The organism is Mycobacterium shottsii (assembly GCF_010728525.1).
Classification (GTDB): Bacteria; Actinomycetota; Actinomycetes; order Mycobacteriales; family Mycobacteriaceae; genus Mycobacterium; species Mycobacterium marinum.
This window is the reverse complement of the sequence record NZ_AP022572.1, coordinates 5,878,720-5,936,390: the sequence shown is the minus strand read 5'-3', so window position 1 is coordinate 5,936,390 and position 57,671 is coordinate 5,878,720. Positions and strand designations below refer to the sequence as shown.

Here is a 57,671-nt window from a genome sequence, read left to right as displayed (position 1 = left end):
TCAGGCGGGTGGTGTCGCCGACCTGGACGACCAGGTTGGACAGCTCCCTAGTGTTGGCGGCCAGGGCGTCGGCGGTAGGCTCGGCGGCGGCCATCAACTCGGTGACGGCCTGGTTCTTGGCATCGAGTTGTTCCGCCAGGCTGGCTAATTCGCTCAAGCCCGTCGAGATCTGCTCAGACCGCGAGTCCAGCGTGGCCAGCAGCCGGTTGGACTTGCGAATGAGATTTCCGAATGCCTGGCCCTGGTCGCCCGTGGCGTTGCCGAAGCCGTTGATCATGTTGGTGAAATTGCGTATTGCTCCGCCGTTGACCAGGATTGCCGCAGAGCTCAGCACCGATTCCACGGTTGCGGCCGCCGTCGTGGAATCCAACCCGATGGTGTCGCCGTCCTTCAACATCGCCGCCTCGGTACCGGCTCCCGCGGGTGGGCGCAACGCCACGAACACGTCACCGAGCGGGGTGGCGGTCCGCAACTCCGCCGTGCTGCCCCGAGGCAGCCGAACGTCATCGGTAATGCGCAGCCTCGTCACCGCCGTGTAGTTGCGCGCGACCATTGACTCGACCTGTCCGACGTCGGCGCCGGCGAGCTTGACCTTCGCGTTCATCGGCAGGTTGAGCGCGTCGGCGAACACTGCGGTCAGCGTGTAACCCCCGGAGCCCAGTGTCGGAGCCGGAAGAGGAAGGCTATCAAGGCCGTTAGCGGCACATCCGGAGCTGAGCAGCGTGGTCATCGCGATCGCGGCGGCGGCTTTCCCGAACCCGTTCATCACTTCTGCCCCATGGCGGCCGTGCCGTCCAGCACGAAGGTCAGGCCGAAGTCGGGCCCGAAATCCTGCAGGGTCCCGGTGCTGCATCCCAGCTGCCTCAAGCCCATCATGTTGCAGACCTCTTTGGTCAGCTGGCTGTCGAATATCATTCTGTCGGTGAGGAAGTGAGCTCGAACGGCACCGTTGGCCCGGTCGATGGCGTTGTACCCGTTGTCGGCCACCAGCGGCGCGAGATCAAGTATTTCCGCGAGATCCCGCTGCTGGTCGCTGACCGTCTGCAATGTGGTGTTGCCGTTGAGAACTGTCTGTCGGATCGCCTCGCGGTTGGCGTCGAGCTGGTCACCGGCACGCTGCACCAGTTGATCGAGCCGCTTGCCGGTGTTGCCGCCGCCGATATCCTCGTCGGCCAGAATCTGGCTGACCTGATGGATCGTCGAGGCAAACTCCCGGAGCTTTGCGTCGTTGGCTGCTGCGGCGTCGAACAAGGAGCTGACGTTTCTGATGATCGTCGTGATCTGTTCGCGGGTCTGGGCGCCGCCGTCGCTGCTGAGCCGGAGCGCCCGCGACAGGGCGTCAAGGGCTCCCTTGATCTTGGCGCCGTTCCCGTCGACGATCTCGGTGCCCCCGCTCAGCACATCGGCGACGGGACCACCGCCGTGACCATCGCCTCGCAGCGACTTGGTCACCTTGTCGAGAACGCTGAGCACCCGACTGAATTCGACGGGATTCTTGGTGCGGGTCAAGCCGATGGTGTCGTGGCTTTGCAGCACCGGGCCACCCGGATAGGGCGGCGTGAGCTCGATCTGCCGGTCGGTGAGGATGGAGGTCGACACCGTGACGGCTTGGGCGTCGGCGGGAATCTTGACCTTGCGATCGATGGTGAATTCGACTTCGACGTAGCCGCCTTTGGGCCTGATCTTGGTGACCTGGCCGACCGGCATACCCAAGACAGCCACCACGTTGCCCTCATACAGCCCCGAGGCGCTGTCGAACTGGGCTGTCACGGTCATCGGGTCATCATCCGCACCCATCCGCCACCACCCGGCACCGGCCAGCGCGACCACCGCCAGCACGGCGGCGACGACGGCGAGGATCTTGACCTTGCTGGTTGTCATTTGCAGTCCTTGAACTAGGGAATCATCCCGAACTGCTCGGCGCGGCCGCTGATGGCACACATCCATGAATCCACCAGCAGCAGGCCATTGGGTGCGTTGAAGTTGACGGCGTTGCCATCGCCGGTGATGTTGGTCGCCTCGCGGAAAAAGATCGGGCTGATCTGCAGCAGATTGCTCAACAGGTCGTCGTGTTGTGCCAACAGACCGGTGAACTCGCGCATGTCTTTCAGCAGCGCATCCACGCCCGGGCGGTCGCCGATGATCTGGCGCAAGGTGCCGACGAAGCTGTCGAGGGATCGCATCATCGCGTGGAAGACGGCGCGCCGCGCGACGAACTGGCCTATCAGGTCCTGTCCCCGGTTGACGAGGCCGCCGATGGTGGAAAGCTGCCGACGCAAGGTATTGGTGACCTGCTCGGTGCTCTCGAGCAGCTGGCCCAATTGATCGCGGCGGGTGGCGATGATCGAGGACAGCGAGTCGATGTTGGCCACCGCCTGCGGCACCACCGGGGGTAGCTTGTCGAGCTGCCTGCCCAGCACGGTAAGCGACTGCGCGAATCGGTCCGAGTCGACCTGCTCGAAAGTTGTTGTCGCGTCTTTCAACGCGGCCTGCAGATCGTAGGGAACCGGGGTGTGTGCCAAGTCGAAGGTGTTGTCGGGAAGCGACGCCGCGCCGTCGGGCTCGATGGCCAGATAGCGGGATCCGAGAATGGTGGTGACTCTGATGGTGGCCGTGGAGTCCTTGCCCAGCACCACGTCATCGCGGATCCGCAGACCCGCCTCGACGTGATCACCGACGAGCCTCATGCTGGTGACGGTGCCGACCGGGATGCCCGCGATGGCGATCGGGTTACCGGCTCGCAGCGCAGCCGCCTGCAGAAACTCCGCCGTATAGCGCCGATATCCGGCTCCGACCAGATGCACCACCAGCATGGCCGCGATCACCACCGCGACCACCGCGACGGCGGCAAACCCCAGCCAGGTCTTGTTGTAGCTCTCCAGCGGGCGCCTCTGCAACGCGGAAAGCCGTTGGCGCAGCGATGAATCAGCCATCAGCCATGCTCCGGCATCGCGGCGTGTGCCGGGCTTGGTTCCCCGGGGTCGCGGCGTTGACGATGATCGGCATGACGTCGTTGAGGCCGGGGAAGAATCCGAAGGCGTTGATGTCGCATACGTATGCGTTGTCGTAGGCGCCCCGGTTGCCTACGCGGGTTAGTCCTTTCAACAGCAGCGGAATGTTGTCGCCGAAGAATGCCACCTGGGGCTCGACGCTGAGAATATGGCGGGTGGCGCCGGGCTGGCGGTCGATGAACTAACGCAGTTGCGGGTATACGTCGTTGGCGGAGGCGGATAGTCGCTCTAGTACCCGGGCCAGGGAGCCGATTGAGGAAACCAGCTCTGGACGGCGCTGGTCGAGGGTGGACACCACCTCCCGGGTATCGGTGATCACGCCGTCGAGGTTGTCGTTCTGCTGAGCCAGGTTGTAGATCACCTTGTTCAGGTTGGTGATCACATCGCCAAGCGCCTGGTCGCGGCCGGCGAATGTCTCGGTGAGCGTGGATGTCTGGCTGACCAATGTGGCCAGCGAGGCGGTGTCGCCCTGCAGCGACTCGATGATGCCCTTGGTGAGGTTGTCGGCGTCACGTGGGTTCAACAGGCTGAACAGCGGCTCGTAACCGTTGAGCAGCGCCGTGACGTCGAAGGATGGTTCGGTGCGCTGCACGGGGATGACACTGCCCGGCGCGAGCTGATCCGGACTGCCCCTCTTGCCCAACGACAGCCCGAGGTAACGTTGCCCGACGATGTTCTGGTAGGTCACCGAGGCGACCGTGTTGCCGAAGAGTCGTTGCTCGTTTTGTACAACGAACCGTACCTTCGCCAGTTTCCCTTCAAGGTCGATCTTTTCGACCCGGCCGACCCGAACGCCGGCCATGCGGACGTCGTCGCCTTCACGCAGCCCGTACACGTCGGTGAACACCGCCGCATACGCCACGGTCTTTCCGGCGACTTCACGTCGCAGGCTGACATAGACCATCCAGGTGAGTGCCACCGCAACGACCATGAATAGGGCAAGCCCGATGAGCGGACCGCGAAACTTCATCGTGGCTCCCCACCCGCACCCGAATTACGTAGCGACACAACCGTCCCACGGGCGAGCGGTCCCAGCAGCAATTCGGTGGCGACGGTGGCGGGCCGGCCAGTGATCAGGGCGAGTGCGTCGCGCTCCTGGCGGCTGCCGACGGGACCGACGTTGCCGCCGAATGCCGACGGCGCAGCGGGCCCTGGTGGCGCGGGTGGCGCATCGTCAGGGTCCCCGGTCCCCGGCACCCGCGGCGATGGAGTTAACCATGCGGGCAACGGTGGATTGGGATCGGTCAGATTGGGGCTCGGGTTGATCAGCGGCGGGCCGAGGGCCACCAGGTTGCCGTCTGGCCCGACGGCGGTCCCCGGCGGCGGTGCCAGATCTTTGGGTGGTTAATAGTTCTGCGGCAGCAGCACTTCCGGTATATCGGGCCGGACCGGAACCAGCGGCGCCGTGAAGCAGCTGGGCCCCTTGAGTTCGCCGTAGCGCGGGCAGTCCGCGCGCGTGTATGAGTGGCTGGGCGTGAACGACAGGTTCACCCGCATGTTTCCGGTGTTGTTCTCGGGCATCCAGACTTCGTCCATGAACTTGGTGGCCAGGTTGTCCAGTTTGATGACCGCGGGCAGAAAATTGTCGGACTCCTGCGCCAGCACGCCCAGCACCGGAGTGAAGTCGGTGGTGATCTGGATCAGCTGATCGATGTGGTTGCCCAACGATTGCTGCACGGTCCCGATGGTGTGGTCGGCGCCGGCGAGCAGGGCGGCGAGCTGTGCACGGGTCTCGGCGAACGTCTTCATCGGCTCCACGGCCTGGTGCAACGCCTCGACGAGTTCGGGTGCGCTGGCCTGCAATCCACGGGTCGCGTCGATGAGCGCGGCGACCGTTGAGGGTTCCGAATCGGTGGCGACGATCGAATTGAGTTGATCGAGAAGGCGATTGAGCTGAGCTCCACCGCTGAGTAAGTCCGCACGGCGGTGGTCGGTGGCGGCTGCGATCGCAGCGAGGATTCCCAGCGAGTTATCCTCACGACCGCGTCCGGCCGCAGCGAGCAGATCGCGCAGCTTACTGACGGTGGTTTGAAAAAGTACCCTGGGTAGCCGGCTGTCTTCGGGGATGTGCGCCCCGGTCCGGATGGCAGGTTGGTGACCACGCGGTGCGGGGACATCGATCAGCTGCACCGACGACACGGCGAAAACGCTACTGGGCACGACGCGAGCGGTTACCGCCGCCGGAATCGATGCGGCGTAATCGGGTTTGAGATTGATGTGGACGTAGTTGGGACGCCCGTTGGCCGCCGGAGCCACGTCGTCCACCATGCCCACCAGCACGCCGTGATACTTGACGTCAGATCTCTTGGGCAGGCCGCGGCAAGCATCACGAAAAATGCCCCGGCAAGCATCACGAAAAATGCCCGCGAAGCGCCGGCAAGCATCACGAGAAATGCCCGTGAAGCGTCCTCGGTGGATCACGTAAAAATGCCCGCGAAACGGTCGATCCTCAGCAGGCATGGGAAGTGGGCTGTCGATGTCGTCTCGGGCCGAGATCACCGCGAAGTTCGACAGGGCGTATGTGGGGGCGCCGAAGGCGGGCAAGGGGCAGATTCTGGATCAGGTGGTGGCGGTCACCGGCTGGTCGCGTGACAACGCCCGGCGGCGGTTGAGGGCGGCGGCCGCGCCGCCGGGAGCGGGTCGGCAGGTCGCCAAACGGATTTGCCGGCAACGCAATCCGAAGTACTCCTAGGATGCGCTCAAGGTGTTGCAGAAGGTGTGGGCGGCCTCAGGCGGGCAGTGCGGCCGGTATCTGGCCGCTTCCATGGCACTTCAGTTGGATGCTCTAGAACGCCACGGCGAACTGGTGGACGGCCGTGACCGTTACGGCCCGGCGGTGCGTGCCGAGCTGTTGGCGATGAGCAGCGCCACGATCGACCGCTACCTGCGCGGCGCCAAGGCCCGCGACCAGATCTCGGGTGTGTCGACGACGAAACCCTCCCGCTGCTGCGGTCCTCGATCACCATCTGCAAAGCAGGCGATGAGGCCGAAGAATCTCCGGGGTTCTTCGAAGGCGACACCGTGGCGCACTGCGGCCCGACACTGAAAGGTGAGTTCGCCCGCACGGTCAACCTCACCGACATGCACATCGGCTGGGTGTTCACCCGCACGGTGCGCAACAACGCCCACCCCCACATCCTGGGCGCCCTCAAAACCGGAATTACTAAAATCCCTATAAGGTAACGGGTTTGGACTTCGACAACGGCACCGAATTCCTCAATAAGGCGGTCATCAAGTGGGCCGCGGACATGGAGATCTTCTTCACCCGCTCACGACCCTACAAGAAGAACGACCAGGCCACCATCGAGTCCAAAAACAACCACCTCGTGCGTCGCTACGGGTTCTACTACCGCTACGACACCGACGAAGAACGCGCCGTGCTCAACCGGCTGTGGCACCTGGTCAACGACCGGCTCAACTACCTGACCCCCACCATCAAACCCATCGGCTACGGCTGCAGCCGCGACGGTCACCGCCGCCGGCTCTACGACAAGCCCCAGACCCCCCTGGACCGGCTGCTGGCCGCCGGAGTCCTCTCAGCGGCCCAACAAACAGAGCTGCTCACCTACCGCGACAGCCTCAACCCCGCCGCGATCGCCCGCCAGATCGCCGACCTGCAAGCCGCCCTGCTCAGACTCGCCAAAGACAAGACCGAACAGCTCTACCTCGCCGCCATACCCGCCGCTCTACCCGCCCTCAAAGCCGGCATCCGCATCAAAAGCAAGACCACCAGCTGACCCCGATTTCGCGGGCATTCCTTACGTGATGCATGAACCAGGTTTCGCGGGCATCTTGACTTGATGCATCACGTAGTGTAAAGATTTTTATCCGCGATGATCTACCATCAGCGCGGAAGGCATAATCGCCTTGCTGTTCCGGGATGCCTTCCGAGGGTGATGGTATGAACCCAGCAAACATTGGTTCGCTGCGAGACCGGCGGCGCGCCGAGTTGTTTTCGCTGATTCAGCAGACCGCCCACCGACTCTTTGCCGAGCGTGGATTCGATGCGGTGACGACCGAAGACATTGCCGCGGCGGCTGGAGTCTCCATCAGCACCTACTTTCGGCACGCCCCCACCAAGGAGGGACTGCTGGTCGATCCGGTCCGGCAGGCCATCACCGAGATCGTCAGCTCCTACCGCAGCTGGCCCGCGGATGAATCCGCGGTCGAGGCTTTGATCGCGTTGTTCGTCAGCTACGCCAGGGACGCCGGTGATCTCAAACTGGATACCTGGCGCCGGGCGATCGCGACCGCTCCCTAACTGTTGAGCAAGTCGGCTTTGGTGAGCGAAGACGACCAGCACCAGTTCATCGAGCACGTCGCTTCCCGAATGGGAGTCGACGCGCGCATCGAAATTCGACCGGCATTGCTGGTCCACACCAGCCTGGGCACAGTGAAATTCGTATTCGATCGCTGGCTGAGCACGGATCCGCCGTCCAGCCCGATCTTTCACGTCCAGATGGACCAAGTGTTGCGGATCGCGCTCGCCGGATTCCGGTAATACGATCAGGCATCTCCCGTCGGGTCGCGAAGCGGAGCCCAACTTCGTGGTACGCCAAGATATTTGGGTGCGTCCAAGCGGGAGCGGCTCAAACCCCCGCGCCAGTGCGTGCAGCTTTGAAAGGATGAGGCCGTGCATCCACCACCGCAGGCATCACTGCACCCGTTGACGACCCCCCGAGCCGCGGCGCTGGCCGGAGTGGTCTTTGCGCTGTTGATCGGCGCCGTCATCATCCTGATTCGCACCAGAATGCCTGAGGGAGAGGGGGATACCGCGGGCTGGCTCAACAACGAGCACGGCGGGATCGCGACCGCTGCCGTGCTGATGCCGTTCGCGGGGATCAGCTTCTTGTGGTTCATCGGGGTGGTGCGTGATGGCTTCGGCCGCTATGAGGACCGGTTTTTCGCGACGGTGTTTCTGGGCAGCGGCTTGCTGTTCTTGGCGATGATCTTCGTCATGACGGCGGCGTCGGCCGGGCTGGTGGCCAGCAATGCCAATGTCGTCGACCTGGCCGCGCATGCCGAGGTGGTCAGATTTGGCAAGGCGGTGGTGCTGACTGCCAGCAAGACCTACGCGCTGCGGATGGCGGCGGTGTTCATGATCTCGCTGGCGACGATCTGGCTGCGGACCGGCTTGATGCCGCGCTGGCTGGCCGGAATCAGTTACCTGGCCGCCGCGGCCCTGTTGACCGTCAGTGACGTCAGCATGTGGGTGACGCTGATGTTTCCCGCGTGGGTGCTGCTGGTCAGCGGCCTGATCTTGGCCAGATCGCAACGAATCCACGAGATGCGCGCAGACACCCAAACCGGCTCCGGGTCTCCAACGGCGTCATGGGGGCGTCTCGAGGGCCATCCAAAACAAAAGGTCAGAGGGCGGGAAACGCCCTCTGACCAGTGGGGTGAGTGACGGGACTCGAACCCGCGACCCCCAGGATCACAACCTGGTGCTCTACCAACTGAACTACACTCACCATGGCCGTCGCCCGCCCCCAACGGGGACTAACCAACGGCGACTTCGATACTAGCCGCTCGGACGCTCCTGGGCCGAATCGGTTGTCTCCGGTGCGTCGTCCGCGCCCTGAAGATCGGCGACTACCGCGGTGATTTCGCTGGTAGGGGGCCCCGGCTGGGGTACGAATGCGGTACGCCGGTAATACTGCAGCTCCCGGATGGATTCGTGGATGTCGGCTAGCGCCCGGTGTGCCAGCCCTTTGGGCGGCTGTCCGAAGTAGATACGCGGATACCAGCGCCGGCACAGTTCCTTGATGGAGCTGACATCGATCATCCGGTAGTGCAGAAATGCGTCCAGCGCCGGCATGTCGCGGGCGATGAACGAGCGGTCGGTGGCGATCGAGTTCCCGGCCAGGGGCGCTGTCTTGGGTTGCTTCACATGTTCACCGATGTAGTCGAGCACCATCGCCTCGGCGGTGGCCATGTCGACCGTGGATGCCCGCACCTCTTCGGTCAGCCCGGAGCGCGAGTGCATGTCGGCGACCACGTCGACCATCGAGGACAACGCGGCGTCGTCGGCGTGGATCACTACGTCCACGCCGTCTCCCAGGATGTTTAGGTCGGCATCGGTGACCAGTGCGGCGATCTCGATCAACTTGTCCGACCCAAGATCCAGTCCGGTCATTTCACAGTCGATCCATACCAATTCCTCACGCACAGCGCTCAGACTAAGGCCCACGCCCGGCTCGCACCCCGCCTGCCCCCGGCAAAGTAGTGTGATGCTTTCCCCAACTGCACGCCGGAACCACTGGGAAAAGGGGGCGCGGCAACGATGAGTACCGATGGGCCCGACGGGCAGGTGGGGCCGGCGCAGCGGATCGCAGCCGGCTACGACGTGGACGGTCAAGCGCTTCAGCTGGGCAGCGTCGTGATCGATGGCGAGGCGGACCCAGCTGCACAGATTCGCATTCCGCTGGCCACTGTCAACCGGCACGGTCTGGTAGCTGGGGCCACCGGTACCGGAAAAACCAAGACGCTGCAGCTGATCGCCGAGCAACTGAGCGCGGCAGGGGTGTCCGTGCTGATGGCCGACGTGAAGGGAGACCTGTCCGGCCTGTCTCGAGCCGGGCAGACCGATGACAAGCTGGCGGCGCGGGCCGAAGAGACCGGGGATGCGTGGACGCCCACCGCATTTCCGGTGGAGTTCCTGTCGCTGGGTGCCGGCGGGGTGGGCGTTCCGGTGCGCGCCACCATTTCCAGCTTCGGCCCGATCCTGCTGGCAAAGGTGTTGGGACTTAACGCCACCCAGGAATCGACGCTTGGACTGATCTTTCACTGGGCCGACCAGCGGGAACTTCCGCTGCTGGACCTCAAAGACCTGCGTGCGGTCATCACGCATCTGATCAGTGATGAGGGCAAGGCCGAGCTGAAATCTCTTGGCGCGGTATCTCCGACGACGGCCAGGGCCGGGGCATCATCTCTCTGCTCGAGCTGGGGAGTCAGTCCCTGCGCCCGGTGTTGTTCTCCACCTTCCTGATGTGGGTGCTGGCCGACCTGTTCACCTATCTGCCCGAGGTGGGGGATCTGGACAAGCCGAAGCTGGTGTTCTTCTTCGACGAGGCGCACTTGCTGTTCAGCGACGCCTCCAAAGCCTTCCTGGAGCAGGTCGAGCAAACCGTCAAGCTGATTCGCTCCAAGGGCGTCGGGGCGTTCTTTTGCACCCAATTGCCGACCGACCTGCCCAAGGACGTGCTGTCCCAGCTCGGCGCCCGGGTTCAGCACGCGTTGCGGGCATTCACCCCCGACGATCACAAGGCGCTGACCAAGACCGTACGCACCTACCCGAAAACCGATGTCTATGACCTGGAGTCCGCGCTGACCTCGCTGGGAATCGGCGAGGCCGTCGTCACGGTGCTCTCCGAAAAGGGGGTGCCGACGCCGGTGGCGTGGACCCGCATGCGCGCGCCGCGGTCGCTGATGGGTGCTATCGGCTCCGAGGCGATCCGCGCTGTGGCCCAGGCCAGCCCACTGCAGGCCGTCTACGGCCAGACCATCGACCGGGAATCGGCCCACGAGATATTGAGCGCCAAGTACGCGCCGGCGACCGAGGCGGCGGAGCCACCCACAACGGCGCCTCAGCCCCCACGAGGAAAATACGACCCGCTGCCCTGGCCGCAGGACTTCGACTTGCCGCCGATGCCGACGCCCGTGGAGCCGCAGGGACCTCCGTTGTGGGAAGAAGTGCTCAAGAATCCCACCGTGAAGAGCGCGATCAACACCGCCGCACGAGAGTTCACCCGCAGCATCTTCGGTACCGGGCGGCGTCGGCGCAAGTAACGCCTAGGTGTCGTGACCTGGGAGGTTGTTAACGGCGTGCCTGCTTGAAAGTGGGAGGACCTCCTGACGGAGTGGATGTGTCTGGCATTCACCCGTAGGAGGTCCTTGTGTCTCACGCTAACGCCCGTACCAATGTGTTCGCTCGTCAGTTGATCGTTGAGCGCGTCGCCGCCGGGTGGCCGGCCGCGCATGTGGCTGAGCAACTGGGGATTTCGCGGGCAACGGTGTACAAGTGGCTGCGCCGGTATGCCGAGGGCGGTGATGCCGCGCTGGCCGACCGCTCGTCGCGGCCGATCCGGATGCCCAACCGTACGAGCCATCGGGTCGAACAGAAGGTACTCGCCGCCCGCCAACGCCGTAAGCGCGGCGCTGTTGTGCTCGCCGCCGAACTCGAACTGAATCCCTCGACAGTCGGACGGATCCTGGCACGCCACCAGGTGCCACATCTGAGTGCAATCGACCCGATCACCGGCGAGGTGGTGCGCTCATCGCGGCGCAGCCCCAACCGCTACGAATACCCCACCCCGGGAGCCGGGGTTCATGTCGACGTCAAGAAGCTTGGCGCCATTCCCCCAGGCGGTGGATGGCGCCTGCACGGCCGCGACGCCGCAGTCTCAGTTGCCCACCGGCACAAGAAGACCAAGATCGGCTACGACTACGTGCACACCGCCATCGATGACTACACTCGGCTGGCCTACAGCGAAGTGCTCCCCGACGAGAAGGACCCGACGTGCGCTGGGTTTCTTCACCGGGCACTGGCCTGGTTCGCCGCCCACAGTGTGCGTGTGCGTCGGCTACTGACCGACAACGCGTTGGTCTACCGACACGGCACCGACTGGGGCTGGGTTTGTTCGGCCTGGCAGCTTAAACGCCGATTCAGTAAGCCCGGCTGTCCCTGGACCAACGGCAAAGCAGAACGTTTCAACCGGACCTTGATCAACGAATGGGCCTACGCCCGCCCCTGGACCAACAACACCCTACGTAGCCGCGGCCTTGACCAATTCCTTCGCCGCTACAACACTCGACGAGGCCACTCCGCCCTCGGCGGACGACCACCAATCAGCCGACTCGCTGTCTGACAACAACGTGTCAGGTCACAACAGCTAGGTCCTGTCTGCTAATTGCGGACGCGGTGGTAGGTGATGATGGCGGCCAGGGTGACACCGCCGAGGTAGGTCAGGGCGTATTTGTCGTAGCAGGTGGCGACCGCGCGCCAGTGTTTGAGCCGGTTGAAGCTTCGCTCGACGGTGTTACGGTGCTTGTAGATTCGGCCTGAGAACCCCGGAGGCCGTCCTCCGTTGCGGCCTTTGGCTTTGCGGCGGGTGATCTGGTCGCTGCGCTCGGGGATGGTATGGGCGATCTTGAGCCGGCGCAGCTGTGCCCGCGTCGAGTCATGGGAGTACGCCTTGTCCGCCAGCAGGCGATACGGGGCGTATGAGTTGCTGCGCCGGGCGGCCAGCAGTGGCCAAAGCATCGGATTATCACCGGCTTGACCGGCCGACAGTGCCAGGGTGACCGGACTGCACAGCTGGTCGGTCAAGGCGTGGATCTTGGTAGTCAGCCCGCCGCGGGAACGCCCAATGGCGTGGTCATCGGGCTCATCGAGATATTTCTTGTAATTCGACAGATCCCCCTGTGCGGCGCCCGGGCGCGCTCCGGCTGCGTGTTGGTGGGCGCGCACACTGGTCGAATCGACCGACAACAGTGCGCCCAGGTCGGCGTCCTCGGCGTCGAGGTCAGAGGCGATCGCCGCGAAGATCCGCGCGTAGATGCCATCGACCGACCAGCGTAGATGCCTCTCGGCCACCGATTGCCAGGGACCGAAGTGCTCGGGCAGGTCACACCACGGAGATCCCGTACGGTAACGCCAGATAATGCCCTCCAGAGTATGTCGATGATCGTTCCACGGCCGGCCACGCCGCCGCCCCGCAGGCAACACCGCCACGATCAGCGACCACAAATCATCAGAAATCGCATGCGTCCGCATCACCCAAACAGCATCAGCCAAAACACCATTCACATTAAGCAGACACGCCCTAGTCCAGGCACGCCGCCGTCGCCGCCTTGTCCGCTGGCTCCGCCGTCGCCGAAGAGCCCGGCGGAGCCCCCGGCCCCACCGACCCCGCCGGCGCCGCCAACCAGGCCATTGTCGGCGGCGTTGCCGTCTCCGCCGACTCCACCGTTGCCACCGGCACCGGCGTTGCCGGCGAACCATCCGCCGTTGCCGCCGCTGCCGCCGTTGCCACCGACCCCGCCCGTTTGCCCGTAGGCGATGCCGGCCAGGTCGCCACCGGCGGCCCCGCCCTCGCCGCCCGCGCCGCCGGCCCCGCCAGTGCCCCACCAGCCGGCCGCGCCGCCGTTGCCGCCGTTGCCGCCGTTGAAGCTCACCAGCCCCGGCGCGCCGGCCCCACCGTTGCCACCGGCGCCGCCGTTGCCGTAGAGCCAGCCGCCGGTCCCGCCGGTCCCGCCGGTCCCGCCGGCACCGCCGGAGCCACCGGCGCCGCCGATCCCGCCGGCACCGCCGTTGCCGTAGAGCCAGCCGCCGGTCCCGCCGGTCCCGCCGGTCCCGCCGGCACCGCCGGAGCCACCGGCGCCGCCGATCCCGCCGGCACCGCCGTTGCCGATCAACCCGGCCGCCCCGCCGGCCCCGCCGGCCACTCCGGGGTTGGTGCCCGCGGCGCCGTTGCCGCCGTTGCCGTAGAGCAGTCCACCGGCGCCGCCGGCCTGCCCTGGCGCGGTTCCGTCGGCGCCGTCGCCGATCAGCGGGCGCCCCAACAGTGCTTGGGTGGGGGCGTTGACGACATTGAGCAGGTCTTGCAATGGCGTGGCGGCGGCGGCCTCGGCGCTGGAGTACAGGCCGCCACCCGCGGTCAGGGCCGCCACGAATTGATCGTGAAACGCTGTCATCCGGGCGCCGAGGCTCTGGTAGTCCAGGGCGTGGCCGGAAAACAGCGAGGCGATGGCTTCGGAGACCTCATCGGTCCCGGCGGCCAGCAGCTCCGCGGTGGGGGCCGCGACCGCGGTATTGGCCGTGTTGATCGCCGAGCCGATATTCGCCAAATCCGACGCCGCGGCCGTCATCATCTCCGGAGCCACCAACACAAACGCCATCGCTGCCCTCCAAGCCAGATTCCCCATCAACAAGATCGACAGCGCATGGTGGCATCCGGGCGTTTCGATTGTGATTCATATGATTTGCTAAAGTCCCGTCCAATTCATGGACGCCCCGTCGTGCTTGCCCGCCATTGGCTGTCAGCCGGGTGCAGGGCATCTGTGATGATGGGCGGGTGGCAGCAGCGACCGAAAACCCCAAATCGGGGTCTAGACCCGTCGACTCGCCGGCTCTCGCACACATCGATGCGGTATTGGCGCAGGTTGACCAGGAGTTGGCGGCTCGCTACCCGGGCGACGGCCCCGGCGTGCAACCGGTGCACACCGTGTACGTCAGCGCCGCCGAAGCTACCTCCCAGACGCCTTCCCAGTGGGGTGCCGCCGCCGCCGCGTTGCTGCAGCGCCATGTCGACCTATTGAGCGAACTTGGCGACGATGCGGCACTTGGGTTGGTCCAGCGGCGTCTGGCCGCCGGTCCCATCGAGGACCTACGGCTGGACTTCGAGGACGGGTACGGGATACGCGGTGACGACGTGGAGGACGACGACGCCGTGCGCGCCGGACAGACGTTGCGGTCGGTGGGACTGCCTGTCTGCGGCGTCCGGATCAAGGGCTTGACCAGCTCCGAGTGGCGTCGGGCGCTACGCACACTGGAGCTGGTGCTCGACGGTGCGGGTGGCGTTCCGGACGGTTTCGTCTTCACCGTGCCCAAGCTTCGCGCCGGGGACCAGGTCGGCGCGGCAGTGCAGTTGTGTGAGGCCCTGGAAACAGCGCACGGCTTGCCGGCGGGCGCTCTGAAGTTCGAATTGCAGATCGAGAGCCCGCAGGCGGTCATCGGCCCGGACGGCGCCGCTACCCTCGCACGAGCGATCCACATGTCGCAGCGCCGCTGCACCGGCCTGCACTACGGCACCTACGACTACAGTGCCGCGTGCGGGATCGCACCTCAGCACCAGGCGCTCGATCACCCGGTGGCCGACCACGCCAAGGCGGTGATGCTGGCCGCGGCCGCGCAGACCGGTGTCCGGGTCTCCGACGGATCCACCAACGTGGTGCCCGAGGGAACTGAAGAGCAAGTGGTGCAGGCGTTTCGGAGTCACTACTGGTTGGTCACCCGGTCGCTGGAACGCGGTTATTACCAGGGATGGGACATGCATCCCGGCCACCTGGTCACCCGATGGCTTGCCACCTTCACCTTTTTCCGGGCGGCGCTGGGCGTTGCCGCCCCGCGGCTGCAGGCTTATCTCGAGCGCGCCGGTGGTGGTGTCATCGACGAGCCGGCCACCGCGGAGGCACTGGCGGCGGTCGTGCTGCGTGGCCTTGATTGTGGAGCCTTCAGTGCCGACCAGGTGCGCGACGCCGCACCTGGCGCCACTGAGTCAGTGCTGCGAGCCTTAAAAGTACGAATACCGCAGGAGTACAACCCTTCATGACAGATACCCCGGACTTCACCTGGCTGCCCGATCTGGCGCTGCGACCGCTTGGCGGCGCGGTGATTTGGGCCAACGATGAGTCGTTCGCCGAAAAAGAGAACCTGATCAATCCGGGCCCCGCAAGCTATCGCCCGGCTTCCTTTGGGCACAAGGGCCAGGTCTATGACGGATGGGAGACCCGCCGTCGCCGTGAGCCTGGTCACGACCAGGCGATCGTGCGACTCGGTGTCCCGGGTGTGATCCGCGGTGTGGTGGTCGACACCGCGTGGTTCAAGGGCAACTACCCGCCCGAAGTCTCGATCGAGGCGTTAGCGGTCGACGGTTATCCGCCGGCCGAGCAGCTGGCCAGCGACGGTGGCTGGGAAACGATCGTGGCCCGTGCCAAGGTGGTCGGCGACGCCGACAATCCCTTTGTGGTCAGCTCCGAAAAGCGTTGGACCCATGTGCGGCTCAGCATCTATCCGGACGGCGGCGTGGCGCGGTTGCGGGTACATGGAGAGGGACGTCCCGACCGTCGGTTCCTCGGTGCCGGCCCGCTGGATCTGGCCGCGCTGGAAAATGGCGGGCTGGTGCTGGACTGCTCGAACCGCTTCTACAGCTCGCCGCAGCACGTCATCTTCCCGGGCCTGGCGCGAGTCATGGGTGACGGTTGGGAGACTGCCCGGCGTCGTGACGATGGCAACGACTGGGTGCTGATCAAGCTGGCCGGCCCCGGCGTGGTGCGGCTGGTCGAAATCGACACGTCGTACTTTGTCGGGAATAGTCCGGGCGCGGCGGCGGTGGTTGGTCGGCAGCCCACTGGCGAATGGATCGAGCTGCTACCGCGCACCAACCTCTTGCCCGACACCCGGCACCGGTTTCTGGTCAGCACCAAAGATGTTGTGGATCAGGCTCGTTTGGAGATCTATCCAGATGGCGGGCTATCGCGGCTGCGGCTGTTCGGGGACCTGGCGTGACCGGGTATCCGCGGGATATGACCGGGTATGGTCGCACGCCGCCCGATCCCCAGTGGCCCGGCGGTGCGCTGATCGCGGTGCAATTCGTGCTGAACTACGAAGAGGGGGCCGAAAGCAGCGTCCTCGACGGCGACTCGGGGTCAGAGACCTTCTTGTCCGAGATCGTGCCCGCACAGTCATTTCCGAACCGGCACATGAGCATGGAGTCGCTCTACGAATACGGATCTCGGGCGGGCGTGTGGCGGGTGCTGCGGGTCTGCGAGCAATCCGGCGTGCCGCTGACCATTTTCGCCGTCGCCCAGGCGATGCAGCGAAACCCAGAGGTGGCAAGGGTTTTTCGTGAGCTCGGTCATGAAATTGCTTGCCATGGGCTGCGTTGGAAGTCCTACCAAGAGATCGACCGGGACACCGAGCGGGCCCACCTGTCCGAGGCGGTGCGAATCCACCATGAGCTCACCGGGTCCTCGCCGCGCGGTTGGTACGGCGGTCGCGACTCACCGCACACCCGCGAGCTGGTGGTCGAACACGGTGGTTTCCTTTATGACTCCGATTCGTATGCCGACGACCTGCCGTACTGGGTGCGGGTCGGCGCCAGCGATCACCTGGTCGTGCCGTACACCCTGGATACCAACGACATGCGATTCGCCTCACCGGCGGGGTTCTCCAACGGCGATGAGATCTTCGCCCATCTGCGCGACGCGTTCGATGTGCTGTATGCCGAGGGGCGTGCGGGCAGCCCGAAGATGCTATCCGTCGGTTTGCATTGCAGGCTGGTCGGCCGCCCGGCCAGAACGGCTGCCCTGCAGCGCTTCCTTGACCATGTGCGGTCCCACGATCGGGTGTGGCTGGCCCGGCGCGTCGAGATCGCCGAGCACTGGCGCGCGGTTAATCCGGCGCCAACCGGGCGATAGGGCGGCGCAATGGCGAGCCGGCCGCGGGTAGCCAACAGGTAGTAGACGACTAGCGCGACACCGCAGCCGATGAACCAGCTGTACTCCGCGGCGGTGTACATGCCGTAGACATCGCTGGCCAATACCGGGACCATGGCAATCGCCGCTGACACGGCCGTGGCGATGACCGCGGCCGGGTTGTATCCCTTGCGGTACCAGTAGGTTCCGTCGTGCGAGAGGCTGAACAGGTCGTCGACGACGACGTGTTGCTTGCGCACCAGGTAGTAGTCGGCGATCAGCACGCCGAACAGTGGGCCGATGAAGGCGCCAAGGGTCTCGAGCGTGTAGTTGATGACATCAGGGTGGTTGTACAGATTCCACGGCGTGATCAGCGCCGACCCCACCGCCGCGATCATCCCGCCGGTTCGCCAGCTGATCCGCTGCGGGTTGACGTTGGAGAAGTCAAACGCAGGGGAGATGAAGTTGGCGACGATATTGATGCCGATGGTCGCGATGGTGAATGTCGAAGCGCCCAGAATGATCGCGAAGGTGGAGTCGATGCGTGCCACCGTCTGCACCGGATCGGTGATCAGTTCGCCGAACACCGGAACGGTGAGCGAGGCCGTGACCACCACCAGAAGCGAGAACAGCAGGAAGTTGAGCGGCAGCCCCAGGAAATTTCCCTTGCGTACCGCGCCGAACGAGCGTCCGTAGCGGGAGAAGTCGCCGAAATTGAGCATCGGGCCGGAGAAGTAGGACACCACCAGCGCGATGGCCCCCAACATCACCGGTATCGCATCCCATCCGGAGTACCTCACGTCGCCGAGATTCAAATCGATGGCAGCCCAACCGGCCTTGCTGATGAGATATCCGGACAGCGGGAACATCACGACGTATACCGCAGGACCGCAGAAGTCGATGAACTTGCGAATGGCCTCCATGCCGCGCCAGAACACGCATGCCTGCAGAACCCACAGAATCAAGTAGCTGGCCCAGCCCAGTGCCGGCAACCCCAGGAACCCGTAGTCTTCGACGACGGCGTAGAGGGCCAGGCCGGGAAACAGCTTGATCATGACCACATCGAGTGCGGCCGAAGCAAGGTATGTCTGGATTCCGTACCAAGCCACCGCGATCAGCCCGCGGATGATTGCCGGGATGTTCGCGCCGAGAACGCCGAATGTGGTCCGGCAGATCACCGGATACGGCACGCCGGTTGCCTGACTGGGCCGCGCCACCAGGTTGCACAGGAAGTAGACGATGGTGATCGCGATGATCAGTGAGACCAACACCTGCCAGCTGGCCAGTCCCAGCGCGAACAGGCTCCCCGCCGTCACGTAGCCCCCGACGCTGTGCACGTCTGACATCCAGAAAGCGAAGATGTTGTAGGTGCCCCACGTCTGCTCGCGCAGCGGCGCCAGGTCGTCGTTGGTCAGCGGAGGGTGATAATCGGGCTTGATGTTGGCGGGTCCGGCTCCATGGCTCGGCGAATGCACTGGGCTGTGCGGTGCGGTGGTGTCGATCATGGCTCTTCCGTCGGGCGTCGATGAACCCATGACACTATTTCCAAGGTATTGCCGTCACATTTCGCGCGGGCTATGTGCCTATTGCGCGTGAGGCGGATGGGTCCAGCGTTAGACGGGTGGCGGTTCCTCGTCATCGGATGCCGATGCGTCGCGCGGCCCGAAATAGCACTCTTCCCAACGCCGTCGCCGGGCTTCGCGGCTAGTCATGTTGTGGTTGCGTTCGGCCGCAATGCGTGCGGCCGAGCTTTGGGCGCGAGTCCGGGCGCGTTTGGGCATCATCGCGTCGCGGTTTCCGCAGTGATCCTGTGGCCTCCGAGCGTGGGGCGGCAGCTCCGGGCTGGGCGCGAATAATCCCGGGAGAAGCCATGCGCTGCCCGGCGTGGTGACGTAGGTCTGCCCATCGGGCAACGACCAGATGACAGTTGCATCCGGTAGCTGCTTGTCGTGCCAGCCCCAAAATGTCTTGAGCAGATGATGTTTGCGGCAGAGGCATTTCAGGTTCGACGGATGCGTCGCTCCGCCGTCGCTGTACGGGATTGTGTGATCGACATCGCACTGGGTTGCGGGGCGATCGCAGCCGGGTGCCCGGCAGGTCAGGTCGCGGGCGCGAACAAAGTCCATCAAGGCCGGGGACGGTACATATCCGGTTTCGGCCAGTTTCGGCGTCGGCATTGGTTGGAGCTTGGCTGATTTGGCCAGTTCGCGCACGATCTCGGCGGGGATGATCCCGTCGCCCGGAAGAACTCCCGGCGCCTCGCCGGCCCCGTCCACCGTGTCACGGCCGGCGACAACGTGAATCACCACTCGGCTGGGTTGTTGCGGAGCGCCCGCGGCCGGGCAGTCCGTCCTGCCGCAGCCGCATATCAGCCGGTCCTGACCGACGGCCAACGTGCCCAGTGCGTCTGCACGCCGCTGTACGACGGTACGCGGATCATCGGCACAGACTGTCTTGGCGAGTTCGTCGAGGCGACGCGCTAGCGCCTCGGCCGTCGCCGCGAAGACCTGGCCGTTGACCAACGCCATCCCGGGCTCGAGCGGGGCGCAGTCCACACACCGGTCGGCGGCATCGCGTCGCGAGCGGCGTACGGCGTCGCGATCGAATTTTGCAACCACGCGATCGACCTCTGTCGCGAGCTTCCAACTGGTCATCGATGGCCAGCGGGGCGCCTTGATGGCCAGTCGAGCGTCCACGGCCGCCAGGGCGTCAGGGTCGGTGATCAGATCGGTGCGAAACACAATCGTGCGGAACAGCCGAAAGTCGATGCCGCCGGCCCGGAACTCCGCACCCAACTGCGGTAGCCGCTCACGCATCGCCCGCGCATAGCGCAGGTTGCTGTGCCCCATTGCCACGCTGGTGTTTAGCGCTGCGGCGACCTCAGCCGCTACCGCGTCGCGGGTGTCGGCCACCCAATCCTCGCGGTTGCCGTGCTGGGACAGCCGCAACCGAAACAGATCGCCGATGGCCGCCAGGCGTTCCGCGGCAGCCCGGGCCTCGGCCCGCGCGGCGGCGGTGATCCGAGTCAGGGTTGCGGAACTGTCAGTGTCGAACACATGTTCGATCATATGCTGGTCCACCGACACCGTGGGGCGCAGCACCTGAGCACGCACATCGCGTCCTACCATCGCTCGTGTGCTGCGCAACCGGGTCACCGCCCCCGCCTGGGCGGCGCGCGCCTGATGCAGACCTTGCCGGAAGACATTCGCGCCGACGAGGCCAACGTGGTCACCTTGCCCGATGGGCGCGAACTTGCCTGCCTCGAATGGGGCGACCCCACCGGATACCCGACGTTCTACTTTCACGGCACACCAAGCTCGCGGCTGGAAGGAGCCTTCGCCGACGGCGCCGCGCGGCGTGCCCGGTTTCGGCTCATCGCCGTCGACCGGCCCGGCTACGGGCGATCGACGTTCCAAGAGGGCCGCACATTGCGGGACTGGCCGGCAGACGTCTGCGCTTTGGCCGACGCGCTGGGGTTGGACAAGTTCGGCGTGGTGGGTCATTCGGGGGCGGGACCGCACCTGTTCGCCTGCGGTGCCCGGATTGCCCCCTCGCGTCTGGCGTTCATCGGCGCACTCGGCCCCTGGGGGCCGCTGGCGACGCCGGAAATCATGGGTAGTCTCAATTTGGCGGACCGGTCCTACGCCCGTCTGGCCCAACATGGGCCGCGGTTGTTTCACGCCCTGTTCGCCCCGCTCGGTTGGTGTGCAAAGTACGCACCCGGACTGTTCACCAAGCTGATAACCGCTTCGGTACCCGCGGTCGACAAGCACCGGATGCGTGACAAACGCTTCGTCCAACACTTCCAGGCGGTGCAGCTCGAGGCGTTTCGGCAAGGCAGCCGGGGCGCCGCCTACGAAGCGTTTCTCGAGTATCGGCCGTGGGAGTTCGACCCCAGTGAGGTGGACGTGCCCACCCATATCTGGCTGGGCACCCACGACAGCTTCGTGCCGCGCGAGATGGGGGAGTACCTCGAGCGTGTGATCCCCAACGTCGAGTTGCATTGGGCCGCCGGCAAGGGCCATTTCAACGTCGAGGACTGGGATGCGATTTTCGCTGCCTGCGCCGCCGACATCTGAGCTCGCCGGCTGGCGGCGCTATTCGCGCCTTAGCCGCGACTCCACGAACCGCTCCAACTGTTCCCACTCGCGCACCGCTTTCGCATACGGAGCCGCCGGCTTGCTGCCCGAATCGGGGTCCAACACGTAGGCCACCAACTTGCCCAGCGGCTTGGTCGGGTTGAGCGCCTTGTCGACGGTGCCTTCCTCGGAGTAGTCGCCGATGTCGCGGAGCAATTCGACGGCCAGGTCGAGCTGGTCATGATCCACCGCCTCGGGCCCGTCGGCGAAATCGTCGGCCAGCCCGGTCAACACGTATATGTTTTCGTCGGTCACATCCACCGCCAGTGAGCCGTCCGTGGCGGCGGTGCGGATGTCGTCGTAGGTGGCCAAATCCGACAGATCGTGATCATGCTCGTCGGCAAGATAGCGCGCGAGCGCCCGCTCGGAGCTGAAGACGCTGATCCGGCCGTTGCGGCCCAGGAAGATCGGGCGATCGTCCAGGTAGCAACGAAGCGTGTAGAGGTTGCCCGCGCCGGTCATGATCCGGATCGGGTCAATCCCCACCTTCAGCCAGAAATCCTCGTCGCCGCCCAGCACGACGGTGTCGCCGGCGGCGCGGTCTTCTTCGACGGAGTCTTCCTCGGCTTCGTCGGCTTCGTCCTCGGCGGCCTCGTCCTCGTCGTCCTCATCCGCGGAGTCAGCGCTGGCCTCGTCGTCCTCGCCGGCTGCGCCCTCGTCCTCTTCGGGCTCCTCTTCCAATTCCTCGGCGGCCTTGGCGGATAGCTTCTCGTCAACCTCAGGGGTACTGACGACTTCTTCGATCGCCTTGAGCACGTCGTCCCAGCTGCGAGCGATGATCTCGGCGATCGCGTTCCAGCGTTTCTGGCCGGCTTTACCGGAGAAGTAATCGATGCCGCCCGACACGGTGCCCAGCGTCGGATTGCCGTTGAAGAACTTCGAAACCGCCGTCAGCTCGCAGACCGATCCGATCGACGACACGATCGCCAGGGTTGCGGCCATCGCGTTCACCGATTCCTCGGTCGGCTTTTCGGCCACCAGCTCCTCGACGATGACCAGATCGAACTTCTTGTCGTCGGCCGGATCGAAGTTGTGTGCGTGAGCCTCCGTCAGGTCCTGCCACCCCGGGTGATCAACCAGGTCGTTGTCGGTGTCGGTGCGTACGAATGCGACCAGGTCCGCGACGCTGTCGAAGACGTAGAGGTCCTCGTCCTTGCCCAGGAACGCCTCCCACTCGTCCCCGGAGTCACGCCAGCGCGGTGCCCACAGCGTGTAGTGGTCACCATCGGACAGGCTCAGGCGAATGGGCACGAGGTCAGCAGCCATGCGGCACAGAATAGCGACGGCCCGCCGGCGGGCCCGGCCCGGTAGTGGTTAGCCGCCCCAGATATCAGCGATGACCGGGGCGTTCGCCGCGAAACCAGTCTTGGGCAAGCCGTACATCTGCTCCAGCGTGGAAAGCACGTTGTAGTGGCTGATGGTCTGGTTGTAGGTGCCCGGCCGTACGTGTGCGCCGTAGAACACCGTGGGAATCTGGTTGCGGCTGCCGCCGTCGTCCTCATCCCACGTCACGATCAGCAGGCTGTTGTTGGATCGGGCCCAGTTGGCGTACGGCGACAGTTGACGGTTCAACCACTCGTCAGCTGCCGCGATGGTGCCGTCGTGCATGTTGTTATCCCCGTTGGGGATGACGAAGGACACCGTGGGCAGCCTGGCGTAGTCCGCCGGCGTCGGAAACGCGGAGAAGGGCATCGACAGCGTGGCCGGAACATTGCTGAAGTTCACCCATGGCGCATGCTTGCGCCCGTACTTTCCGGCGCTGCAGACCGTCGAACCGACTTCGGGCAGGCTCTCGGCGAAACCGACGAACGTGTGGCCCGCGGCGAGCAACTCCGAAGCCAGGTTGGGCGTGCTGCCCGCATTGACCGGACACGTGTTCTTCTTCAAGCCGAAGGTGGTGCCGGCGAACAAGGCTAGGTAGTTGGGTTCGCTGGGGTGCGTTTCGGCGAAAGACTGCGACATCATCGCGCCATTGGCAGCCAGCGAATTGATGAACGGGGCCGCCTTGTTGCCAATGATGTTGGCCTGCGAATGGTTCTCCTCCACCACGACCACCACGTGTGAGAACGCCGGCAACGCAGTGGCGGTCAGGCCGATACGCGGGGGAACGTCGCTACCGTGGGCCGGTAGGGATACCGCCACCGCGCCGAGCACCGCCAGGGCTCGAAATGTACTGGTAAAACGCTGTTTTAGGCCACACACGCCCGGAGTATATGGGCGGCTTGGCCTCGGTGCCGCGAGGAGGGGGAGCGTGTCAGCGGCTTGAATCCGATTGTTATATAGGGTCACCCATGTGGAAGTCCACGTCATTGATCACCCGCTGGCGGCGGCCCGCCTGACCGCCCTGCGTGACGAACGCACCGGAAACGCTGCCTTCCGCAAGGCCTTGCGTGAGCTGACACTGGTACTGGTCTATGAGGCGACCCGCGCAGCGCCCACCGAATCCGTCGCTATCCGTACACCGCTTGCGGCCACGACAGGCCTACGGCTGGCCAACCCCCCGCTTCTGGTTCCGGTGCTGCGCGCCGGACTGGGCATGGTCGACGAAGCGCATGCGGCGCTGCCGGAGGCGCGGGTCGGCTTTGTCGGTATCGCCCGCAATGAGCAGACCCACCAGCCCGTCCCATATCTCGAATCGCTGCCCGACGACTTGTCCGGGCTACCCGTAATGGTGCTGGACCCGATGCTGGCCACCTGCGGATCGATGACCTTTACCGTCGACTTGTTGTTGTCCCGCGGTGCGACGGACATCACGGTGCTGTGCGTGGTGGCGGCGCCGCAAGGCGTCGCGGCGCTCGAAAAGGCAGCACCGAACGCGCGGCTGTTCACGGTAGCCATCGATGACGGGCTCAACGAGGAGGCGTATATCGTGCCCGGGCTCGGCGATGCGGGCGACCGCCAATTCGGTCCGCGCTGAACTACCAACCGCTGACCGTGGAAGCCAGCTCACGGCGCAGCTCCTGGGCCCGTTGACGGGTGGCCGCCAAGTCGCCGGCTACTTCGCACCGGACTTCGATGTAGCACTTCAGTTTCGGTTCGGTGCCCGACGGCCGCACGACCACTCGCACCGAGGTGCGGTCGTCCCCGCCGGCGAAGATCAGCGCATCGGTGATGTCGGTCACGGTTGCGGTGAAACCGGCGAGCCGATCCGGTGGGGATTCACGCAGCCGACGCATCAGTGCCGCGGCCTGGTCGGCATCGGCAACCCGGCGCGCTACCGCGCCAACCTCGTGGACTCCGTACCGGTGGGCGAGGTCGTCGAGGACATCGGGAACCGATCGGCCCTGCCGCTTGAGGCCGGCCACCAGATCGCACGTCAAGACGGCGGCGCTGATGCCGTCTTTGTCGCGCACGGCGGTGGGGTCCACACAGTGCCCGATCGCCTCCTCGTAGGCGTACACCAGGGTGCCGGGCCGGTCGGCATCGGCGCGGGCCAGCCATTTGAAGCCGGTGAGGGTCTGCACGTGGACCACGCCGTAGTCCGCGGCGATAGCGGCCAGCATCCGCGACGAGACCAGCGTGCTGGCCACGATCCAGTCGCCAGGCGGTTGCTTAGAGAGGATGTAATCGCCCAGCAGCCAACCGGTTTCATCGCCCGATAGCATTCGCCAGCCGGACGACGTCGGTATCGCGACCGCGCATCGGTCGGCGTCGGGGTCCAGCGCGATTGCCACATCCGCCCGCACGCCGGCGGCCAGCTCCAACAGCGCATCGGTCGCGCCCGGCTCCTCCGGGTTCGGGAATGCGACGGTGGGAAAGTCCGGATCGGGCTCGAACTGCGTCGCGACGGTATGCACGTCGGTGAAGCCGGCCCGACGCAGCGTCTCCACGGCAACCGTGCCGCCCACCCCGTGCATCGGGGTCAGGGCGACTCGCACCGAACCGGCGCAACGGCGGATCCCGGCGGCACGCGCGATGTAGTGCTCAACCAGATCGGTGCGAGCGGGTGTGACGGGTTTGCGGGCGATCTGGTCGGCCGGCGGGGCGGCGGCCATCGCGGCCTCGATCTTGCGGTCGGTGGGGGAGATGATCTGGATTCCGCCATCGAGGTAGACCTTGTAGCCATTATCGGTGGCCGGGTTGTGTGACGCCGTGATCTGGATGCCGGCCACCGCGCCGCTGTGACGTACGGCGAACGCGACTATCGGTGTGGGTAGCGGCTCGGGCAGCAGCACCACCTGGAATCCTTCGGCGGCAAGTACTTCGGCTGTCGCAGTGGCGAAAGACGCCGAGCCGTGACGAGCATCACGTCCGACGATCACTGTCGCGGGCCCCGCCGGGGTCTGCTCGGCGAGCACCCGTGCCACCGCCCAGGTGGCGCGCAACACCACCGCGAGGTTCATCGCGTCCGGCCCGCCGCGCACCGGTCCGCGCAGCCCGGCAGTGCCGAAGGCCAGCGGCCGGGCGAACCGTGCGGCAAGTTCTTGGGCGTCGCAGGCCGCCAGCTCGGCGGCGGTCACCGGGTCAGGATCGTGCGCGATCCACTCCTCAGGCGTCACTGTTGCGCAACCCGGCGATGACGGTGGCTAGCAGTGAGCCGATCCGCGCCGCCGACGCGGCGCCCGCCGCAAGCACCTCGGCGTGGCTCAGCGGCTCACCGGTGATCCCGGCGGCCAGGTTGGTCACCAGCGAAACACCGAGCACCTCGGCCCCCGCCGCGCGGGCGGCAATGGTCTCGTGCACCGTCGACATGCCGACCAGGTCGGCGCCCAATACCCGCAGCATGCGGATCTCGGCGGGTGTCTCGTAATGCGGCCCCGGCAGGCCGGCGTACACGCCTTCGGCCAACTCGGGGTCGGCTTGCCGGGCGACCGCGCGCAGCCGCCCCGAGTAGGCGTCGGTCAGATCCACGAACTGCGCCCCGACCAGTGGCGATCGCGCGGTCAGGTTCAGGTGGTCGCTGATCAACACCGGCTGGCCGACGTGCATGTCCGGTCTCAACCCGCCGGCCGCGTTGGTCAGTACCACGGTCCGCGCGCCCGCCGCGCACGCCGTTCGCACCGGGTGCACCACATGGCGCAGGTCATGCCCCTCGTAGGCGTGAATGCGGCCCGCCAGTACCAGCACCCGGTGATCGCCGACGGGCACCGACAGCAGCTCGCCCGCGTGCCCGGCCGCGCTCGGCGGGGTGAACCCGGGAACTTCGGTCTGCGCCAGCACGGCGGTCGGGGATCCCAGCGCGGCGATGGCCGCCGACCATCCGGATCCGAGAACTACCGCGACGTCATGCTCAGCGATCCCGGTGCGCTCGCCGATGACCTGGGCCGCGCGGCGTGCGAGTTCGTCGGGATCGGGCTGGGGGCCAGTCACACTGGGGAGCCTAGCGAGTGCGGCCGGGCGTTGAGATGGCTGTTGTGCGGGGTCGGGCGCGTGTCGATGAGATACTGCCAGAATGCCCGCACTCATCTTGGACACCGTCGAAGAGTTGGTGCGACGGCGTGCCGGTGATCTGGTCGAGCTCTCCCACGCGATCCACGCCGGGCCGGAGTTGGCATTCGCCGAGCACCGCAGCTGTGCCAAGACGCAGGCGCTGGTGGCCGAACGCGGCTTCGAGATCACCCCGGCCGCCGCGGGCCTGGACACCGCATTTCGGGCCGATTTCGGCGATGGACCGCTGTTGGTTGGAATCTGTGCCGAATATGACGCGCTGCCCGAAATCGGGCACGCCTGCGGGCACAACATCATTGCGGCCTCGGCGGTGGGGACCGCGCTGGCCCTGGCCGAAGTCGCCGACGATCTCGGTCTGACGGTCGCATTGCTGGGCACGCCGGCCGAGGAGTCCGGCGGTGGCAAGGCGCTGATGTTGGACGCCGGGGTATTCGACGACATCGCGCTGGCCCTGATGGTGCATACGGGGCCCACGGACATCGCCGGCGCTCGATCCCTGGCGTTGTCTGAGGTCACCGTGCGTTACCGGGGTAAGAAATCGCACGCCGCTGTGGCGCCGCACCTGGGGGTCAATGCTGCCGACGCCCTAACCATTGCGCAGGTGGCAATCGGATTGCTGCGGCAGCAACTGGCGCCGGGGCAGATGACCCATGGAATCGTTATCGACGGAGGTCAGGCGGTCAACGTAATTCCCGGGCACGCAATGATGCAGTACGCGATGCGCGCGGTCGAGTCGGAATCGCTGAGCGACTTGGAGGGCAGGATGTTTGCTTGCTTTGCGGCGGGGGCGCTGGCCGCCGGATGTGAATACGACATCGATGCGGCCGCACCCGCATATGCGGAATTGAAACCCGACCACTGGCTGGTCGAGGTGTGTCGAGAAGAGATGCTTCGGCTTGGGCGCATCCCGGTGCCGGCCAGCGTCGAGGAGGGGCTGCCGCTGGGCAGCACCGACATGGGCAACGTGACACAGGTGCTGCCGGGCATCCATCCGGTGATCGGTGTCGACGCCGGCGGGGCCACGGTGCATCAGCGCGCCTTCGCGGCCGCCGCGGCCGGTCACAGCGCTGACCAAGCGGTCGTCGACGGCGCAATCATGCTGGCGCGCACCGCGGTCGCGCTGGCCGAGAATCCGGACCAGCGGGACCGAGTGCTGGCCGCCCAGCAGCGCAGGGCGGCGTCATGAGCCTTGTCGACACCGCCGAATCCTGGCTGGCCGCGCACTATGACGAGCTGGTCGGCTGGCGCCGGCACATCCATCGCTATCCGGAGCTGGGCCGCCAGGAGTTCGCCACCACCCAGTTTGTCGCCGAACGGCTTGCCGACGCCGGGCTCAACCCCAAGATATTGCCCGGCGGGACGGGACTGACCTGCGATTTCGGTCCCGAGCATCAGCCCAGGATCGCGCTGCGTGCCGACATGGACGCGCTGCCGATGGCCGAGCGCACCGGTGCGCACTACGCCTCGACGATGCCCAACATCGCCCACGCCTGCGGGCACGACGGCCACACCGCGATTCTGCTGGGTACCGCGCTGGCGTTGGCGACGGTGCCGGAGCTGCCGGTCGGGGTGCGTCTGATATTCCAGGCCGCCGAGGAGCTGATGCCCGGCGGCGCCATCGACGCGATCGCGGCCGGAGCACTGACCGGGGTGTCACGGATCTTTGCCCTGCACTGCGATCCCCGGCTCGAGGTGGGCAGGGTTGCGGTGCGGCAGGGGCCTATCACCTCGGCGGCCGACCATATCGAGATCACGCTGTATTCACCCGGTGGGCACACGTCGCGGCCACACCTGACCGCCGACCTGGTCTACGGGCTGGGCACGCTGATCACCGGGCTGCCCGGCGTGCTGTCGCGGCGCGTCGACCCCCGTAACAGCACCGTCCTGGTCTGGGGGGCGGTCAACGCGGGCGTGGCCGCCAACGCCATTCCGCAAACCGGTGTGTTGGCCGGCACCGTTCGCACCGCCAGCCGGCAGACCTGGATCGATCTGGAAGAGATCATCCGTGAGTCCATCACTGCGCTGCTGTCGCCACTGGCAATCGAGCACACGCTGCAATACCGGCGCGGCGTTCCACCGGTGGTCAACGAGGAAGTCTCGACCCACATCCTCACCCACGCCATCGAATCCGTCAGCCCGGATGCGCTGGCCGATACTCGCCAGTCAGGCGGCGGCGAGGATTTCTCCTGGTACCTGGAAGAGGTCCCGGGTGCGATGGGGCGTCTGGGAGTTTGGTCCGGCGACGGGCCGCAGCTGGACTTACATCAGCCGACGTTTGACCTCGATGAGCGGGCACTGGGGATCGGCGTGCGCGTGATGGTCAACATCATCGAGCAGGCCGCGGCGTTCTAACCGCTCGCGAGCGTGCGTGTCTGGACAACGACACGCCGGTATTGCCGGCATTATGCGCACGCTCGTCGTGGTGAATTGTGGGCCCGTCAGGTGCGCCTCGACGATGGCCCCATGCACGCAGAGCTCGCCCGGTTGCTCGACGCCCAAGGCGGGGTGGCGACGTCCGCCCAGGTAATGACGTTCCTGACCCGGCGCGGGCTGGAAGCCGACCTGAAAAGCGGGGTACTGAGCAGAGTTTGGCATGGCATTTATGGCCGCGGTGTGTTGACCAGTGGGCTGCGGCTGCGCGGAGTGGACCTGGCAGTCGGCGCACCGGTCGCCGCATGCCTGGGGACCGCCGCTGCGGCCTACGGCTTTGACACCGAGCAAACCGGGGATCTGCATGTGCTGAATCCCGAGGGGCGGCAATTGCGATCCACCGACGGCCTGACCGTGCACCGGCGCGCCGGTGCACAGTTGACTCGCCTCGCGGGGCGAGAACTCACGACGCCCGCGTGGACGGCGATGGAGGTCGCCCGGGGGCTGCGTCGGCCGCGAGCGTTGGCGACACTGGACGCCGCCCTGCGCAGCGGGACATGCGACCGTGACGACCTCGACCGAGCGGTCTGTCTGCAATCCGGCCGGCGCGGCGTCGTGGCCGTGCGCGAGTTGCTCGCATTGGCGAGTCCGCTGGCGGAGTCGCCGATGGAGAGCGAGACCCGGCTGGTGATGATCGAAGGCGGACTACCCGCGCCAGTGCTGCAATACGAGCTGGTCGGCTCCGACGGCCGGCGCTGGCGACTGGATTTCGAGTGGCCGGGTCTGCGGGTCGCGGCAGAGTACGACGGCGTCGACTGGCATAGCGGGCCGCAAGCATTCCTGCGGGATCGACGGCGCAGTGCGGCGCTGCTGGAGTTGGGGTGGGTGATAGTGCCCATCGTGGCCGACGATGTCAGGCATCGGCCGGCCGAACTTGTCCAGCGGCTGGCCAGGGCGCTGGCCCGGGCTCAGGCCGCCTGATGGGCTCGCGAGGGTGCCCAAATTGCCGGCCGCAACGGCGTGTCGGCGTGTAGACACGCACCCTCGCGGCAGAGGTTGACGCAACCCCCGGCTAGGTTCCGGTCCCCGGGCCGATGTTGCGGGCCGGCCGGGTACGCAAATCGTGCACATAATCGCTTGGTGCGCCCGCGATCTCGGCGGCATCGGCCATCACGCCCAGGTAGCGCGCCGACGGCAGACCGCCCTCCCAGGCGTCGAGCACGTACAGCCAGGCCAGGACGGGATCGGTGGTGGTGTCCGAGGACAATCGCTCCACCCGGCAGCGGATCTTCTGGTGGATGCCGAACTCCGAGCCCTCCCAGTGGTCGAGGTTCTTCTCGTCGGCCGGTGTCATGTCGTAGAGCACCACGAACACCTTGGAGTCGGGATCCTCGACGACGGTGGCCAGGGCTCCTTCCCAGCCGATGTCCTCGCCGCCGAAGGTCAGCCGCCACCCGGGCAACCAGCCGGTTCCGGCCATCGGGGAGTGGGGTGCACGCATGAGCATCTGATCGGGATGCATGTTCGATCCGTACGCGGCGTAGAGCGGCACGCAGAAATCTTAAACGTCACGTAAACGGATGCGGCTCATCCCTGGGTGTGATGCTTGGCTCTTCATGCTCAGGCGCGCCCGGTCGGGCTCTCACGGCGGCACGCGAGGCAGTTCTGAGCCCCTCAAGCTAGGTTATTGCGTGTGGTGACCCGCATCGTGATCCTCGGTGGAGGCCCAGCCGGTTACGAAGCCGCGCTGGTGGCCGCCACCTCACACCCCGAATCAGCCCAAGTCACAGTGATCGACTCCGACGGTATCGGTGGTGCCGCCGTTCTGGACGACTGTGTGCCGTCCAAGACGTTCATCGCGTCCACCGGCCTGCGCACCGAGCTGCGAAGAGCGCCTCACCTGGGCTTCCTCATCGACTTCGACGAGGCGAAAATCTCGTTGCCCAAGATCCACGCCCGGGTCAAGGAGCTGGCCGCGGCGCAGTCGGCGGACATCACCGCCCAGCTGCTCAGCGTGGGCGTGCACGTGATCGCCGGTAAGGGCGAGCTGCTCGACCCCGCACCCGGCCTGCGCCACCGCGTCAAGGCGACGGCCGCCGACGGCACCACCAGCGAGCACGACGCCGACGTCGTGTTGATCGCCACCGGAGCGAGCCCGCGGATCCTGCCGTCGGCGCGACCGGACGGCGAGCGCATCCTGACCTGGCGGCAGCTCTACGACCTGGACGCGTTGCCCCAGCACCTGATCGTGGTGGGCTCGGGGGTGACGGGCGCGGAGTTCGTCGACGCCTACACCGAACTGGGTGTGCGGGTCACGGTGGTGGCCAGCCAGGATCACGTGTTGCCCTACGAGGACGCCGACGCCGCACTGGTCTTGGAGGAGTCGTTCGCCGAACGCGGCGTCCGACTGTTCAAGAACGCCCGCGCCCAGTCCGTCACCCGCACCGACAACGGGGTTCTGGTGACCATGACCGACGGCCGCACCGTCGAGGGCAGCCACGCGCTGATGACGATCGGGTCGATCCCCAACACCAGCGGCCTCGGCCTGGAACGCGTGGGTATCGAACTCGGACCGGGAAACTATCTGAACGTGGACCGGGTGTCACGCACGTCGGTGACCGGCATTTACGCCGCGGGCGACTGCACCGGCCTGTTGCCGCTGGCCTCGGTCGCCGCGATGCAGGGTCGCATTGCAATGTACCACGCGCTGGGGGAGGGCGTGAGCCCGATCCGGTTGCGCACGGTTGCGGCGACGGTGTTCACCAGGCCCGAGATCGCTGCCGTCGGCGTGCCGCAGTCGGCGATCGACAACGGTTCAGTGCTTGCCCGCACCATCATGTTGCCGTTGCGGACCAACGCCCGGGCCAAGATGTCAGAGGTGCGGCACGGTTTCGTCAAGGTCTTCTGCCGGCGGTCCACCGGTGTGGTCATCGGCGGCGTGGTGGTGGCGCCGATCGCTTCCGAGCTGATCCTGCCGATCGCGGTGGCGGTGCAGAACCGGATCACGGTCAACGAGCTGGCCCAGACACTGGCCGTTTACCCGTCGTTATCGGGTTCGATCACCGAGGCCGCTCGCCGCCTGATGGCCCACGATGATCTGGACTGAAGCCCAACTACTGCGACGCCGCACCAATTAGCCTTGTGGTGCACCTAGCGCCTACTGACAAGAAACCGACAGGAGTTCATTGTCGTGAGCAATCCGACCGACGCATCGCAGCGTGACCAGACCGGGCCCGCCGGTTCGCTGGGGCCCGAGCAGCGCGCGTTGGCTTGGGAGCGGCTCGGTGCCGAGCAGTTCGATGTGGTGGTTATCGGCGGCGGGGTAGTGGGCTCCGGGTGTGCGCTGGACGCTGCTACCCGCGGGCTGAAGGTGGCCCTGATCGAAGCCCGCGATCTGGCCTCTGGCACGTCGAGCCGTTCGTCGAAGATGTTCCACGGTGGACTACGCTACCTCGAACAACTGGAATTCGGCCTGGTGCGCGAAGCTCTTTTCGAGCGCGAGCTGTCGCTGACCACGTTGGCGCCGCATCTGGTCAAGCCCCTGCCGTTTCTGTTCCCGCTCACCAAGCGTGGCTGGGAACGTCCCTATATTGCCGCCGGGATCTTCCTCTACGACCGCCTCGGCGGCGCAAAATCGGTTCCCGCGCAGAAGCATTTGACCCGTGCCGGCGCGTTGCGGCTGAGCCCGGGCCTCAAACGCAGCTCCCTGATCGGCGGTATCCGCTACTACGACACCGTCGTCGACGATGCCCGGCACACCATGACGGTCGCTCGTACCGCGTCGCACTACGGGGCGGTCGTCCGTTGTTCCACCCAGGTGGTAGCGCTGCTGCGCGAGGGCGACCGGGTGGTCGGGGTGCGGGTGCGCGATTCCGAGGATGGCTCGATCACCGAGGTCCGCGGGCACGTGGTGGTCAATGCCACCGGGGTCTGGACCGACGAGATTCAGGCGCTGTCCAAGCAACGCGGGCGATTCCAGGTTCGAGCGTCCAAGGGTGTGCACGTGGTGGTGCCCCGGGACCGCATCGTCAGCGACGTCGCGATGATCCTGCGCACCGAGAAGTCGGTCATGTTCATCATTCCGTGGGGAAGCCACTGGATCATCGGGACTACCGACACCGACTGGAACCTGGACCTGGCCCACCCCGCGGCCACCAAGGCCGACATCGACTACATCCTGGGCACGGTCAACGCGGTGCTGGCCACGCCCCTGACGCATGCCGACATCGACGGCGTATACGCCGGTCTGCGACCACTGCTGGCCGGGGAGAGCGACGACACGTCCAAGCTGTCGCGCGAGCACGCTGTGGCGGTACCGGCGGCAGGGCTGGTGGCCATCGCCGGCGGCAAATACACCACCTACCGGGTGATGGCGGCCGACGCGATCGACGCCGCCGTGCAGTTCGTTCCGGCCCGGGTGGCGCCGTCGATCACCGAGAAGGTCAGCCTGCTGGGCGCCGACGGCTACTTTGCTCTGGTCAACCAGGTGGAACACGTCGGCGAGATGGTCGGTCTGCACCCCTACCGAGTGCGTCACCTATTGGACCGCTACGGATCGCTGATCAACGAGGTGCTGGAACTGGCGGCCGACGATCCGGACCTGCTGACGCCCATCAAGGAGGCTCCTGGCTACCTCAAGGTGGAGGCCCTTTACGCCGTCACCGCCGAGGGCGCGCTGCATCTGGAAGACATCCTGGCCCGCCGCATGCGGGTCTCCATCGAGTACCCGCACCGTGGTGTCGACTGCGCCCGTGAGGTGGCCGACGTGGTCGCACCGGTGCTCGGGTGGACCGTTGAGGACATCGAGCGGGAAGTCGCGAACTACAAGGCGCGGGTGGAAGCGGAGGTCCTGTCGCAGGCCCAGCCTGACGACGTATCGGCGGACATGTTGCGGGCCAGCGCACCCGAGGCGCGTGCCGAGATCCTCGAGCCGGTGCCGCTGAATTGAAACTTGCTGGACCTCAACACCGCTCGGCGCCGCGAGCCATGAGCATCGGGTCGTCCTCACCGCTGGCGGCCGGGGTCAGCTTGCTGGCGACCGCCGCCAACGCCGAGCGCACCGCCTCGCGAGACCGCGCTGTCAGAACGGCCGCGGCTCGCACACCGTCGGGCCGCATGTTGATGTGATCGGGCAACGACACCATTGGCCTCCTTCGTGGGAAGAGGACACCTGCGGCCCGGGATTTAAGGCCAGCGGCCCCGGTTCGCCGTCGAACCACCACCCGGCCGCTGTTAGAACACGCTATTCATCGGTGACGTCAAAACCGACATTTACGCGTCAAATCCACGTGAACAAATTTTTCCTGGGTATCAGCAAGGGGCAAACATGGTGATGACCACGAACCCGGGTTCGGCATGGAGCCGCGATCGGTGTCGGCGGTGCTCGGCGGCGGTATGGCTGGGGTAGCGGGCTGGGATCTCTGGCAGCGCCGGCACGCCATCTTGCGCAACTTCCCGATCATCGGCCATCTGCGCTTTCTGCTCGAAGCCGTTGGACCGGAGTTGCGCCAGTACATCGTCACCGACAACAACGAAGAGCGGCCCTTCAGCCGTGACCAACGGCGCTGGGTGTACACGTCGTCGAAATTGACCAACCGATACTTCGGATTCGGCACCGACAACGACCTGGAGCGGGCCCACAACTACCCCATCATCAAGCACGCGGCATTTCCGGTATCGGCCCCGGACGGCGAGCCCGCTCATCCCGATCCCGCCGTCGCGCTGCCGGCGGCAAAGGTGCTTGGTGGCGCCCGCGGGCGTGCCAAAGCCTTCCGGCCCTCGTCTTTGGTCAACATTTCCGGGATGAGCTACGGCGCGCTCGGTGGCGCGGCCATCAGCGCGCTGAATCAGGGCGCGGCGATTGCGGGCGCCCTGCACACCACCGGTGAGGGCGCGGTGTCGCCCTATCACCTCAACGGTGGCGACCTGGTATGGCAGATCGGCACCGGATACTTCGGCTGCCGCAACGACGACGGGACGTTCAGCCTGTCGCGGCTGATCGATCGGGTGGCCGCCACGCCCTCGATACGCGCGATCGAAATCAAGCTGAGCCAAGGCGCCAAACCGGGCCTGGGCGGCATGCTGCCGGGCGCCAAAGTCACCGCGGATATCGCTGCCATCAGGGGGATTCCGGTCGGAGTGGACTGCAAGAGCCCCGCCGGACACTCCGCGTTCGCTGACGTCGACGGGATGCTCGAGCTGGTGGAGACCATCGCCGATGCGACGGGTCTGCCCGTCGGCATCAAGTCCGCCGTCGGCGAAGGGTTGTTTTGGCCCCAGATTGCGGGACGGATGGCACGCACCGGTCGCGGTGTCGACTTCGTGACCGTCGACGGCGGAGAGGGCGGCACCGGTGCGGCCCCGCTGGTCTTCAGCGACCATGTCGCCCTGCCCTTCAAATGGGCCTTCCCCAGGGTGTTTCGCGCCTTCGCCGAAGAGGACCTGCACCACGACGTGGTGTTCATCGGCTCTGCCAAGCTCGGTATCCCCGAGAACGCGCTGCTGGCCCTGGCGATGGGCGCCGACATGATCAACGTCGGCCGGACCGCCATGTTCGCCATCGGTTGCATCCAGGCTCAGCGCTGCCACACCGGCCGATGCCCGTCCGGCGTGGCCACCCAGTCGGCGTGGTTGCAGCACGGTCTGGACCCGGCCCTCAAAGCGGTGCGCTGTGCCAACTATCTGGCCACGCTGCGCTTCGAGTTGCTGTCTTTGGCCCGGGCCTGCGGCTACGTGCACCCCGCCCTCGTCCCGTTGCAGGCGATCGAGCTTCTCGACGTGTACCTGCAGACCGTGCAGGTCGACGACTTGTTCGGCTACCAGCCGGGTTGGGGCATACCCAGCCCCGCTGACGTGGCGGCGATCACGGCTCTGATGACCAAGGCGAGCCCACCCCGATAGGGACGGTTCAGCGGCTGTTCGCCGGCTCGGGTGAGCGTTCGAGCAGCGGCGAGTGCGTCGCACCACGGGATTCGATCATGCGATTGCGCACGATGTGCTCGACCAGGATCGGAACGAACGTTTGCACCGGCGCATCGACGAACTGTGCTGCGGCCTCTTCACACCACCGCTTGATCTGGGCGGTCCGCTGATCGTCGTCGAGCCCCTCGTGGCGGGCCAGCTTGTCGGCGACGTCGGCGACGTTGCGCTCCACCAGGGAGCGGCCCGCGGGCGGGCTGCCGGCATCGGTATCGACCCGCACCTCATCGAGGGTCCGCTGCGCACTCTGGTCGCTGGCATCCGGTGAGATCACCCGCAGCGTCAGATGGTGACCGTCTTGGCCGATCAGGATGAGACTGGCCGGGTCGTCGCTGCTGAAGCCCAGCAATTCGACAGTGTGACCGGCGATCTCGGCCACCGTCGGGGTCTGTTCCCACCCGTTGCGGTGGTAGCCGACCATCACGATCGGTCCCAGGCGTTCGGTAATCGAGGCAACCAGGCCCGGCAGCTCGTCCACCAACTGCCTCGACCGCGGCCACCACGCGCCATCGACATGTTCCAAAGCAGGCCGAAATGATCTCAGCTGCAAGCGAGTTTCGCGCTCCATCCCAACCACCCGTCGGTTGACTGTGCGGGTTGTCAGCCAACCCGTCGGACCCCGAATCAAAAACTACGGGCGTAGGGAACGCGCCGCGACTCGAAAGCTCGACGTCGTGGTAGCGGCTGAACGAACATTTGTTACGTGGGCGCCCCGGCTTCGCGTTCCTGCACCGTCGCCTGCCCATCGGCGGTGACGCTGATCAGGCGCTGAGCTTGTTGCGACAGCCGCATGAGCAGTTCGGGTGCGATGACCGACGCCGAACCCGCCACCGCGGCGGCCAGCAGCGCCTGACCCCAGGCCAACGGGCCCACCGGGGTGCAACCGAACAGGTGACTGAGGCCCGGGGTGGTCACCACCACCGCGAGCACCCCGAAGGACCCGACCGTGGTCAGCACCACCAGCGGGCCGTGCGAGTCGGCCACGGTCTGCGTGAGTTGCGTGCCGACCAAACCGATCAGCGCGACCGTCGCCGCCCGGCGCCGGGTGCCGGTCGCGCTGGCCATCAGCCACGCCAGCATGGCGCCGGTCGTGGTGGAGGCGCCGCGTATCCCGATCGCTCGCCACATGGCCGCCTCGTCGCGCTCCACTTCGACGTTGCTCGTTTGGGGACTGACGGCCAACGCCGCCGCCGGCAGCGCATCGGTAAGCATGTTGACCAGCAGCATCTGCCGCGCATTGAACACCGAGCGGCCGGTCAGCAGCGTGGTGATCAGCGCGAACGACACCTCGCCAAGGTTGCCGCCCAACAGCACCGAGACCGCCGAATGCACGCGCCGCCACAGCTGTTGGCCTTCGTCGAGAGCCTCCAGCAGCGCGTCGATCCGTCCGTCCAACAGCACCACATCGGCTGCCGTCCGGGCCGCATCGCTGCCGCGGGCGGCCATCCCGATACCCACGCTGGCCGCCCGGATCGCGGCGGCGTCGTTGACCCCGTCGCCGACCATCGCGGTGACCAGCCCGGCGCGCTCGAGAGCCTGCACCACCTCCACCTTGTGTTCGGGCGACATCCGGGCAAAGACCAGCCGTGATGCGACCACCGTGGCCCGGCTGGTCGGCCGACAGCGCTTCCCATTCGGCGCCGGTGATCACATCGGAGTCGGTGACGTCCAGTCCGAGCTCCTGGGCGGTTGCGGTGGCGGTGGCGGGGTGGTCGCCGGTGATCAGGCGGACCCCGATATCGCGGTCGGCGAGCCCATTGAGCACGGACTGGGCCGTCGGCCGGGGAGTGGCGGCCAGGCCCAGCAGGCCGACCGGCGTGAGTTCGGACTGGCACAGGGATTCCAGCAGATCGGGATCGGCGGCGGCCGCGGTAGCTTGCTCGGGGCGCAGCTGACGCTCGGCCACCGCCAGCACCCGCAGGCCACCGGTGGCCATCTCGTCGATCTGCTTGGTGAAGGGGTCCGCGGCGGCCTCGGGGGCCCGCTGTAGCGCCGCCGAGAGCACCTCCGGTGAGCCCTTGATGGTCAGTCGGGTCTCGGCCAGGGCGGCGGCAAACGGGCGGCCCGACTGGAACGGCAGGAACGCGTCACGGGAGAGCCGCGGTTGCGGCTGGGAGCCGTCGCCGCGAACCTCGGGGTCGTCGGCGGCCTGGAATATCGCGTCGTCGGTGGCATGCTCAACCCGGTGGGTGTGCCTGGAGTAGGTGGTGCTCAGCGCGGCATCCAGCACCTGCCCCGGGGTGAAACCCGGCGCCGGGCGCACCGTTTTGACCTTCAGCCGGTTCTCGCTCAGCGTTCCGGTCTTGTCGAAGCACACCACGTTCAACCGGGCGAGCGCTTCGATCGAGTGGGCATTGCGGATCAGCACGGATTCGCCGGTGAGCCGGCGCGCCGCAGCGAGCTGGGCCAGCGTCACCACCAGCGTCAAGCCTTCCGGCACTGCCGCGACGACCAGGGTGACCGCACTGGCCACCGCCTCTCGCAGCGGAGTGCCGCGCGACATGCTGAGCAGCCCGACCAGGCCCCCGCTGGCGACGCTGAACGGCCACGCGCGCCGAGTGATTCGGCTCAACTGCCGCTGCAGGCCGATCTCCCGGGACTTGCGCGGGGCCATCGCCAGCGCCCGGCGCATCTCCGAATGCGAACCGACTGCGGTGACCACGGCCACCGCCGTGCCCGCCACCATCGTGGTGCCGGCATAGAGCATGCAGGCCCGCTCGGCCAGCGGGGCGCCCGGCGTGGGCTCGGTCTGCTTGGAGACCGGCAGCGACTCGCCTGTCAACGTCGACTCATCGACCTCGACACTGGATGCGTGCAACAGCCGGGCGTCGGCGGGCACCACCTCGTCGGCGTGGACTTCGATGATGTCGCCCGGACGCAGCCGCTTGGCCGGAACCTTCTCGCGACGCTGCTCGTCGAGCGGGCCAAGCCGTCGCCGCGCGGGTGGATCCTGCACTGCCAGTAGGCGATTCAGGATGCGCTCGGCGTGCAGTTGCTGCTCGGCCGACAGCGCGGCATTGAGCAACAGCACACTGCTGACCAGGAAGGCATCCAGCGGAGAACCCAGCAATGCGCTGGCGGCGGCGCCGGTGGCCAGCATCGGGGTGATCGGATCGGACAGATTGTCGCGCATCTCGGCGGTGAAATCACGAACCAGGCGCAACGATGCTGCGGTGCCGCGATGCACCATGCGAATCGGCGGCAACTTCTCCCATCGGTTCTCCGCGTCACGACGGTCTTCTTCGGCGGGACGCGGCAGCAGCCGCCGCACCTCCGCGATGGGCAGGCTGTGCCAGTCGTGGCCGGCTTCGGGCTCCGGCACCGTATCGTGAAAAACCTTGGTGCCCGAGCGGAATCCCAGATACAGGCTGACCGCCATGCCGACATTGACCGACGCCGAACCGCGCCCCGGCACACTGGGAATCAGCATCAGCGCGCCGATCGCCGAAGCCGACGCCGACAGGCGGATTGCGCTGTCGGTGGCGGTGCGCGCCGCCGGCAGCGCGTGCAGCACCCGCCAGGCGCCGGTCAGATCCGAAACCAGGACATCGGCGCCCCACGGTGGCGGATGGCGCGCCCGGAGCACCCCGATGGTGACGTCGGACCGGTGCTCGGCCTGCAGCGCCGAGGTGGTCAACAGCGCCACCGTGGCCCCACCGGCCTTCAGCTCGGCAAGCGCGGCCGCCATCGCATCGTCGATCGACTCGGCCGAGGGATAAAGGTGGTCGAATCCTTGCGCCAGAGAACGTAATCCGTCATCCTCCAGGGAAAAGACCCGAGGGCGCGCGCGGCGTGCTTCGGTGATCACCGCGGCCGCGTATGGGTCGCGAACGGGGCTGATCAGGGCCCGGCCGGTCCGCCCGGCTCCCGGGATGTCAGCCAGGTGGTGCCATCCGGGGGCCAGCCGTTGGTCGTCGAGGGCGGCCGCGACCGCCTCCCAGGCCTTGCCGCGCGCCGAATTCTGTACTCCTAAGACGCGGCTGATCGTCAATTCGTCGGTGTAGAGGGCGCGCGGATCGATCATGATCGCGTCGACCCGGTCGAGTGCCCGCAGGGCGCGGGGGCGCAGCACCAGCGCGTCGTGCTGGGAGGTCAGGCCGTTGCTCAATGCGCAGCCGAACGCTTCGCGCACGGTGCGCAACGGCTTTGGGACCGCGGCCAGGGCGGCGGCGCCGGCCGAGTCCGGGTTACGTGACAACAGCCCGACCACGGCGGTGGCGCCGAGCCCGGTCAAACCGATCCGGTTGGCGTAGCGTTCCGCGGGTCCATCGGGCTAACTCGAGATGCGCTTTGGTGTTGCCGCGGTAGCGTCCGGGGTGGCGTAGCTGCCCAGGCGCGGCTCGTGCCGAAACCAGGTGGACCGGCCGTTCCACGCCTCGGCGGCGAGCATCGCCCGGGTGGCGGCTTCGGCGGCGGCGGCCGTCGGCGACAGCGTCAATGCGGCCGTGGTGGCATTGACGACGCCGAACAAGACGTCGGTGCCCTCCGGCCCGAGCCGCTTTTCCAGTTCACGCCGTAGCCGGGGCAGGTGGTCGATCAGCGTCGGGGGTACCGCGACCAAGTCGGGCAGTCGGGGCAGCCGCAGCAGGCTGCCGGTCAGCGAAAGGCCAAGGCCCATGGTGGCGGCCCCGGCCGCGATCATGCGGCCCATCAGCACCACGTCGTCGCCCGGCAGGCCGGTCGGCTGCTGCCCGGTTGTCCGCGTCCGATGGCGCCCCTCGGCAGCGGCGACGATCCTGCACAGTTGCGCCGTCGAGGGCCCCTCGGCATCGGCATCCAACGTGATCACCAGCCGTGCCAGGGTGCGATTGAGGAATGCGGTGTGCACGCCCGGTGTCTGGCGCACGGCCGCCAGTACGTCGCCGGCGATGGCCGCGGCGTCGTCGCCGCTCAAGCCGCGCACCTCGATCCAGCGCCGCCGACCATTGGTGCTGCAGCGCCGTGCCGGTGGGCCGCCCATCGCCTCGACCGCCACACCCGCCGCCGCCCGGGCCAAGGCCGGCACATCGGGGGTGGCGCGGGCCAAGGACTTTCCGATGCTGGCCGCAACGTTGCCGCCCAGCAGGGCCGTGCCGCCGGCGGTGGCCGCCAGCAGGGCTCCCGCCCGTAGCGGCGCCGTCACCAGGCCGAAACCGGGCAGATACCGCGTGATCGAGTTGTTCACGTTACCTAGCACCGATTCCCGATTGGTCTGTCAAGAACTTCCGAGCGGTCTAGGTCCTGTCTGCTAATTGCGGACGCGGTGGTAGGTGATGATGGCGGCCAGGGTGGCACCGCTGAGGTAGGTCAGGGCGTATTTGTCGTAGCGGGTGGCGGCCGCGCGCCAGTGTTTGAGCCGGTTGAAGCTTCGCTCGACGGTGTTGCGGTGCTTGTAGATTCGGCCTGAGAACCCCGGAGGCCGTCCTCTGTTGCGGCCTTTGGCTTTGCGGCGGGTGATCTGGTCGCTGCGCTCGGGGATGGTGTGGGCGATCTTGAGCCGGCGCAGCTGTGCCCGCGTCGAGTCATGGGAGTACGCCTTGTCCGCCAGCAGGCGATACGGGGCGTATGAGTTGCTGCGCCGGGCGGCCAGCAGTGGCCAAAGCATCGGATTATCACCGGCTTGACCGGCCGACAGTGCCAGGGTGACCGGACTGCACAGCTGGTCGGTCAAGGCGTGGATCTTGGTAGTCAGCCCGCCGCGGGAATGCCCAATGGCGTGGTCATCGGGCTCATGGAGATATTTCTTGTAATTCGACAGATCCCCCTGTGCGGCGCCCGGGGCGCGCTCCGGCTGCGTGTTGGTGGGCGCGCACACTGGTCGAATCGACCGACAACAGTGCGCCCAGGTCGGCGTCCTCGGCGTCGAGGTCAGAGGCGATCGCCGCGAAGATCCGCGCGTAGATGCCATCGACCGACCAGCGTAGATGCCTCTCGGCCACTGATTGCCAGGGACCGAAGTGCTCGGGCAGGTCACGCCACGGAGATCCCGTACGGTAACGCCAGATAATGCCCTCCAGAGTATGTCGATGATCGTTCCACGGCCGGCCACGCCGCCGCCCCGCAGGCAACACCGCCACGATCAGCGACCACAAATCATCAGAAATCGCATGCGTCCGCATCACCCAAACAGCATCAGCCAAAACACCATTCACATTAAGCAGACACGCCCTAGGAGAGATGTGTGGCATGGCCGGGTTGGCGATGAAGCGCGCGACCCAAGCCCTGTTGGAGGCCGATGCGGTGGCCGCCGACCAGGTGATCGCCGACCACGAGCAGATCGTGGCGATGCGCGCGAAAATCGAAAAAGACGTGTTGGCGTTGCTGGCGTTGCAGCAGCCGGTGGCCAGCGAGTTGCGGTCGGTCTTCAGCGCCGCGCAGATCATCGCCGATACCGAGCGGATGGGTGCGCTAGCGGTACACATCGCCAAGATCGCCCAGGTGGAGTATCCCAAGCAGGTGCTTCCCGAGGAAGTCCGCGGCTGCTTCGCCGAGATGGCCAAGGTGGCAATCGCGTTGGGGGACAGCGCAAAACAGGTGCTGCTGACCCGTGACCCGAAGAAGGCCGCGTTGCTGCACGACCAAGATGATGCGATGGACGATCTGCATCGGCGCCTGCTCGGTGTGCTGATTGATCAGGAATGGAAATACGGGGTCGCCACGGGTGTGGAAACCGCACTGCTGGCCCGTTTCTACGAGCGCTTCGCCGACCATGCGGTGGAGGTCGGGCGCCGCGTCATCTTCATGGTCACCGGGGTACTGCCTTCCGAGGACGAGATATCCACGTATTAGGTCGGCGCGCCGCATCTGCTCTGGGCTGACAAGATGACCTCGTGCAGGTAGCTCCGAGTGTCCGGGGCCGCGTGTGGCGGTCTGGGCAGCTCCAGGATGAGTTCGATTTCGACAAGATCGCTGAGTACCTCAGCGAGGAGAACACCCTGGTCTGGGCCGATTTGTGCAATCCGGACCATGACACGTTGAGCGACCTGGCCGAAAAACTCCGCCTGAACCACTGGGCCGTTGAAGACGCGGTGGCGGCGGCGGAGCGGGTCAAGTCGACCGCCTATGTGACCCACACCTTCTTCACCGTCTATGACGCCGGTGTGGTCGGCCGCCTGGGCGAAGACACTGCGCCGATGTTGTCGATGCGCCGGATTTCGGCGTTCGTGCTCGGTCAGGGGTTGATCACCGTGCGGCTGACGCCGGATTTCGACATCACCGAAGTCACCCGGCGCTGGGATGAGATCGGCGGGCAACAGTATGGCGTGGGTGCATTGGTGCACGGCTTGCTTGACGTGGTGGTCGACAGTCACTTCGCGGCGGTGGAAGCCCTCGATGACTGCATCGAGGCGATCGAAGATGAATTGTTCGAAAACAACTCGCCAAGGGGGAGCTTTCAGCGCCGAACCTTTCAGATCCGCAGAGACCTGGTCAACCTGCGGCGCATCGCGCTACCGATGCGCGAAGTGGTCAACTCCCTGCAACATCACCGCCTGCACGTTGAGGCCGCCCGGGAACTCGACCCGCTCTACGCCGATCTGTATGACCACGTGCTTCGGGTTTCGGAGTGGACAGAGTCGTGACGCGACATGATCTCAACCATTTTCGAAACCAACCTCTCGCTGCAAGACGCCCGGCTCAACGCCGTCATGAAGAAGCTGACCGGGTGGGCGGCCATCATCGCGGTGCCAACCGCGATCACGGGCTTCTACGGCCAGAACGTTCCCTACCTGGGCTTCGGGACGCTAGCGGGTTTCCTCGCCAGTACCAGCGTGATCGTGGTCCTGATGGCGTTGCTCTACGTGATGTTCCGCCGTCGCGACTGGCTCTGATCCCGAATCACATGCGGGACATGGTGTTTTGCGTTCAAGGGCGTGCCCAGCACCAGTCCGTTCGGCATTTGGGTGAATGAACCCAAGGAGTCCGCAGCGCCAACCCGGACGCGACGGCGCAAACTTTGCCGTTAGGGCCCCTATGCTCGGCTGGGTCGGTAGTCTCCCACCGGCGACGTCGCCACCCGGCTAGGTCCTGTCTGCTAATTGCGGACGCGGTGGTAGGTGATGATGGCGGCCAGGGTGACACCGCCGAGGTAGGTCAGGGCGTATTTGTCGTAGCGGGTGGCGACCGCGCGCCAGTGTTTGAGCCGGTTGAAGCTTCGCTCGACGGTGTTACGGTGCTTGTAAATTCGGCCTGAGAACCCCGGAGGCCGTCCTCCGTTGCGGCCTTTGGCTTTGCGGCGGGTGATCTGGTCGCTGCGCTCGGGGATGGTATGGGCGATCTTGAGCCGGCGCAGCTGTGCCCGCGTCGAGTCATGGGAGTACGCCTTGTCCGCCAGCAGGCGAAACGGGGCGTATGAGTTGCTGCACCGGGCGGCCAGCAGTGGCCAAAGCATCGGATTATCACCGGCTTGACCGGCCGACAGTGCCAGGGTGACCGGACTGCACAGCTGGTCGGTCAAGGCGTGGATCTTGGTAGTCAGCCCGCCGCGGGAACGCCCAATGGCGTGGTCATCGGGCTCATCGAGATATTTCTTGTAATTCGACAGATCCCCCTGTGCGGCGCCCGGGGCGCTCCGGCTGCGTGTTGGTGGGCGCGCACACTGGTCGAATCGACCGACAACAGTGCGCCCAGGTCGGCGTCCTCGGCGTCGAGGTCAGAGGCGATCGCCGCGAAGATCCGCGCGTAGATGCCATCGACCGACCAGCGTAGATGCCTCTCGGCCACCGATTGCCAGGGACCGAAGTGCTCGGGCAGGTCACACCACGGAGATCCCGTACGGTAACGCCAGATAATGCCCTCCAGAGTACGTCGATGATCGTTCCACGGCCGGCCACGCCGCCGCCCCGCAGGCAACACCGCCACGATCAGCGACCACAAATCATCAGAAATCGCATGCGTCCGCATCACCCAAACAGCATCAGCCAAAACACCATTCACATTAAGCAGACACGCCCTAGGAGGACCGCTGTGAAGCCCGCACCGCTGCGCGTCCGCGACGCCTTGGGGCCGGCGCGGGTACGACTGCACGGTGGGCCGGTGCTGGCCGAGCTGAGCGAACGGTTCGGCGCGGCCGCCCGCGCAAAGGTGCTGGCCGGCGAGGTGGTCGACGCGGCAGGCGCCATCGTCGATACCGCGACGGTGGCGGAGCCCGGATCGCATGTGTACCTCTACCGTGATCTTCCCGAAGAAGTGCCGGTGCCCTTCGAGATGCCGGTGCTCCACCAGGACGAGGACATCGTGGTCGCCGACAAGCCGCACTTTCTGGCGACCATGCCGCGGGGTCGCCACGTTGCGCAAACCGCGCTGGTGCGGTTGCGCTGCGAGCTCGGGTTGCCCGAGCTGAGTCCGGCGCACCGGCTCGATCGGCTGACGGCCGGGGTGTTGCTGTTCACCACCCGGCGCGAGTTGCGCGGGCGATATCAGACGCTGTTTGCCCGGGGTGCGGTACGCAAGACCTACCTGGCCCGGGCCGCGGTCGATGCTGACCTGGCATTCCCGCGGGTGATCCGCAGCCGCATCGTCAAGCGGCGGGGCCACTTGCAGGCGGTCTCCGAGCCCGGTGAGCCCAATGCGGAAACGCTGGTAGAGCTGATCTCACCCGAAGGCCTATACCGGTTGACCCCGCGGACCGGGCGCACTCACCAGCTGCGGGTGCACATGGCCTCGCTTGGCCTGCCGATCTTCGGGGATCCCCTGTACCCCAACGTGATACCCGAGTCGCCACACGACCTTAGCGACTTCAGCTCGCCGCTGAGCCTGCTGGCTCAGCGCATCGAGTTCGAGGATCCGCTGTCCGGCTCGCGCCGCGAGTTCGTCAGTCCCCGAGAAATATGAGCCAACCACCGCGAGTGCCTCATGAGTGAAGAAAACACACTGGTCATCGTCGCCGGGTACCAGGATCTGGATGCGGCTCAACACGATTTCGAGAATCTGACCGGTCGGGCCAACGCCAAGACTCTGCCGCTGCAAGGCGCGGTACTGGTCGGCAAGGACAACGAGGGCAATCCCGTCCTGATCGATACCGGCAACCGTCTCGGCCGCCGTGGTGCCGCCTGGGGGGCCGGCGCGGGGCTGGCGGTCGGCCTCTTCTCGCCGGCACTGCTGGCGTCGACGGCGGTGGGTGCGGCGGCCGGCGCGCTGGCGGGCACCTTCATCCAGCACCGGGTCAAGAGCGGCCTGGCCGACAAGATCGGGCAGGCGCTGTCGGCGGGCAGCGCGGTGGTCATCGCCGTGACGCCGGCGCAGGGCCGGTTGCCGGTGGAACAGACGTTGTCGGGCTCACCGATGAAATCGGTTGCCGAATTGAGCCGGTCGACGATGCGGAGCCTGGGTGCGGCGCTGCAGGAGGCGATGGGCAAGTTCAATCCGGACCGCACCAAACTGCCGATCCCGCAGCGCAGCTTCGGTGGCACCATCGGCCGCACCATGGCGGAGTCGGTCGGCGACTGGACGATCGTCGCGGGCGCCAACGCCCCCGACGATGCACCCAACGTGCTCATCGTGCTCATCGACGACGCCGGATTCGGGGGACCGGATACCTTCGGAGGCGGCATCAGAACTCCGACGCTGTCGCGGGTGGCGAACAATGGTCTGGCCTACAACCGCTTTCATCTCACCGCGATCTGCTCGCCGACTCGTGCCGCGCTACTGACCGGCCGCAACCATCACCGGGTCGGCTTTGGATCGGTGTGCGAGTTGCCCGGCCCCTACCCCGGCTATTCGACGGTCAAGCCGCGCAGCTGCGCCGCGCTACCGCGCATCCTGCGCGATAACGGTTATGTGACCGGCGCTTTCGGTAAATGGCATCTGACCCCGGACAACGTTCAGGGTGTGGCGGGTCCATTCGACAACTGGCCGCTGGGTTGGGGGTTTGACCATTTCTGGGGATTCCCGTCGGGTGCGGCCGGCCAGTATGACCCGATCATCACCCAGGACAACTCCGTGCTGGGCATACCGCAGGGGGACGACGGGAAGCCCTATTTCTTCCCCGACGACCTCACCGACAAGGCCATCGAGTGGCTGCACACCGTACGGGCGCAGAACGCGACCAAGCCGTGGCTGTTGTACTACTCGACCGGCGCCACACATGCACCGCACCACGTGTACAAGGAGTGGGCCGACAAATACCAGGGCCAGTTCGACGAGGGCTGGGATGTGTATCGGCAAAAGACATTCGAGCGCCAGAAGGAGCTCGGGATCATTCCGCCCGACGCCGAACTGACCGAGCGTCCCGACCTGTTCCCGGCCTGGGACAGCTTGTCGGAGGCGCAACAGAAGCTCTTCGCAAGACAGGTGGAAGTGTTCGCCGGGTTCTCCGAGAACGCGGACTGGAACGTGGGCAGGCTGCTCGACGCGATCGACGGTCTCGGTGAATCGGACAACACGCTGGTCTTCTACATCTGGGGCGACAACGGCGCCAGTATGGAAGGCACCAACACCGGATCGTTCAACGAGATGACGTTCCTCAACGGCCTGGATCTCGATGCCGAGCGGCAGCTGGAGCTCATCGAACAATACGGTGGCATCGAGGCGCTCGGCGACGAGTTCACCGCACCGCATTTCGCCAGCGCGTGGGCGCACGCCAACAACACGCCGTTCCAGTGGGGCAAGCAGATGGCCAGCCACCTCGGCGGCACCCGGGACCCGATGGTGGTCTGCTGGCCCAGCCGGATCCCGCGCGAAGGCGGTATTCGAAGCCAGTTCACCCACTGCATCGATATCGCGCCAACTGTGTTGCAGGCCATCGGCTTACCGGAGCCCACCAGTGTCGATGGCTTCGAGCAGGAACCGATGGACGGCACCAGTTTCGTGCACACCTTCGATGACGCGCAGGCCGAAGAACGTCATACCGTGCAGTACTTCGAAAACTTCGGCAGCCGCTCCATCTACCAGGACGGCTGGTGGGCGTGTGCCCGGCTGGACAAGGCGCCGTGGGACCTGTCTCCGCAGACCATGGCGCGCTTTTCGCCCGGCAACTACGACCCGGAGAAGGATGTCTGGGAGCTCTACTACCTGCCCGACGACTTCTCTCAGGCCAGAAATGTGGCGGCCGAGCATCCGGACAAACTGGCCGAGCTACGTGAGCTGTGGTGGCAGGAAGCCGAACGCAATCGGGTGCTGCCGCTGCTGGGAGGGCTCGCGGTGATGTACGGCGAGCTACCGCCGCTGCCCACCACCACCCGGTTCGCCTTCCAGGGCGGGGTGCAGAACATCCAGCGTGGCATGGTGCCGCGCGTCTTCGGGCGCTCCTACGCGATCGAAGCACGGCTGCACATCCCCGATGGCGGTGCCGAAGGGGTGATCGTGGCCAACGCCGACTTCATGGGTGGGTTCGCGTTGTGGGTAGACGAACAGCGGCGGTTGCACCACACCTATTCGTTCCTGGGCATCGAGACCTACCGGCAGGTGTCCACCGAACCTGTGCCCACCGGCGATGTCACGGTCCGGATGCTGTTCGAATCCGAAGCGCCCGTGATCGGCTCCGGTGGCCGGGTGACGTTGTGGGCCAACGACCGTCTGATCGGAGAGGGCGAGTTGCCGCAAACCGTGACGCTGGCCTTCACGTCCTATGCCGGGCTGGATGTCGGTCGCGACAACGGTCGGGTCGTCGACCGGGACTACGAGGACAAGGCGCCGTATGCGTTCAGCGGCACGGTAAAAGAGGTCGTCTTCGACCTCAAACCCGTCCATCCTGACGCGGAGAAGGCGTTGCATGAGCATGCCTCGATCCAAGCCGTGGGTCAGGGTGCTGCCGGCTAGCCCGAGACGCTCGCCCGACGCTTAGGCCTGGGAGTGATGCCTGGGGCAGTACGCGGCAATGCTTACGCCGACGAAGTAGCCGGCACGGTAGCCGTCCAGGCTGCTGCTGGCCGCCACGTCACCAGCGACATCGGACTTCTGCCTGCCGGAATCGAGCGCATTGCACACCTGGTGACCGGCCATGATTGCGGCTTGTGGCGATGCGAAGTTGATGCCGTGGGACCTCACGGCGTTCAAGAAGGCGTCATCCACCGCGTCGGCGTGCGCGGTCGCGGTGGCCAACTCCGTGAGCCCGACCAGCGCGACCACCAAGACCAGGGCACGCGTTCTGCTGCTCCTCATTGCTGGAACCTCCCCGCCGAGAAGAGCCCTTCGGCCCTCGGCCGCCATACCCGCAACAGGTTGTAGTTGGCCATCCAGGCGCGGTGATGTCGGCCGTCTTTCGGGAGCGTGTACCGGTCGCAAACTGTGGCTGAATTTGCGAATGCGGCCCCGTTGCGGCTTCGCCGGAGCCGATCTTTGCATCGGAGATCTTGTTACGATGCGTCTGGCTGGCCGCGACCATGCCGACGGCGATCATTTCATCGTTGCAAGGAATTGAAGTGAGATTCAATCGATTTGGCGCCGCGGTGAGTGTATTGGCCCTCGGCGCATCGATACTTTCGGGATGTTCGGGTGACAACAACGTCGCCGGCAAAAGCGCGGCGCCGGGAACCACTTCGGCGCAAGTGACCTGCGGCGGCAAGCGGACTCTGACGGCCAGTGGTTCCACCGCCCAGGAAAACGCCATGATCCGGTTTGTCCGTTCCTTCGAGCAAGCCTGCCCCGGTCAGTCGTTGAACTACACGGCCAACGGCTCAAGTGCGGGGATTAGCGAATTCATCCGCGACCAGACCGATTTCGGGGGCTCGGATTCGCCGCTGAACAGCGACGAGCACACCCAGGCCGAGCAACGCTGCGGCTCGCCCGTCTGGAATCTGCCACTGGTGTTCGGCCCGATTGCCATCGCCTACCGGGTCAACGGTCTGACATCGCTGAACCTGGACGGCCCCACCGCGGCCAGGATCTTCAACGGCAGCATCACCAACTGGCACGATCCCGCGATCGAAGCACTCAATCCGGGCGCCGACCTGCCCACCGAACCCATTCGCGTCGTCTTCCGCAGCGACGGGTCCGGCACCACGGACAACTTCCAGCGATACCTCGATAGCGCTTCCAACGGTGGGTGGGGCAAGCGTGCCGGCAAGCATTTCAACGGCGGCGTGGGGGAGGGCGCCAAGGGCAACGCCGGCGCCGCCGCCGTCGTCAGCAGCACCGAAGGGGCGATCACCTACGTGGAATGGTCGTTCGCTCGAGAGCAGCATCTCGACATGGCCAAGATCATCACCTCGGCCGGGCCCGCTCCGGTAGCGATCAGCGAAGAGTCGGTGGGAAAGACGATTTCGGCTGCCTGGTTTGTCGGGGAGGACAACGATCTGGCTTTCGATACCCTCTCGTTCTACCGGCCAAACCAACCGGGCGCTTACCCGATCGTGCTGGCGACCTATGAGATCGTGTGCTCGAAGTACCCCGATGCGCAGGTCGCAATGGCTGTCAAAGCGTTTCTGCATAGTTCGGTCGGTGCCGGCCAGAATGCCCTTGCGGGCACCGGATACGTGCCGATTCCCGACGAATTCAAGTCGCGATTGTCGCGCGCCGTCAGTGCCATCGCCGGACGGTGACGCGCAATGTTCCAAGGCATTTCCCGCCGTCGTCAACGCGATGTTCCGGAAAATTTTCTCGCGTAGTCAAGGTGATGTCATGGACTTCATCGCGATGCCCCCGGAGATGACCTCGGCGTTGATCCACTCGGGGCCCGGTCCCGAATCACTGATCGAGGCCGCCGATGCGTGGCAGCGGCTGGGCGCCGATTTGGAGGAATCCGTACGCGCTCACGATCCGGTGTTGTCCGCGTTGACCGATGTCTGGCGCGGCCCGTCCTCGGCGGCGATGGTTGGGGCCATCAGCCCGTATCTCACCTGGCTGCGCGCCACCGCCCAACAGTGCCAGCAACTGGCGGCATCGGCGCAGGTTGCCGCGGCCGCATTTGGCTCCACGCTGGCGACCCTGGTGCACCCCTCGGAGGTCAGGGCCAACCGGATTGCGCTGGCGCAGTTGTTGGCCACCAACCGACTGGGCCGAAATCTTGCGGCCATCGCCGAGACCGAAGCCCAGTACGAGGGCGTGTGGGTGAACAACTCTGCGGCCATGTATCGCTACGAGGCGGCCTCGGTACAAGCTGTCGCATTACCGCAGTTCTCTTCGCCGCTGTCGACGCCCGATCTGACCGGCCCGGCCACTCGAGCCAACGTGGCCGCGGCGGCCGCGGCTCCCGTTGCGGCCGCCTCCCCGCTTGATGTATTGCAGTCGCTGACCTCCATCGATCCCAACAGCGGCTGGTTTGGATTGGCCAACACCTATGCCAATCAATTTGTGTCGTCCGGCTTTCCGGTCAACCTGCTCAGCTACCTGGCGCAGAACACCTCGGCGCAGGCGTTGACGTCGGTGGCCCCCGACATCGCCGAGGGGCTGTCGGAAGGTGAGTCGGCGCTGGGGGAGTCGGCGGCCACCCTGTCCAGCGCGGTGGAAGGTGTCGGCGCCGCGGCGGCGCCGACGGCCGCGTTGGGGGTCGGCATGCCGATAGGCAACCTCACCGCACCACCCGCTGCGGCCGGGCTGTTGCCAGCCGCCCAGACGCCGGTGCAACTCGCGTCGGTAGCATCACCGCTCGGGGCCGCGGAGTCCGGGTTTCCGATGCTGCCACCGCTGATGCCACCGCCGATCTCGGCGGGCAGCGGTTGGCGCAAGCGCAAGCAGCAGAAGTACGAACACCTCGAATACGGCCTGGAACTCAAGGGGACGTTCATGCCCCGACCGCCATCGGCGGGCTGAACGGCGGGGAGGCCGTCAAGCACGTTGGGGCAGCGGTCGGTAACTTTGCGTCATGCTCGGGGTGCGCTGGCTATCACTGCTGGTTCTGGCGCTATGCCTGGTGGGGTGCGGTGAACAACAAACCTCGGTGCCCCGCGCGCGAAACGAAGCCGGAATGTTTGCGTTCGGCGGTCTCAAGCGGACCTACATCCTGCACGTGCCGCCCGGTCCGCCGACTGGGCTGGTACTCAATCTGCACGGTGGCGGCGCCAGCGGCGCCGGACAGCAACGCCTCACCGACTTCGAATCCGCGGCCGACGCGAACAACTTGCTGGTGGTGTATCCCAACGGCTACGACAAGAGCTGGGCCGACGGGCGGGGGGCCGCACCGGCCGACCGGCGCCACCTCGATGACATCGGCTTTCTGGTGGCCCTAGTGGGCAAGGTGCAGAAGGACTTTGGGGTGCCGGCCGGGCACGTCTTCGCCACCGGGATGTCCAACGGGGGATTCATGTCCAACCGCCTGGCGTGTGACCGCGCGGACGTATTCGCGGCGATCGCTCCGATCGCCGGCACGCTGGGCGTGGGTGTGCCGTGCAATCCGTCCCGCCCGGTGTCGGTGTTGGCGGCGCACGGTACCGCAGATCGGGTGGTGCCCTTCAAGGGAGGCAAGGTGCGCGGGCGCGGCGGGCTCAGCCGCGCCATCTCGGCCGCGAGCATGATCGAGCGCTGGCGGGCAGTCGATGAGTGCCAAGGCAAACCAGCGGTAGCAGAGTTGCCCGAAGCCGGGGATTCAACGGTGGTGCTGCGCTTCGATTCCACCGCGTGCGCCCCCGGCACGGAAGTGATCTTCTACCAGATCGGCAATGGCGGGCACACCTGGCCGGGCAGCAGGCAGTACCTGCCCAAGCCGGTCATCGGGGCCACCACCCGTGCATTCGACGGGTCGGAGGCGATTGTCCAATTCTTCGTGACCCACGCCCGCGAGTAGCTGGGATCGCCGGCTCAGCGTTGGCAGGCCGGGCACCAGTACCGCACCCGCTCGCCGGAGCCGTCAGGCCCTTGGCGCTCGATGCCGGTCGCGCAGCGCCGGCATGGCTGACCGGCCCTGCCGTAGACCCACAACTGCCGACCGGCGCGGGTGTCGCCGGTGGTGGTGCGGTTCCAGCGCAGCCGGTTGGCCCACAGCATTTCTCGAGCGCGGGTAACCAGGCGCAGCGGCTTGGCAACGTCGCTGACCGGCGCGGTTGGCAGGTGTCCGCTGACGAAGCACAGCTCGTTGCAGTAAACGTTGCCGATCCCGGCCAGCACCCGTTGATCGAGCAGTGCCTCGGCGATGCAACGATGCGGGTCGGCGGCCAGGTTGGCGGCCGCGATGTGTGGATCCCAGTCCTCACCCAGCAGATCGGGCCCCAGATGCGCGACGACGGCGCCCTCGTTGTCGCGCTCCAGCAGCTCCAGCACGCCCAGGTCAACGCCCACTGCCCGGATATCGTTGGCTTCCAGGATGATTCGTGCGCGGTGGTCTACCCGCGCCGGCCGGTCGCCGACTCGCCAGCTGCCGTCCATCTTCAGATGGGAGTGAATGCTGACCAGAGCGGTCCGGATGAACAGATGCTTGCCGCGGCTTTGCACCTCCTCCACCACTTGCCCGGTCAGGTCCACGGTCTCGAACCGCGGCACCCGAATATCGCAGCGGGTCAGCGTTTTTCCGGCCAGGTATTGACGCAGTGTGGCTGCGGTGTGCCAGACGGTTTCACCCTCGGGCATGGCTCACCGAAGCCGCAGACCGCGAGGCGTGCGTAGGAAGCCGGCATCGGCCAGGGCGGTAACCGCCAGGCTCGCCTGGCCTGCCCCGGCCTGTAGCACCGGCACTCCGTTGATTCGCTCGACCAATAGTGACCCGACCCGCCGGGTGGCGACCAGCTCAGCCAGCGCGATGGCCGCCGCAGCGTTGGCCTCGGAGTCGTCGGTGAAGGTCAGCAGCGTTCGCCCGCCTCGTTCGAGGAACCAGGCCAGGGCGCCATCCACCAGCACGACCAGTGCCCCGGCCTTGCGGCCTGGGCGGGCCCCGACGTTGGAACCGTCGTCGTCCGAAGTGGGCCACGGCAGCGCGGCGCCATAGGGGTTGGACGGGTCGGCGGCGGCCAGCAGCACGGCCTGATACTGCGGACGCCGACTGTCGGTGAAAGTGCCCGGATCGTCGAGGTAGCTGCGCAATCTGTCGACGGTGGCCGCGACGGCGAATTGCGCACCACCGAGCGACTCGATGAAGTAACCCCGTTGGCATCGCCCGGCATCCTCGAACGCGCTCAACACCTTGTAGAGGGTCGCGAATCCGCCCGGAACACCTTCGGAGGCCACCGCACCCTTGGTCAGCACACCGTGCCGGTTCAGCAGCAGCTCGGCTTGGTAGTGGGCCCGCATCGTCGAGTCCGGCTCGGCGGGGGGCAGCAGCGACCAGCGGCCGGCCACGGTCGGGTCGACGGAACGGGGCTGGGCATGGGCGACGCGGTATCGGCTCAGCCGGGGTGGACGGTGTCCGCGATGCGCGGGGGCGGAGCGTTTTCGGCTCCCCAGGCCGCCGCCACCGAGCAATGCCCGCACCGGCGCGAACGTGTCGCCGCAGACCCGGCCGGCCCAGATCAGTTCCCATAGGGCGGCCTTGATCGCCGCCTCATCCGGTCTGTCGCCGATGAGCTGGCGGAAGAAGTAGGCACCTCCGCCGGCCAGCGTGTCCAGGATCGCCCGGTGGGTTTCGCTGAACTCGATCTCGGCGGGTGCGGCCAGTGTCAACGGAGCCGAATCGGCAAGGTGCAGCGTCACCCAACCGTCACTGCCCGAAATGGATCCGGCGCCCGCCCAGGTGACTTCGCCGGTGGCAAGCAGCTCGTCGAGCATCGCCGGGGAATAGTCGCGCACCCGCGGGGCCAGTACCAGCGGTTCCAGCGCGGACGCGGGGATCCGCACGCCGGCGAGCTGATCGATCACCGATGCCAGCCGGTCAATACCGCCGTGGCCCGAGTCGGCGCCGCCCACCTGGTGCCACTCCGGCAGGAATCGCCCGTAGGCAGCGGTACTGACCGGCTCAACCTGGGCCCGCAGCGCGGCCAACGAACGGCGCCGCAAGATGCGCAACACCTCGGCATCGCACCACTGCTCGGACCCCGCGCCGCCAAAGACCCCGGTGGCGACGAAATCGCCGCGCACCAAGCGCCCATCACCGGCGAGCCGGCCCAGCACATCCGCGGTCACCCGCAGTCCCAAGCCGAACCTGCCCGCGGCCTCGGCGGTGGTGAACGGCGGGTGGGTGCGTGCGTAGCGGCCCAGCAGCTCCGCCAACGGGTCGGCCACCGCCTCGGTAAAGGCGGCCGGTAAGCCCACCGGAACCGCCGCGCCGACGCCGTCGCGCAGTCGGCCGATGTCCTCGACAGCCACCCACCAACTGCGGCCCGCGTAGGACACTTCCAGCGCGCGCCGCGCGGCACGCAGGCCCTCTAGCCAGCCGCCGATGTCGGTGCCGCCGGTCGCCTCGGCCCGCGCCTCAACCTCATCCTCGGTTAGTGGCCCCAGCAGCCGCAGCAGATCCGCCACCCCTTCCGCGTCGCGGGCGGCCCGATCGGCGGACAGGTGCTGCAATTGGCGGCCGGTCGCGGCGATCACCTCGGGGTCCAGCAGCTCGCGCAACTCGACGCGGCCGAGCAACTCGGCCAGCAGCGTGCTGTCCAGCGACAGCGCCGCGGCGCGGCGCTCGGCCAGCGGCACATCGCCCTCGTACATGAACGCGCCGACGTAGCCGAACAGCAGCGACGCCGCGAACGGGGAGGGCTTGGTGGTCTCGGTCTCGGCCACCCGAACCCGGCGCTGGGCGATGTCGGTCATCAGGGTGGTCAGCGTCGGAACGTCATAGACATCCTGCAGACACTCGCGCACCGTTTCCAGCACCATCGGGAAGTCGGGGTACTTGCGCGCCACATCCAGCAACTGCGCGGCGCGCTGGCGCTGGTGCCACAACGGTGACCGCCGGCCGGGATGGCGGCGGGGGAGCAGCAGCGCCCGGGCCGCCGACTCCCGGAATCGGGAGGCGAACAACGCCGAAGCGCCCACTTCGGCGGTCACGATCGCGTCGATCTCGTCGGCGTCGAAAAGGAACAGCTCGGCACCCGGGGGCGTTTCGGTGCCGGTGTCGGAAATGGTGTCGGGCAATCGAACAACGATGCCGTCATCGGAGGCCGTTGGCTTCTCGTCGAGGCCGTAGCGATCACGCAGTCGCCGGCCGACTGCCAGCGCTAGTGGGCCGTGCACCCGCAGGCCGTAGGGCGAGTGCAGGACTACCCGCCAGTCGCCGAGCTCGTCGCGGAAGCGCTCGACCAGCAGCGCGGTGTCGGTGGGTACCACCCGGGTCGCGGTCTTCTGGTCGTCGAGCAGTCCCCACAGGTTGTCCGTCGCGAAAACGTCGAAACCTAACCCCGCACAGCGCTTGTCAAACTCCTCGCGGTCCAGCCGGGCCAACTCGCCGGTGAGCGCGCCCAGCGCGGCGCCCAGTTCGGCGGGGCGGCCGACGTCGTCACCGCGCCAGAAGGGCAGCCGAGCGGGCTCGCCTGGAGCGGGTATCACCAGCACCCGGTCATGGGTGATCTCGGTGATTCTCCAGCTGGTGGCACCCAGCGAGATCACGTCACCTGGCCGGGACTCGTAGACCATCTCCTCGTCGAGTTCGCCTACCCGCGAGGGCTTTTCCGATTCGCTGGCCAGGTAGACGGTGAACAAGCCGCGGTCGGGGATGGCGCCGCCGGAGGTGACGGCCAGGCGCTGCGCCCCGGGGCGTGCGGTCAGCGTTCCGGTTCCGCGGTCGTAGACCAGTCGTGGGCGCAACTCGGCGAATTCGGTGGACGGATACTTGCCCGACAGCAGATCCAGCGTGGCCTCGAAGACGCTGCGCGGCAGCGTGGCGAAGGAAGCGCTGTGGCGCACGGTGTCGAACCATTGATCGGCGTCGAGCGGCTCCAGGGCGGCGGCGGCGACCGTGTGCTGGGCCAGGATGTCCAGCGGGTTGGCCGGCACCCGCATGGTCTCGATCTGGCCGGTGCGCATGCGCTGCACGCTGATCGCGCAGCCGAGCAGGTCGGTGCGGTGCTTGGGGAACAGCACCCCGCGGGAAACCTCGCCGACCTGGTGGCCAGCCCGCCCGATGCGTTGCAGGCCGCTGGCCACCGACGGCGGTGCTTCCACCTGAATCACCAGATCGACGGCCCCCATGTCGATCCCGAGTTCCAGGCTCGAGGTTGCCACCACCGCCTCGAGCGCTCCGCGTTTGAGGTTCTCCTCGACCTGGGCGCGCTGTTCCTTGCTGACCGAACCGTGGTGGGCCCGGGCCAGCAGAGTGGGAGCGCCGAAGGTCTGCCCACTGGCCATGATCTGGGCCGGGGCGCCGCCGGCAACCTGCGTGTTGGCCTCCGACGGGAGCGTCACGCCGGACCGCTCCGCGTGAATCTCGTTGAGCCGTGCGGTAAGCCGTTCGGCTAGTCGCCGCGAATTGGCAAACACGATGGTCGAGTTGTGCGACTCGATGAGGTCGACCAACCGAGCCTCCACATCGGGCCAGATGGTGTTGTTCGCCAAGTTGGCCATGTCAGCCACCGGAACCTGCACCGTGAGGTCGAAGGTCTTGGCCGAATGCGGGGCGACGATGGTGGTCGGCACCGATCCGGACAGGAACCGGGCGAGTTCCTCGGGCGGTCGTACGGTCGCCGAAAGCCCGATGCGCTGCGCGGGGGGCCCGGCGCGGCGATCGGGGGCCAGTTGGTCGAGTCGCTCCAGGGATAGCGCCAGGTGCGCTCCACGCTTGGTGGCCGCGATCGCGTGGATCTCGTCGACGATGACGGTCTGCACCCCGGCCAACGTCTCGCGTGCGGCCGAGGTCAACATCAGAAACAGGGACTCC

General features: G+C 66.5%; 38 protein-coding genes, 1 tRNA gene and 11 pseudogenes (2 of these 50 only partly in view). 26 read left to right on the top strand and 24 right to left on the bottom strand.

Annotated features, from left to right (window positions below):
* The 5 genes and pseudogenes from G6N41_RS27445 to G6N41_RS27425 all read right to left on the bottom strand — a co-directional run.
* Window positions 1-766: pseudogene (locus G6N41_RS27445) on the bottom strand (MlaD family protein) (it extends 440 nt beyond the left edge of the window).
* Window positions 766-1,881: an MCE family protein gene (locus G6N41_RS27440; RefSeq protein ID WP_198966224.1), complete on the bottom strand. Its 1,116-nt coding sequence runs from the start codon at window positions 1,879-1,881 to the stop codon at window positions 766-768. Before G6N41_RS27440 ends, G6N41_RS27445 begins: the two are co-directional and overlap by 1 nt.
* A 14-nt stretch (window positions 1,882-1,895) precedes the next feature.
* The gene (locus tag G6N41_RS27435) at window positions 1,896-2,933 is read right to left on the bottom strand and encodes an MCE family protein (protein WP_198966223.1); all 1,038 of its coding nucleotides are present in this window, start codon (window positions 2,931-2,933) and stop codon (window positions 1,896-1,898) included.
* Window positions 2,926-3,981, bottom strand: a pseudogene (locus G6N41_RS27430) (MlaD family protein). The gene G6N41_RS27435 and the pseudogene G6N41_RS27430 overlap by 8 nt, the downstream one beginning before the upstream one ends.
* Window positions 3,978-5,372, bottom strand: a pseudogene (locus G6N41_RS27425) (MlaD family protein). The pseudogenes G6N41_RS27430 and G6N41_RS27425 overlap by 4 nt, the downstream one beginning before the upstream one ends.
* Before the next feature lie 115 nt (window positions 5,373-5,487).
* Here G6N41_RS27425 and G6N41_RS27420 point away from each other — a divergent pair.
* The 6 genes and pseudogenes from G6N41_RS27420 (at window position 5,488) to G6N41_RS27395 (ending at window position 8,418) form a co-directional block, all read left to right on the top strand.
* The gene (locus tag G6N41_RS27420; protein WP_198968080.1) at window positions 5,488-5,703 is read left to right on the top strand and encodes a hypothetical protein; all 216 of its coding nucleotides are present in this window, start codon (window positions 5,488-5,490) and stop codon (window positions 5,701-5,703) included.
* Window positions 5,704-5,775: 72 nt separating this feature from the next.
* Window positions 5,776-6,057 (top strand): hypothetical protein, encoded by a 282-nt coding sequence (locus G6N41_RS27415; protein WP_198965176.1) that lies wholly within the window; start codon window positions 5,776-5,778, stop codon window positions 6,055-6,057.
* Complete coding sequence (locus tag G6N41_RS27410; RefSeq protein WP_198913342.1) at window positions 6,033-6,194, top strand: hypothetical protein; 162 nt, start codon at window positions 6,033-6,035, stop codon at window positions 6,192-6,194. Before G6N41_RS27415 ends, G6N41_RS27410 begins: the two co-directional genes overlap by 25 nt.
* A 5-nt stretch (window positions 6,195-6,199) precedes the next feature.
* A complete protein-coding gene (locus G6N41_RS27405; protein WP_231608740.1) occupies window positions 6,200-6,748 on the top strand; it encodes a hypothetical protein in 549 nt (182 codons plus the stop codon).
* Between the two features lie 164 nt (window positions 6,749-6,912).
* A pseudogene (locus G6N41_RS27400) lies at window positions 6,913-7,512 on the top strand (TetR/AcrR family transcriptional regulator).
* Between the two features lie 132 nt (window positions 7,513-7,644).
* Entirely contained in the window at window positions 7,645-8,418 is a 774-nt protein-coding gene (locus G6N41_RS27395) for a hypothetical protein (protein ID WP_231608739.1), read from the top strand.
* Here the strand turns inward: G6N41_RS27395 and G6N41_RS27390 are convergent.
* Both G6N41_RS27390 and orn read right to left on the bottom strand, forming a co-directional pair.
* A tRNA-His gene (locus G6N41_RS27390) sits at window positions 8,407-8,482 on the bottom strand. The genes G6N41_RS27395 and G6N41_RS27390 overlap by 12 nt on opposite strands.
* Window positions 8,483-8,532: 50 nt before the next feature.
* Entirely contained in the window at window positions 8,533-9,180 is a 648-nt protein-coding gene (gene orn / locus G6N41_RS27385) for an oligoribonuclease (RefSeq protein ID WP_198966222.1), read from the bottom strand.
* Between the two features lie 114 nt (window positions 9,181-9,294).
* Between orn and G6N41_RS27380 the strand changes: the two are divergent.
* Together G6N41_RS27380 and G6N41_RS27375 are read left to right on the top strand one after the other, a co-directional pair.
* Window positions 9,295-10,799, top strand: a pseudogene (locus G6N41_RS27380) (helicase HerA-like domain-containing protein).
* Between the two features lie 107 nt (window positions 10,800-10,906).
* Window positions 10,907-11,878 (top strand): IS481 family transposase, encoded by a 972-nt coding sequence (locus tag G6N41_RS27375; protein ID WP_198966221.1) that lies wholly within the window; start codon window positions 10,907-10,909, stop codon window positions 11,876-11,878.
* 38 nt (window positions 11,879-11,916) lie between these two features.
* On the opposite strand, the gene G6N41_RS27370 is transcribed toward G6N41_RS27375, so the two are convergent.
* Together G6N41_RS27370 and G6N41_RS27365 are read right to left on the bottom strand one after the other, a co-directional pair.
* Complete coding sequence (locus G6N41_RS27370) at window positions 11,917-12,789, bottom strand: IS5 family transposase (RefSeq protein WP_407663853.1); 873 nt, start codon at window positions 12,787-12,789, stop codon at window positions 11,917-11,919.
* 44 nt (window positions 12,790-12,833) lie between these two features.
* Window positions 12,834-13,910: pseudogene (locus G6N41_RS27365) on the bottom strand (PE family protein); the annotation flags it as partial.
* Window positions 13,911-14,059: 149 nt separating this feature from the next.
* Between G6N41_RS27365 and G6N41_RS27360 the strand changes: the two are divergent.
* The 3 genes from G6N41_RS27360 to puuE are packed head-to-tail and all read left to right on the top strand — an operon-like array spanning window position 14,060 to window position 17,210.
* Window positions 14,060-15,343 (top strand): DUF6986 family protein, encoded by a 1,284-nt coding sequence (locus tag G6N41_RS27360; RefSeq protein WP_198968050.1) that lies wholly within the window; start codon window positions 14,060-14,062, stop codon window positions 15,341-15,343.
* Window positions 15,340-16,299 carry an allantoicase gene (gene alc / locus G6N41_RS27355; RefSeq protein WP_011740617.1) on the top strand — a complete coding sequence of 320 codons (960 nt, stop codon included), beginning with the start codon at window positions 15,340-15,342 and terminating at the stop codon, window positions 16,297-16,299. The genes G6N41_RS27360 and alc overlap by 4 nt, the downstream gene beginning before the upstream one ends.
* A gap of 17 nt (window positions 16,300-16,316) precedes the next feature.
* On the top strand, window positions 16,317-17,210 hold the full coding sequence (gene puuE / locus G6N41_RS27350; RefSeq protein WP_407663851.1) for an allantoinase PuuE: 894 nt from the start codon (window positions 16,317-16,319) through the stop codon (window positions 17,208-17,210).
* A gap of 8 nt (window positions 17,211-17,218) precedes the next feature.
* Here puuE and G6N41_RS27345 read toward each other — a convergent pair.
* Together G6N41_RS27345 and G6N41_RS27340 are read right to left on the bottom strand one after the other, a co-directional pair.
* Window positions 17,219-18,712: pseudogene (locus G6N41_RS27345) on the bottom strand (NCS1 family nucleobase:cation symporter-1); the annotation flags it as partial.
* Between the two features lie 108 nt (window positions 18,713-18,820).
* Complete coding sequence (locus tag G6N41_RS27340) at window positions 18,821-20,275, bottom strand: HNH endonuclease signature motif containing protein (RefSeq protein ID WP_198968049.1); 1,455 nt, start codon at window positions 20,273-20,275, stop codon at window positions 18,821-18,823.
* A gap of 114 nt (window positions 20,276-20,389) precedes the next feature.
* Here G6N41_RS27340 and G6N41_RS27335 point away from each other — a divergent pair, with 114 nt between their 5' ends.
* Window positions 20,390-21,286, top strand: a complete 897-nt coding sequence (locus tag G6N41_RS27335; RefSeq protein ID WP_012393093.1) for an alpha/beta fold hydrolase — start codon at window positions 20,390-20,392, stop codon at window positions 21,284-21,286.
* A gap of 18 nt (window positions 21,287-21,304) precedes the next feature.
* On the opposite strand, the gene satS is transcribed toward G6N41_RS27335, so the two are convergent.
* Both satS and G6N41_RS27325 read right to left on the bottom strand, forming a co-directional pair.
* Window positions 21,305-22,612 carry a protein export chaperone SatS gene (gene satS / locus G6N41_RS27330; protein ID WP_198966219.1) on the bottom strand — a complete coding sequence of 436 codons (1,308 nt, stop codon included), beginning with the start codon at window positions 22,610-22,612 and terminating at the stop codon, window positions 21,305-21,307.
* A gap of 48 nt (window positions 22,613-22,660) precedes the next feature.
* A complete protein-coding gene (locus G6N41_RS27325; protein WP_198966218.1) occupies window positions 22,661-23,548 on the bottom strand; it encodes an alkaline phosphatase family protein in 888 nt (295 codons plus the stop codon).
* 91 nt (window positions 23,549-23,639) lie between these two features.
* Between G6N41_RS27325 and upp the strand changes: the two genes are divergently transcribed.
* Complete coding sequence (gene upp, locus G6N41_RS27320; RefSeq protein WP_198966217.1) at window positions 23,640-24,263, top strand: uracil phosphoribosyltransferase; 624 nt, start codon at window positions 23,640-23,642, stop codon at window positions 24,261-24,263.
* Window position 24,264: 1 nt separating this feature from the next.
* On the opposite strand, the gene G6N41_RS27315 is transcribed toward upp, so the two are convergent.
* A complete protein-coding gene (locus G6N41_RS27315) occupies window positions 24,265-25,845 on the bottom strand; it encodes a phospho-sugar mutase (protein ID WP_198966216.1) in 1,581 nt (526 codons plus the stop codon).
* Window positions 25,835-26,656: a purine-nucleoside phosphorylase gene (locus G6N41_RS27310; protein ID WP_198966215.1), complete on the bottom strand. Its 822-nt coding sequence runs from the start codon at window positions 26,654-26,656 to the stop codon at window positions 25,835-25,837. Before G6N41_RS27310 ends, G6N41_RS27315 begins: the two co-directional genes overlap by 11 nt.
* A gap of 82 nt (window positions 26,657-26,738) precedes the next feature.
* On the opposite strand from G6N41_RS27310, the gene G6N41_RS27305 reads away from it, so the two are divergent.
* From G6N41_RS27305 to G6N41_RS27295, 3 genes are all read left to right on the top strand, one after another.
* Window positions 26,739-27,920, top strand: coding sequence for an amidohydrolase (locus tag G6N41_RS27305; protein WP_198966214.1), 1,182 nt, complete (start codon window positions 26,739-26,741; stop codon window positions 27,918-27,920).
* Window positions 27,917-29,086, top strand: a complete 1,170-nt coding sequence (locus tag G6N41_RS27300) for an amidohydrolase (protein ID WP_198966213.1) — start codon at window positions 27,917-27,919, stop codon at window positions 29,084-29,086. Before G6N41_RS27305 ends, G6N41_RS27300 begins: the two co-directional genes overlap by 4 nt.
* Window positions 29,087-29,197: 111 nt before the next feature.
* A complete protein-coding gene (locus G6N41_RS27295) occupies window positions 29,198-30,085 on the top strand; it encodes a hypothetical protein (protein WP_198966212.1) in 888 nt (295 codons plus the stop codon).
* A 91-nt stretch (window positions 30,086-30,176) separates the two neighbouring features.
* Here G6N41_RS27295 and G6N41_RS27290 read toward each other — a convergent pair whose 3' ends face one another.
* On the bottom strand, window positions 30,177-30,656 hold the full coding sequence (locus tag G6N41_RS27290) for a gamma-glutamylcyclotransferase (protein ID WP_011740604.1): 480 nt from the start codon (window positions 30,654-30,656) through the stop codon (window positions 30,177-30,179).
* 141 nt (window positions 30,657-30,797) lie between these two features.
* Between G6N41_RS27290 and G6N41_RS27285 the strand changes: the two genes are divergently transcribed.
* Both G6N41_RS27285 and G6N41_RS27280 read left to right on the top strand, forming a co-directional pair.
* On the top strand, window positions 30,798-32,210 hold the full coding sequence (locus G6N41_RS27285) for an NAD(P)H-quinone dehydrogenase (RefSeq protein ID WP_198968048.1): 1,413 nt from the start codon (window positions 30,798-30,800) through the stop codon (window positions 32,208-32,210).
* An 84-nt stretch (window positions 32,211-32,294) separates the two neighbouring features.
* On the top strand, window positions 32,295-34,052 hold the full coding sequence (locus tag G6N41_RS27280) for a glycerol-3-phosphate dehydrogenase/oxidase (protein WP_012393103.1): 1,758 nt from the start codon (window positions 32,295-32,297) through the stop codon (window positions 34,050-34,052).
* 13 nt (window positions 34,053-34,065) lie between these two features.
* Here G6N41_RS27280 and G6N41_RS27275 read toward each other — a convergent pair whose 3' ends face one another.
* Complete coding sequence (locus tag G6N41_RS27275) at window positions 34,066-34,248, bottom strand: hypothetical protein (protein WP_020732083.1); 183 nt, start codon at window positions 34,246-34,248, stop codon at window positions 34,066-34,068.
* Window positions 34,249-34,459: 211 nt separating this feature from the next.
* Here G6N41_RS27275 and G6N41_RS27270 point away from each other — a divergent pair, with 211 nt between their 5' ends.
* On the top strand, window positions 34,460-36,004 hold the full coding sequence (locus G6N41_RS27270; protein ID WP_198966211.1) for an FMN-binding glutamate synthase family protein: 1,545 nt from the start codon (window positions 34,460-34,462) through the stop codon (window positions 36,002-36,004).
* 7 nt (window positions 36,005-36,011) lie between these two features.
* Here the strand turns inward: G6N41_RS27270 and G6N41_RS27265 are convergent, their stop codons facing one another.
* The 3 genes and pseudogenes from G6N41_RS27265 to G6N41_RS27255 all read right to left on the bottom strand — a co-directional run bounded on the left by G6N41_RS27265 (window position 36,012) and on the right by G6N41_RS27255 (window position 42,183).
* Window positions 36,012-36,650: a DUF5994 family protein gene (locus G6N41_RS27265; protein WP_020732085.1), complete on the bottom strand. Its 639-nt coding sequence runs from the start codon at window positions 36,648-36,650 to the stop codon at window positions 36,012-36,014.
* Between the two features lie 131 nt (window positions 36,651-36,781).
* Window positions 36,782-41,246, bottom strand: a pseudogene (locus tag G6N41_RS29850) (cation-translocating P-type ATPase).
* Window positions 41,247-41,309: 63 nt separating this feature from the next.
* Window positions 41,310-42,183 (bottom strand): annotated as a pseudogene (locus G6N41_RS27255) (IS5 family transposase).
* Between G6N41_RS27255 and phoU the strand changes: the two are divergent.
* Window positions 42,179-42,850 carry a phosphate signaling complex protein PhoU gene (gene phoU, locus G6N41_RS27250; RefSeq protein WP_259594334.1) on the top strand — a complete coding sequence of 224 codons (672 nt, stop codon included), beginning with the start codon at window positions 42,179-42,181 and terminating at the stop codon, window positions 42,848-42,850. The pseudogene G6N41_RS27255 and the gene phoU sit on opposite strands and share 5 nt — an antisense overlap.
* Before the next feature lie 41 nt (window positions 42,851-42,891).
* A pseudogene (locus tag G6N41_RS27245) lies at window positions 42,892-43,890 on the top strand (magnesium transporter CorA family protein).
* A 203-nt stretch (window positions 43,891-44,093) separates the two neighbouring features.
* On the opposite strand, the pseudogene G6N41_RS27240 reads toward G6N41_RS27245, so the two are convergent.
* Window positions 44,094-44,965, bottom strand: a pseudogene (locus tag G6N41_RS27240) (IS5 family transposase).
* A gap of 60 nt (window positions 44,966-45,025) precedes the next feature.
* Between G6N41_RS27240 and G6N41_RS27235 the strand changes: the two are divergent.
* Window positions 45,026-45,892, top strand: a complete 867-nt coding sequence (locus G6N41_RS27235) for a pseudouridine synthase (RefSeq protein WP_407663710.1) — start codon at window positions 45,026-45,028, stop codon at window positions 45,890-45,892.
* A gap of 21 nt (window positions 45,893-45,913) precedes the next feature.
* Window positions 45,914-48,817, top strand: a complete 2,904-nt coding sequence (locus G6N41_RS27230) for an arylsulfatase (protein ID WP_198966209.1) — start codon at window positions 45,914-45,916, stop codon at window positions 48,815-48,817.
* A gap of 21 nt (window positions 48,818-48,838) precedes the next feature.
* On the opposite strand, the gene G6N41_RS27225 is transcribed toward G6N41_RS27230, so the two are convergent.
* Window positions 48,839-49,159: a DUF732 domain-containing protein gene (locus G6N41_RS27225; RefSeq protein ID WP_012393111.1), complete on the bottom strand. Its 321-nt coding sequence runs from the start codon at window positions 49,157-49,159 to the stop codon at window positions 48,839-48,841.
* A gap of 260 nt (window positions 49,160-49,419) precedes the next feature.
* Between G6N41_RS27225 and pstS the strand changes: the two genes are divergently transcribed.
* The 3 genes from pstS (at window position 49,420) to G6N41_RS27210 (ending at window position 52,718) form a co-directional block, all read left to right on the top strand.
* Window positions 49,420-50,538: a phosphate ABC transporter substrate-binding protein PstS gene (gene pstS / locus G6N41_RS27220; RefSeq protein WP_198966208.1), complete on the top strand. Its 1,119-nt coding sequence runs from the start codon at window positions 49,420-49,422 to the stop codon at window positions 50,536-50,538.
* A gap of 79 nt (window positions 50,539-50,617) precedes the next feature.
* A complete protein-coding gene (locus G6N41_RS27215) occupies window positions 50,618-51,748 on the top strand; it encodes a PPE family protein (protein ID WP_198966207.1) in 1,131 nt (376 codons plus the stop codon).
* A 52-nt stretch (window positions 51,749-51,800) separates the two neighbouring features.
* Window positions 51,801-52,718, top strand: a complete 918-nt coding sequence (locus G6N41_RS27210; RefSeq protein WP_198966206.1) for an alpha/beta hydrolase family esterase — start codon at window positions 51,801-51,803, stop codon at window positions 52,716-52,718.
* A gap of 14 nt (window positions 52,719-52,732) precedes the next feature.
* Here the strand turns inward: G6N41_RS27210 and nei2 are convergent, their stop codons facing one another.
* Window positions 52,733-53,497 carry an endonuclease VIII Nei2 gene (gene nei2 / locus G6N41_RS27205; protein WP_198966205.1) on the bottom strand — a complete coding sequence of 255 codons (765 nt, stop codon included), beginning with the start codon at window positions 53,495-53,497 and terminating at the stop codon, window positions 52,733-52,735.
* Between the two features lie 3 nt (window positions 53,498-53,500).
* Window positions 53,501-57,671 carry the 3' portion of an ATP-dependent helicase gene (locus G6N41_RS27200; protein ID WP_231608737.1) on the bottom strand. 449 nt of this gene lie beyond the right edge of the window, so 4,171 of the gene's 4,620 nt are visible here — the last part of the coding sequence; its start codon lies off the right edge, out of view; the stop codon is at window positions 53,501-53,503.

Excerpts from the sequence above, each read along its gene's own strand:
- G6N41_RS27440 (WP_198966224.1), bottom strand. The coding sequence starts at position 1,881 with ATGACAACCAGCAAGGTCAAGATCCTCGCCGTCGTCGCCGCCGTGCTG.
- G6N41_RS27435 (WP_198966223.1), bottom strand. The coding sequence starts at position 2,933 with ATGGCTGATTCATCGCTGCGCCAACGGCTTTCCGCGTTGCAGAGGCGC.
- G6N41_RS27420 (WP_198968080.1), top strand. The coding sequence starts at position 5,488 with ATGTCGTCTCGGGCCGAGATCACCGCGAAGTTCGACAGGGCGTATGTG.
- G6N41_RS27415 (WP_198965176.1), top strand. The coding sequence starts at position 5,776 with ATGGCACTTCAGTTGGATGCTCTAGAACGCCACGGCGAACTGGTGGAC.
- alc (WP_011740617.1), top strand. The coding sequence starts at position 15,340 with ATGACAGATACCCCGGACTTCACCTGGCTGCCCGATCTGGCGCTGCGA.
- puuE (WP_407663851.1), top strand. The coding sequence starts at position 16,317 with ATGACCGGGTATGGTCGCACGCCGCCCGATCCCCAGTGGCCCGGCGGT.
- G6N41_RS27340 (WP_198968049.1), bottom strand. The coding sequence starts at position 20,275 with ATGATCGAACATGTGTTCGACACTGACAGTTCCGCAACCCTGACTCGG.
- G6N41_RS27335 (WP_012393093.1), top strand. The coding sequence starts at position 20,390 with ATGCAGACCTTGCCGGAAGACATTCGCGCCGACGAGGCCAACGTGGTC.
- satS (WP_198966219.1), bottom strand. The coding sequence starts at position 22,612 with ATGGCTGCTGACCTCGTGCCCATTCGCCTGAGCCTGTCCGATGGTGAC.
- G6N41_RS27305 (WP_198966214.1), top strand. The coding sequence starts at position 26,739 with ATGCCCGCACTCATCTTGGACACCGTCGAAGAGTTGGTGCGACGGCGT.
- G6N41_RS27300 (WP_198966213.1), top strand. The coding sequence starts at position 27,917 with ATGAGCCTTGTCGACACCGCCGAATCCTGGCTGGCCGCGCACTATGAC.
- G6N41_RS27295 (WP_198966212.1), top strand. The coding sequence starts at position 29,198 with ATGCACGCAGAGCTCGCCCGGTTGCTCGACGCCCAAGGCGGGGTGGCG.
- G6N41_RS27275 (WP_020732083.1), bottom strand. The coding sequence starts at position 34,248 with ATGGTGTCGTTGCCCGATCACATCAACATGCGGCCCGACGGTGTGCGA.
- G6N41_RS27270 (WP_198966211.1), top strand. The coding sequence starts at position 34,460 with ATGGAGCCGCGATCGGTGTCGGCGGTGCTCGGCGGCGGTATGGCTGGG.
- G6N41_RS27265 (WP_020732085.1), bottom strand. The coding sequence starts at position 36,650 with ATGGAGCGCGAAACTCGCTTGCAGCTGAGATCATTTCGGCCTGCTTTG.
- G6N41_RS27230 (WP_198966209.1), top strand. The coding sequence starts at position 45,914 with ATGAGTGAAGAAAACACACTGGTCATCGTCGCCGGGTACCAGGATCTG.
- G6N41_RS27225 (WP_012393111.1), bottom strand. The coding sequence starts at position 49,159 with ATGAGGAGCAGCAGAACGCGTGCCCTGGTCTTGGTGGTCGCGCTGGTC.
- G6N41_RS27215 (WP_198966207.1), top strand. The coding sequence starts at position 50,618 with ATGGACTTCATCGCGATGCCCCCGGAGATGACCTCGGCGTTGATCCAC.
- G6N41_RS27210 (WP_198966206.1), top strand. The coding sequence starts at position 51,801 with ATGCTCGGGGTGCGCTGGCTATCACTGCTGGTTCTGGCGCTATGCCTG.
- nei2 (WP_198966205.1), bottom strand. The coding sequence starts at position 53,497 with ATGCCCGAGGGTGAAACCGTCTGGCACACCGCAGCCACACTGCGTCAA.